Below are 55912 nucleotides of genomic sequence, written 5' to 3'. Positions count from 1 at the left end.
GATGAACGGCACCAGCGCATAAGTCGCGCCGCAAGCCATGTGGGTGAACAAGCCGAACGTCAGCATCGCCACCACCGCCAGCGCAACGCTGCCGGCATGGGCAAACCATAGCAAACCCAATCCTTCGCCCAGCATCAGCACGAACAGCAGGGCTGCGCGGCTATCCAGGTTGCCGCGCAATGCCGCCTTGTCTGACAGCCAGCCGCCCAATGCACGCGCAAACAGGGCCAGCAAGCCGAAACTGGCGGCGGCCATGCCCGCGCCTTTCAGCGACAAGCCGAAATGGTCGACGTAATAAATGGCAGCGATGTTGTGAATAAAAATCTCGACGCCGAAACAGGCGCCGTAAGTTACGAACAGCAGCCACACCCGGTAGTTGGCGCTGGCGGCGCGAAAACTGGCCCAGCCGCCTTTTTTTCCGCCCTCTATCGCCACGCCGCGGGCGCGCAAATCTGCGTAATTGCCTTGCGGGCAATCTTGCGTATAGCGCCAGTACAGCGCCGCCATGATCAGCATGAGCACGCCCGGCACCAGCAACGCCAGGCGCCAGCCCATGGTCTCGCTGACACCCAGCATCAGCAACGCTGCCACCAGCAACGGCATCAAGGCTTGCGCCGCGCCGCCGCCGGCATTGCCCCAGCCGGCCGAGGCGGCATTGGCGGTGCCGACCACGTTGGAGGCGAACATGACCGAGGTGTGATATTGCGTAATGACAAAACTGGCGCCGACCGCACCGATGCACAGGCGGAAGAACAGGAAGCTCTCATAACTCTGCACCATGGCCACGCCAAACACCGGCAACGCGCCTATCAGCAACAACCCGGTATAGGTCTTGCGCGGGCCGTAGCGGTCGCACAGCGGACCGACCAGCAGGCGCACCAATATCGTCACCGCCACCGCGGCGATATTGATATTGGCGATTTGCGCCATGCTCAATCCGAGCTGCCCCTTGATCAGCGGCATCAGCGGCGCGCAGGCGAACCACGCGAAGAAACAGACGAAGAACGCCATCCAGGTCAGATGAAAGGCGCGCATCTGCGGCGTACGCAGGCTGAAGAGTTGGATACTGGTCGCTTTGTTTGCCATTTTTTGTCTCTTTAAAAACAAAAAGGCGTCCTCTCGACCCAACCAGAGAGTGGTCGAGCCAAGAGGACGCCGTTGTCCAACAGATCCATCGTTGGACCTGCGTTAGAAAAGGTAGGATCTTCGTTGATCCTGTGACCTGATCTAATGCAAACGCCGTGCCATGATTCTAAGTACTTGATTTAGAACGATTTATCTATTTTATTAACAAAGAGAAACGGTACCCGCCGCGCCTTTGCAGCGCGCTGCATGGGATTCTTGCGTGAAAATGGTGCGCTGCAATCTATTTCGGTGCAGGCATCGACTGCGTCTAGATCAGATTGCCTGCCAACCCTCGATTCCGGTGAATATCCCGGCAGCAATCAGTAGCCCGCCGACCACCCGGGCGGCGATGAGACTGCCGCGCGGGTTGGTATCGAACCAGCTGCGGGTGCGGCTGGACAGGATGGCAATGATTCCGTACACGCCAACCTGGGTCAGCGCGGTGATGATCCACAGCACCAGTGCCTGGCTCCAGATCGGGCCGGCATCGATTTTCAGGAATTGCGGGAAGATCGCCAGCATGAAGACGTAGGCTTTCGGATTGAGCAAACTGGTCAGCATGCCTTGGTAAAAGGTGGTTGCAGGCGCCTTGGCTAGCGCCTGCTCCGAGGTCGGCGCAAAGTGAAAGCCGCTCTCGCTGCGCAACAGCGAGCAGCCGATCCAGGCGATGTAAGCAGCGCCAGCCAGCAGCACCAGATTGAACAAGCTTGGCCAAAGCTTAAGCACCACCGCCAGGCCCAGCGCGCCCATGGTCATGTGACAGACGCCGCCGGCGACGATCCCGGCCACCGCCGCCAGGCCTGAGCGCCGCCCGCCGACCAAGGCGCTCGCCAGGACGAAGGCCATATCCAGCCCTGGCAACACGATGACGCCGAAGACAATCATGAAGTAAAGCCAGAGATTGACGGATTGATGCATTTTAATTTCTCCTGATATGGAATTGGTAAGAGGTTTGAACAAAAATTTGAAGCACCGCCTTGGAGCGGCCTCGGCTATTCCGCCAGCCAGCGCAGGCGCGAGCGCTTGGCTGGATCGAGGATCACCAATTCCGGCGCCGATCTGAGCAAGCCGTCGGCTGCCAGTTCCCTGGCAGCGCGATCGGCCAGCGGATAAAATTTGCTTTCCAGCTGCTGGTCGTCCTTGGCAATCCCCAGCCACACCAGGTAAAGACCGTCGGTCCTGACCGGCAGCTGCGGGAAATTATTTTTCGCATCGAGCGTCACCAACAACCCCGCTTGGCGTACGCCGGCAGCCTGGTAGGCGGCGAAGATCGATGCTGCCTGGCGCGCAAACAACTTGACGTCGTCGGCCTTGAGCGCAAAAATTTGCGCCACCACCACGCCCTGCGCACCCTGTGTTTCGCACACCGGATCCACTGCCGGTAACGTGCTGACGCCACTGTTCTGGTGCAACGGCCGCAGCAGCATCACGTTATCGCTGTCGACGATCAGGTCGTTCAATGTGGTCCGATGCTCTTTCCACACCGGTCCGTAGTAGAAAGCGCTGTTGACGATGGCGCGGGCGTCCATGTCCTTGAAGCCGCGCAGCCAGGTAAAGGCATTGGGATTCTTGCGTTCAAAGAACTGGCCAAGGGCCAGCGCGCCGAGCTGCTGGAAGGCTTCCGGGAAAAAGCTTTCGAAATAGGCGGCGAAGTTAGCCCGGGCGCCGTCCTTGATCTGATATCGGCGCAATTCGATCACCTGGAAATCGTTGAGATGACTGATGTTTTGCATGGCGTGTCGCCCATTGGCTAGAGAAGCAGGGGGAGTTGCGGGACATTGTGCAAATGTCGCCGCGTACATTGCAAAAAGCAGGAAAATCCCGGCGATGAAACGGTGCATGGTCGTCCTCCTGCTCACGGTTGGCTTACATTTTTTTGTTGCTGGAACCGAAGATAAAGTCTATTTAGGACATAATCAGTCCTATATATAAAATATCCTGCGAAGCATGTACCACCCAACTACACGCGTGCTGGCAGTGCTGGAGCTGCTGCAAACCCATGGCCGGATGAGCGGGGCCGAGATGGCGTCGCGCCTGGAGATCGACGGCCGCACGCTGCGCCGCTATATCGTGACCCTGGAGGAAATGGGGATTCCGATCACCACCGAGCGCGGACGCCATGGCGGTTACGCATTGATCGCCGGCTTCAAGCTGCCGCCGATGATGTTTACCGATGACGAGGCGCTGGCTTTATCGATCGGCTTGCTGGCGGCACGCAGCCTGGGCCTGGCTGAAGCAGCGCCGGCGGTGGCCAGCGCCCAGGCCAAGCTGGAGCGGATCATGCCGGCCAATCTGAAACGTCGTGTCAGCGCCGTCGACGAGACGATCAAGCTCGATCTGTCGCAAGCAGTCTCGCCGGCAGACAACGCTGCTTTGGTGGCGCTCAGCGCGGCCGCGCAAAACAGGCGGCGGGCGCATCTTCACTACCGCAGCGCCAGCGGCGACGACAGCGAGCGCGATTTCGACGCCTACGGCCTGGCCTATCGCGGCGGCCGCTGGTATGTGGTCGGCATGTGCCATTTGCGCAAGGATCTGCGTTCATTCCGGCTGGACCGTATCGGCCAGGTGCAATTGCTGGAAACAAGCTTCACGCGCCCCGCCGAGTTCGACGCCCTGGCCCACCTGGCGTTTTCGGTAGCCACCATACCGCGTGCGTTTGCAATCGAAGTGCTGTTGAAAACCGATCTCAAATCGGCGCGTGAACAGTTGTTCGACGCTATCGGTATCTTCGAGCAAACGGAGGACGGCGTGCTGGTCCACAGTCAAGCCGATGAGCTCGACTGGTTTGCCCGAGAGTTGGCGCGTATGCCTTTCGCATTTGAGATACGCCATCCGCCCGAGCTGCGCGATGCGCTCAGGATCTGCGCGCAAAGATTGTTGGCGCAAATAGAAAAATAGCGCCTGTCAACAATGACAGTATATTGGCCAGCTGCTGCGATGTAGAGTGCATGCGATGGCTGTTGGCGGCACCAAGCTTCTCCGCAGAACAACAACCTGAAGTGAAAACATCGCTGCATGCCGGAAAACATGGCTGATAGCAAGGGCTTGGGGGCATTCGCGTGATATCCTAGGCGTTCTAAAACACACCGCTTTTGTTGTCAATGAATACACCTGTTGTTGCATCCACTCCCAACCCTGTTCAAACTGCACGCGTCCTGCTCAAGGAACTCCAGGAAAAATACACGGTATTTCGCGACTATCTGCCGCTTGCCATCGGCATCGACAAGCAACTTATCGCGCTGTCTCCCGAAGTCAACCGCAAGACCTTGCGCATAGCATTGGGCATGCATACCAACTCGCTGCGCTACCTCAAAGGGATGGAAAAGGCGACCCACAGGTTCGACCTTGAAGGCAACAGCACGGACGAAGTTACGGCAGTCCACCGTACCCATGCTACCGAAACGCTGCGCGAACGTTTCAAGAAAAACGCCGAACAGCGCAAGGCCCAGCGTGCCGCCGAGGCAGCGCAGGAAGCAGCCGAAAAAGCCGCGCGCCAGCATACCGAAAAACTCAACCAGCTTACGGCAAAGTTCTCGCGCAATCGCGGTTGACGCGCTTAAGTCAGCCCGCTCGGCTGAATCAGCCAGGGCCTGTTAGCAATCAGAACCGGCGTTCGCTATCGTACTTTCCTCTTCTTAGAAGATGCGTTGGGCTGCGCCTTGCCGCCCAGCTTCGCATGGTAGGCAATCCTGTTGTTTTTGTTTGCCAGCCGTCGCTTCGCGCGCCGGGTGTGTTCGTCGCCAAACGCGACAATCGGGTTCAGTATTTTTTGCAATTCGCTGTCGTCGCTCAGCTGATTCGCCAGCTGCCGCCAGATGTCGGCCTGGTTCCAGCGCATGAAACGTACATAGGAATTCTGCCATCGGCCGAATTCCGGCGGCAAGGCCGACCACTTGGAGCGGGTGGTCACAATCCAGAGTATCGCTTGCAGGAACAGGCGATTGTCGCGGCCGGTAGCGCCAGGATCGGCTTCACTCCCCAACAACAACGGTTTCAGTTTTTGCCACTGCTCTTCTCGAAGGTCCATATCGTGCTTTGATGACGGTTATCAAACTGCTCACGCTATTTTTGATCATTTCGAGTAAAAAATACATAAGGGATGACTGAATCCTGCTGGTGCGGACAACACCGGACTATTTGATCAGCTTCAGTATTTCGCGAAATTTGGGATGGTTGCTGTTGCCCATCCATTCGAACATCAGCATTTCGCTGCTGACGATTTCAGCGCCGGTGCCACGGGCACGGTCCATCGCGGCGATCTTGTCGCTGCTCCGGCGCGAACCGATTGCATCGCTCACCAGCTTTACCCGCCGTTGCCGATGCAGCAAACCCAGCGCCGTTTGCAACACGCAGACATGGGCTTCACAGCCAAGCACGATCAAATCGTCCCTGCCGCCTTCATCACTGCATATCAAGGCTTCCATGAATTCGGCCTGGGCGCATGCATCGAAACTGGATTTTTCTATGGTTCGATCCAGCAGCGCATGAATCGGGGCAACGGTGGGTCCCAGCCGCAACGGTTGCTGCGCAGTGCCGATCACGGGAATGCCTAACAATCTCGCTGCCTGCGCCAATATCACCGCGCGCTGCATGACTTGTGCGCCGTCGAGAATCGCCGGCATCAGTTTTTCCTGCAGATCGACGATGATCAGCGTTGCGCGCGAGGCGTCACTTAGATAGGTCATAGCTTAGTTGCTTATATTGGCTGCTGAATGGTTTGAGCATATCTGGTTTTATACCATGCCCGACATACGCTATGATCACCTGAATAACCGTTTTATCCGGCCACAGGAAGATGACTAAACCGAACAGACGCACTGTCATGAAATACGCTGCCTTTTTCCGCAATCTCAATCTGGGGCGGCCAAATTGTCCGAACAGGGCGCAACTGGAAGCGGCGTTCATCAGCGCCGGCGCAGATACCGCTACTTCATTCCTGACCAACGGCACCGTGGTCTTTGTCGCCGGGAGCAACGCTCGAGCAGCGAAAATCCTCTCCCTGGCGCGCCAAACTTTGCAAGCGGAATGCGGGCTCACGGAACCGGCCTATATTCGCAGCGTCGACTATCTCGCCGAGCTGGTAGCGCTTGATCCGTTTGCCGTCGTCGACCGTGAGCAGGTCTACGAATGCTGCGTTTCTTTCCTGCATGCCGACAGCAGCATCACGCCGGCTTCGCTCCCTTTGGAGTCGAAGCGGCGCGACCTGGAAATATTCCGCTGCACCAGCTCGGAAGCACTGAGCGTCAGCAAAAAGATCGGCAATAGTCCGGGTAGTCCGAATGCTTTTCTGGAAAAACTGCTGGGTTTGCCGGCTACCACCAGAAGCTGGAACACCGTGCTGCGCCTGGTTCGGAAACACGGCTGATGCCGAGGGCTGACACCGAGGGCTGACGCCGGGTCAATAAGCCACGGTGAAACGCTGGCGCAGATGCTTAGGCTGTTCGATTTCGTCCAGTAAAGCAATCGCATAATCTTCCATAGAAATCTGGCTTTGTCCTTTCTCATCCGCCAGCAACTGATCCCGGCCAATCCGGAATTTGCCGCTGCGCTCACCGGGAGCGAACATGGCCGGCGGCGACAGGAACGTCCAATCCACTGCGGTTTCCGCCCGCAGGTCATCCAGAAATTGTTTGCCCGGCACGGCTTCCACCTTGTACTCGGCCGGGAAATCCGGGCTATCCAGCAAAATGACGCCGGGCGCCACTTCCAGGCTGGCGGCGCCGCCGACCACCAGCAAACGCTGGACCCCGGCGCTCTTGACCGCTTGCAGCAGAGGCGCCGCTTTCAACACCCGGAATTGCGCCGCACTGACCACTGCATCGTGACCGCGAATCAGGGCTGCCAGTTGCTCAGGCTGGGTGGCGTCGCCCTGATGCAGGTCGACGCCGGCTGGCGCCGCCTGAGACGTCGAGCGGGCGATACCTGTCACGCTGTGGCCGCGCCGCAGCGCTTCGGCGGCAATCCGGGAACCGGCACGGCCGGTAACGCCGATGATGGCAATCTTCATGATGCAATCCTTTCAGTGATGGCTGGAACGCAACAACCTTGGTAGTTATTTAAAGTAACCAGTATAATTATTTCGAACTTATGCGCAAGAAGGCACTTTGATGAACGATAGGAACATGCAAGTAACCCCCATCCGGCCGATCTCCGGGGTAAACCGCGGCAAGGGGCGTCCCAGCGCCCGCGAAGACCTGCCCTGCCCGATCCGGGATGTGCTGGACCGTATCGGCGACGCCTGGAGCGTGCTGGTCATCACCACGCTGGAACCCGGTCCGGCCCGCTTCAACCAGTTGCGACGCCAGGTTGAAGGTATTTCGCAACGCATGCTGACGGTGACTCTGCGCCATCTGGAACGCGACGGGCTGGTGTCGCGCACCGTGATTCCGAGCACGCCGCCGCAGGTTGAGTATGCCCTGACCGCAACCGGGCGCTCGCTGTGTTTGCCGCTCAAGGTGCTGGCCGAATGGGCCGGCAGCCATCAAGCGCTGATCCGCGGTGCGCGCCGGCAATACGATATTGGTGCCAACTGAAACTTTCCCGAAGACGGCAGACCTCCGGGAAAGACCGGCAACGCGGCGCTTGTCCTCCAAAATCCCAGCCCCAATAAAACCGCCAAAATCAAGCGATCACAGCAGCCCTGCGGCGGCTGGACGACCAGTCGGCCAGACCCACTTTGTCACGGATGGCGGCGCATCCCCGCAAGATCTGCTGGATTTCTACCTCGGTCAGGCCGGAGTTGAGCGTCAGCCTGACCACTGAACGGTTTTTGGGAGTCGCCGGAGCGCAAAAAACCGCACCGAAAATACCCTCCTCCTCCAACGCTTTGCGCAAGATCTGCGTCTTCGGCTCCGTTCCGGCTTCCAGTGCAATGATTTGCTCCGTACCGTCGCTGACGTTGTAGCCCAATGCGCCCAAGCCATCGCGAATGCGCCGCGCGTTGCGCTGCAGGGCAAGGCGTCGGCCATCTGCATTCCGGATGAATTCCAGCGCAGCATCGAACCAGGCAAGTTCGTGCCGCAGCATGCAGGAACTGAAAATGGCGGGGCGAGAGGTGGCCAAGAAATAACCTTTGAATTTACTCGAACAGGTAATGAATCCGGCGCGCCCGCCAAACGCCTTGGCCAGCGATGCGGTACGAAAATGGACGCGGTCGGACAAGCCCATCTGCATTACCAGGCCGGCCCCTTGCGGTCCATGCGTGCCGAGCGAATGCGATTCGTCCACCACCAGGATGCTGCCGCTGTCCTCGGCGACCGCCACTACCTCGGACAGCGGACATACGCTGCCGTTGACGCTGTAGACCGAGTCGACCACGATGATGCCGGCTCCGTGCTTGCGTACTTGCCGCCGCAGATGCTCAACCTCATTGTGCAAGAATGGCACCGGACGCGCCTGCGCCGCATGCACGCCCTCCCACAAGGAAGCATGGGCCTGCATGTCCAGGTAGACCGGCACACCTGGACCGGCAATGGTTTGCAACAGGCCGACGTTGGCGCTCCAGCCGGATTGCGTGATCAATCCGTCTTCCGCCCCCATGAAACCTGCCAGCTTTTTTTCCAGGCGGGGCTGCGCGCTGCCTTCCCGTATGAATACCGTCGACATCAGCAGGTCTGCCTCGCCGCTCATGAGGCACGCTGCCTGCGCCGTGATCAACTGCGGTTCGGCAGCGATGCACAGATAATCGTTGCTGGATAAATAGATCGCATTCGGCCCGGGTAAGCCCCACTGAAGCAAATGTTCGCCGCCCCACAGTTTTTCCATGCGCTCTATGTAATACTCATCCAGCCGGGAAGATACAAAGGCTGGTAAACGCTGTTCTGCAGCCAGGATCAAAGGTTCGTGGTAGCTTGCTGTTAATGGCATGGTTTTCTCCCTATACTTTCGGATGAAATACCAAACAGAGCCGCCATGTCCCTGTCTGGAACGTGGAATCAGTTTTTGCATCAGGCGTAGAGGATCAGCCGCTGGTCTTCACCTCATAATATGGTTATATGAAAATCCGTCAGGCCAAATGTTTGATTCCCATGACTGAAAACAACAGCAGTTGGAAAAACCCGCCTTGGCGCGCTTGGGAGCGCGCTGCTAACCGCTGGTGGCAGAGTATCAATACCCAATTCAACGACATGACCAATCGCGTGGCTTACCTTGCGTGGGTTGCTGTCGTCGGCATGCCTTTGTTTTACGTGGTCTGGGCGTACTGGTTTCCGCAGCCGTATGAAAACCTTAGTCTGCGCCTTTTTTGCGCCGTCCTCTGCGCGCCAATTATTTTTACTCGCCAGCTGCCCCACAGAAAGTGGCTGGCGGCTTATTTTTTTGTTTGCCTGACTTTCGGGCTGCCGTTTTTTTTCACTTTCATGTTCCTCATGAACGATGGCTCATCGGTCTGGGCACAGTCATTGCTGATCGCTCTGATCCTTCTGTTTCACTTCGACACGACCCTGGCTATCCTGGCCTATATCATGGGAACGACCCTGGCTTATCTGGCTTATGTTGCGGTCCACGGCAGGATCATGCCGTTAAGCTATCAGGTAGTGGAGCAATTGCCGATCCAGCTGTTTGCCGTCTTTACCGTATCGCTGGCCAAGGTCGGCAGAAAAGTCCTGGCGCAAGAGAAATTGGCAGGCATGGCGACCGCATTGTCGACGGTTTCGCACGAGCTGCGCACCCCCTTACGCAGCATCAACGCCAATGCGCGCGGCTTGAACCGCCTGCTGCAAGAAAATGCGGACCGGACCTCGCCCAACCAGATCCCGATGGAAAAAGCGCTGGCGCGTATCGAGCTTGAAGTCCGGCACATGAACAACGTGATCGACCTGTTCCTGTTGAGCGCCTCGACCGGCAGGGAGAACCTGATACCGAAAGACATCGTCTCGATGGCGTCGGTAGTGGAACTGATGATGCAACGCTATCCGTTCGCCAATCAGGAGCAGCGCGATCTTGTCGCCGTCACGGTCCGCTCCGATTTTCGTTTGCTGGGGCAAAGCGAGTTGTGCTCGATGGTCCTGATTAATTTGCTGCGCAATGCGCTGACCTCGATCCAGCGCGTCGGCAAGGGCCGTGTGCGGATCGTGCTGGACGGCGCCCGGACCCGGCCCAGGTTGTTGTTTATAGATACCGGCTGCGGCATCGAGGCAGGCCGCGCGTCACAGATTTTCGAGCGCTTTTACGCCTACCCGGAATCCAGCGGCACCGGCATCGGACTCGCGTTTTGCAAAGACGTACTGGAGGCCTGGGGGGCACATATCCGCGTGATTTCGCGGCCGCTCGGCTATACCATTTTTGTGCTGGATTTTCCGCCTATAGTGCAACAAAAAGCAGCAGACATGCGCACTCTGTTAAATTAACTGTCTTTCCATATCAAGCGCATCCAGGTGCATTACATCGCTCCTTGCGCCTGCAACGTCTCAATATGAATATTTCATTACCTGTTTATCAACATCCAACACTGACCGTCCTGATCGACGATAGCCAGAGTTTCCTCGACAGCCTGGCTTTCCAGCTGCCGCCGCATATGGCGCGCAAAGTGTTTCACGATACACAGGCCGCCCTGGAGTGGCTGCGCGACGCCTATCGGCATTCGCCCAGCAAGAGCCAGTCGATCCGGGTCAATTATGACGAACAGTCATTTTCGTTCGACCGGCGCACCGTGGCGGTCGATATCGATCAGATTTACCGGCAATCCATGAACCGCCAACGGTTCATGTTGCCTTCAGTGCTGGTAATCGACTACGCGATGCCGCAAATGAACGGGCTGGCATTTTGCGAGGCGGTGCGCGACCTGCCCTGCAAAAAAATCCTGTTCACCGGCCAGGCCGACGAAAAGATCGCCATCGACGCTTTCAATCGCGGCCTGATAGACCGCTTCATCAAGAAAAGCGACCACGACGCGCTCGATCATCTGGAGCTGGAAATTCGCAGCCTGCAGAAGGAATTCTTCCACGCCCAGTCACTGACCCTGAAAGACCTGCTGTCGCGCCATTCGTATACCTTCCTGTCGGATCCGGCAATGGCGGCGCTGGTTGAGCAGTTCTGCAAACGGCATGGCTTTGTCGAATATTATCTGTTTCCCAATCCGACCGGCATCCTGTTCTTTGATATGCAGGGCAAGGCGACGCTGATGGTGGTGGAAACCGAAGCCAGCCTGATGTCGCAGCTGGAAGTAGCACAGGATTACGGGGCGCCGCTGGAATTGCTGACGGGTTTGCGCGAAATGCGTCTGGTGCCGTTCTTTTCCGACAGCGACGGCATGTATACGGACGCCATACGCCACGATTGGCTATCATACTGTCTGCCGGCCCAGATTTGTTTCGGCACGCAAGAGTACTACTGGGCGCTGTTCGATTTTCCCAAGCATTATTTACGTGAATCTTTTTACTCATTGGCGGATTTTTTGCGCGATCAATCCGCCGACATATAAAATCCTAGAGCACAAAAAAAATCCATGCTGCGAAATCAAACCGCTCCTCGAATATCCGCTCCGGATCTGCTGCAAATAGTGCAGGCACCCGATTGGGAGCAATTGCGCTCATGCATGCAGCGTCTGCTGGCGCCGCTCGGCATTTGCGATTTCATGCTGCAGACGGAGATCGCCAATGTCAACGGCGCTTCGCAGATGGAGTTGTTCGGCAGTTTGCCGAATGCCGTGTTGCAGCAATTCAGCCTGCCTGCAGAAGACCAGACGGATCCGGTCCGCCAGCATCTTGCGCGCTCCCGCCTGCCGCTGAGCTGGCAGGTCGAACAGTTGTGCTTGCTGCATAGCGGTCATGTCTACCCCTTGTTGAAAACCATGGGCGTGACACAGGGCATGAGTCTGGCAATTCACAGCAAACACGCGGCAAGTCGCCTCGACTTCTATAGCAATGCGGTGCGCCAGGAAGCGCTGCCGACGAGCGCCCAGGCTGATGCCCTGCTGCTCGGCGTCCATTTGCAGGAAGCTGCCGAATTATTGTGGCGCAAGGCGGCGCCAGACCAGGGGCCGATGCTTTCAGCGCGCGAGCTCGAATGCCTGCGCTGGAGCGCTGACGGCAAGACCAGTTCCGAAATCGGGCTGATCCTGGGCATATCTCAACGTACGGTATATTTCCACATGAAGAACGTGGCGATGAAACTGGGCGTCTACAGCACCCGCCATGCCATTAGCAAGGCGGTCATGATGGGTATCATCAAACCCGATACCTGATGTGCTGCGGGTCGCATTCTGCCGCGATTGAATGGATAGAAGCTAAGACAAGGCAGACATTCCGTTCCATGCCCGTCTTGCCGGCCGATTGCATCGCAGCTGGCCGATGCTTTCTCTGATCCCGCGCAGAGCGTGCCCCCGATTTAGCTATGTGGTCGCCGCCGATCTGCTCGCGCAGGCGCTGGGCCAATGCGGCGCTGACGGCGCTGGAGCGGCCCATCCAGCTCCAGCGCCGCCGCGGTCGAGGAAATATTCCGTTCACTGCCGTCTGCCGCAGAAGGCCGGCGCTCGTTGCATACGCGCCGGCAGCGAGACATGAACCGGTGAATTTGCGCATGGGGTCCTTGCTGTTTTGCTTTTTCACCACTACATTGATAACAACGAACATTCGGTACAACCATCCGGTACAAAATCATGCCTGTAGCCACCCTTACCCGCGACGAAGTCGTCGAACGCATCCTGGCCGCCTTTCGCCGCTACGGCTATGAGGGCAGCAGCTTGTCGCGCCTGTCGGCAGCCACCGGCCTGGGCCGCTCCAGCCTCTATCATTACTTCCCAAACGGCAAGGAAGACATGGCGAGCGCCGCGATGGGCGCGGTCGGGACCTGGTTTACCCAGCATGTGCTGTCGACGCTGAACAGCCATGAGGCATCTGCCATCCGCTTGCAGCGTTTCGCCGGCAAGTTGACGGAATATTACGCCAACGGCATGGCGCCTTGCCTGATGGATGTGTTCACTATCGGCGAAGCCGGTTCGCTGTTCCAGCAACACCTGGGCGGCCGCATGCGGGCGCTGATGGCCTTGCTGGCGGCGGTGGCGGAAGAGGCCGGCGTCGATAAGGTCGAGGCGGCGGTGAGGGCGGAGAATGCCGTGGTGGCGATCCAGGGATCGCTGATCGTCTCGCGCGCTTTGGATAGCAACGGCCCGTTCTTGCGGATGATAGAAAACTTCCCTGCCATCTTGCTTGGTCCCCAGGCGGCCGAGTAATTTTTCTGGATTTCCTGTTTTTACTTGACAGGCTGGTTTTGCCTTTGTATTGTACCGATTGTTCGGTACAGAAACATGCAATTCCCTCATGCATCGTTTGCGGTGCATCTCATTCAAGCCGTATATTCAAGCCAATCAGGAGTCCACCATGCCAGTCGCCCGCCCAGCCCAGCCGATCCGTCTTTATCGTGCCGCATTGTCCGGCCATGCCCACAGGGTGCAGCTGTTTCTGTCCTTACTGGATTTGCCGTTTGAAATGATCGATATCGACCTGCGCGCAGGCGAACACAAAAAACCTGAATTTCTGGCCAAAAACCCGTTCGGCCAGGTCCCGGTGATTGAAGATGGCGAGGTCAAGCTCGCCGATTCGACTGCCATCCTGGTCTATTTGGCAAGCAAGTACGGCGAGGCCAGCTGGCTGCCGCGCGATCCCCTGGGAGCGGCAACCGTGCAACGCTTTCTCTCGCTTGCCGCCGGCGAAATCTACCGGGGTCCGGCCAGCGCTCGCCTGATAGCCCTGTTCGGAGTGCCGCTCGACCATGATGCGGCCTGTGCCACCGCCAGGCAGCTGTTTGCGATTCTGGAACAACATCTAGCCAGCCATGTGTTCCTGGCCGGCACACAGGCGACTATCGCCGATATCGCGGCTTACAGCTATATAGCGCATGCTCCGGAAGGCGGCGTGGCGCTGGATGGCTATCCCAATATCCGCGCATGGCTGGCCCGGATTGAAGCGCTGCCGGGCTTTGTCGCCATGCAGGCTAGCCGGCCGCCGCTGGCAGCCTGAGACCATGTGCCCTAATCGCACGTGGATCAGGGCTCGCTACCGCGCAAAGATATGCACTAGGAGGTGAACCATGTCCCGCCCTGAAATGATGGCAGCCGAAGATAGCGCTTTCCACAGCGGCGAACGCGCAGTGCAGCAGCGCGTCGGCGTACTGGAAAAGATGGCGTCTCGCAGCCATGTAATCCGCAGCTTCATGCCAGACCAGCATCGCGAGTTCTTTCAGCAGTTGCCGTTCCTGATCGTCGGCAGTATCGATGGACAGCAGCAGCCGTGGGCGTCGATAGTGATAGGCGCACCCGGTTTCGTGACGTCGCCGGACCCGGAGCATCTGGAGATAGATGCGCAGGTTTTGCCGGCCGATCCGCTGCAGCTGAACCTGGCCGACAATGCGACCATCGGCTTGCTGGGAATCGAACCGCATACGCGCCGCCGCAATCGCATGAACGGCAAGGTCGAGAAACTGAACCCGGCAGGATGGACGGTGAAGGTAGATCAAAGCTTCGGCAACTGTCCGAAATATATCCAGGCGCGCCGGCCCGGCTTTATCGAGAACGCCAACGCAACGGCGCCGGCGGTTCATCGCACGCAGCAACTCGACGCTGCGATGCAAGCACTGATCGCTGCAGCAGATACTTTCTTCATTGCTACGGCGTATTCGGGTAACTCTGTGGACGAACCTGCGACTGCCCCCGGGTCCGCGGATCGTCAACACGGCGTTGACGTTTCGCACCGTGGCGGCAAACCCGGCTTTGTCCGCATCGATGACGCCATGACGCTGACGGTGCCTGATTTCGTCGGCAATTTTTTCTTCAACACCATCGGCAACCTGGTCAAGCATCCGCGGGCGGGCCTGCTGTTCATCGATTTCATCCGCGGCGATCTGTTATATCTGGCGGTCACTGCCGAGCTGATCTGGGATGGCCCTGAAGTCGCGGCCTTCAAAGGCGCCGAGCGTTTGCTGCGTTTCCATGTGGAGCAGGCGATACGGGTTGAAGCCTCCTTGCCGCTGCGCTGGAGCGAAGCGGAGCCGTCGCCGGCGCTGGCGCCGATGGGCTCCTGGTAGTCATGTAAAAAGCCGGCTGCTTTTTCCAAAGCAGCCGGCTTTCCTGATTTCCCGGCAAAGCACTGATTCCTCGCGCAAGCAGCGATCTGCCGCAAACTACTCGGATTACTCTTGCGGTACCGGCGTCAATGCCCCCGTCAAATCACCCATAGGCTTGCCGCCGTTCGCCACCAGCGCCTTGTCGCGCGCGGTGATGCCATCCAATACCGGCAACGAATAACGATGCGTGATGAAACGCAGGATGGATGCGGTATCGTACTGGGTGTGATCGACGAACCCTTTCTTCGCGTATGGCGACACCAGGAGGGTCGGCAAGCGTGTGCCCGGGCCCCAGCGATCGCCTTTCGGCGGCGCCACATGATCCCAGAAGCCGCCGTTTTCATCGTAAGTCACCACGATCAGCATATGCTTCCATTGCGGGCTGGCTTGCAGCTTGGCGATCACATCGGCGATATGGGCATCGCCGTCGGCCACGCTGGCGTAACCGGGATGCTGGTTCAAATTACCCTGCGGTTTGTAGAACGCCACCGGCGGCAACTTGCCGGCTGCAGCATCCTGCAGGAACGAGGCGTCGAAATCCTTCAGATGGCTGGCACGTTCGGCAGCGCCAGTCGCAGTTGCCGGGTCGAAGCGGCTATAGTAGTTGAACGGCTGGTGATGCGGCTGGAACTGAATCTTGCCACTATAGATGACGCTGCGGCTGGCATTCGGCGCATCAGCCAGCGCGGCATTCCAGGCGCCGGCATACCAGGCCCAGTCGATACCCTTGATTGTCAGCTGATCGCCGATGGTGGTCTGGCTCTGGGTCGGCAGGGTAGTGGCCTTGCTTGGATCGGCATACGCGGCCACGGCGCCAGCGCTATTGCCGCTAGGCTGATACGGCGGCTGCATGGTGTTGACCGCATAGAACATGCCGGCGGCATCTTTCGGCGTGATGGTACTGTCCTTTTGATAAACCGGCGCACCGTTCAATACCGAAGTCGGCATGCCGGTGCCTGGAGTCAGGCCGACCAGGTTGCCGCTGGCGTCCAGAGTGACGGCCGAGATACTGTTCTTGGCTGGCGAGGTAGCGGCATCGGCGTTCGGATATGTCGGGGCGCAGGCGCAGATCAGGTATTGATGGGTGAGGAACGAGCCGCCGAAGGTGCCCATGAAAAAATTGTCCGCCAGCGTGTATTGCTTGGCGATGTTCCACAGCTTCATCTTGCTGCCGTCGTAATAGCCCATGCTCAGGCCGCCGGCATCGGAGTAAGCGGTGAATTTATCGTTCTTGCCGCCATTGATCTGCATCTGGTTATTGTAGAAACGGTGCACCAGATCGCGGGTAATCACTGCCGACGACATGGTGATCGGGCTGTTGGCATCATCGATCTGGAACGGCTTGTTCGGCAGATTGGCAGATTGCGCCTGGGTGATGACCGTGCTCTGGCCGGCCACGGTCATGCCGCCCCAGGTCGGCGGCAAGACGGGCAGGGTGCTGCCATCGAAGTCTTTTTGCGGAATGTAGCTGGAAGCAGAAGTCGGATTGACGCCGGGAATGCCGTTGGCGCCAGGGAACAGGCCGTACAGATTGTCGAAGCCGCGGTTTTCCGCGAAGATCACCACCACGTTCTGGATTTTTTTCCTCGCCAGCGCGCCGTTCAAGGCCCGACCGAAATCATCGCTGTCGCCCTGGGCCACAGCATCTGCAATGGCGTCATTGATTTCCGCCGCTTCAGCCTTCAGCTTGGCCAGGTCATCGGCGCCGAGCTTGTTGATATCTGCCAGCAGGTTGGCTTCAGCGGTACCGATTTTGGCGGCCAGCTTCTTGCTGGCATCGGCGAAATCGCCGCCGTTGGCGTCCATCGCCGCGGCCAGCTCGGTCGAGATCGCACTGACGTATGCGCTGCGTCCGGCAGGTGCGCGGAACACCAGTTTCTGCGTCACAGGGCTGCCTTTGTCGCCCAGCGCCTCATGACGCGTAACGCTGGTGTCGATAGTGGCCACCACTGCGCCTTGGCCTTTGAGCGAATATGAACCGTCGGCCGCAGTCTTGACCACCGGGGAGGCGACATCGCATGTCGCTTTCTTGATCTTGTCTTCGAAACACACTTGGGCGTTTTCATAATAGCTGCCGGTCACCTGGCCGTTGGTCACCGTGCCCGAATCACCAACCGAGCCGCCGCCACCGCCGCCGCATGCGCTCAAGCCTGCCGACAACGTTACCGTCGCTACCGTTACCGGCAGCCATTTCATGGTCCGCTTCATAAACCCTCCTGGGCGATAAAAAGCGCAATCCTATGCTTCGAATATTTCAGCGGTATGAAATGTGCCGTCCATCATCATTTATTTTTTCGCAAGAGAATGTGTCATCGTTCTGTCACAGAACGCTGCTAGTCTTGCCTCCCATTCGACGCAGCGCCTCGCGCGTCACCCGGGACCTGGCCATTTCTATGAAACCTGCTGTCATTGCACTCCTCAGCGGCATAGCCGCGCTACTCCTGAACGGCTGCGGCCAGCGGCAGGCAGAAGCCGGGGTGGCGGCGACCGCAAAATCGGCAAGCCCGGCCTACCTCGGTGCGACCTATGCGCCGACGCTGAAAAAACAGCCGTCAGTAGCCGCCATGACTGCGCTGGGCCGCACCATGTTTTCCGATCCTTCACTTTCAGCCTCGGGCAAGATGTCTTGCGCTACCTGCCACAGCCCCGAGCATGCGTTCGGGCCGCCGAATAAGCTGGCGGTACAACTGGGCGGCAAGGAAATGAAAGCACTGGGCACGCGCGCTGTGCCTTCATTGCGTTACATACAGAATGTGCCGGCCTTCACCGAACATTTCTTCGATGACGACGGCAACGACAGCATCGACGCCGGCCCTACCGGTGGCCACAACTGGGACGGCCGCGCGCCTTCCACCCACGATCAGGCGCGGATTCCGCTGTTGTCGATGCACGAGATGGGTAATGCGAACGCGGCCGAGGTGGTGGCGAAGCTGAAAAAAGCCAGTTATGCAGCGCAGTTCCGGGCAAATTTCGGCGAGGACATTTTCGACAATCAGGAGCAAGCCTTCAAATGGGCGCTGATGGCGCTCGAAGTATTCCAGGAAAGCCCGGCCGAGTTTTATCCGTACAACAGCAAGTACGACGCCTTTTTGCGCCGCCAAACCCAGCTCAGCAAACAGGAGTTGAATGGCTTGCGCCTGTTCAACGATACCGCCAAAGGCAATTGCGCTTCATGCCATATCAGCGAAATCACGGCTAGCGGAGCGTTTCCGCAATTTACCGATTACGGCCTGATCGCCATCGGCGTGCCGCGCAACCCGCATATCCCCGCCAACGCCGACCCGACATATTTCGATATGGGCTTATGCGGCCCGGATCGCACCGACCTCAAGGACAAGACCGAGTATTGCGGCAGGTTCAAGACACCGTCCTTGCGCAACGTCGCCACGCGCCAGGTGTTTTTCCATAACGGCGCGTTCACCAGCCTGGAACAGGTGTTGAAATTCTATGTGCAGCGCGATACCCAGCCGCAGAAATGGTATCCGCGCGACAGGGATGGAACGGTGCGCAAATATGACGACCTGCCCAAGGAATATCATGGCAACGTCAATGTCGAAGCGCCGTTCGATCGCAAACCAGGCGACCGGCCGGCACTGACGGATAGCGAAATCAGGGATGTCATCGCCTTCCTGAAAACGTTGAACGACGGATTTCATCCTTAAAATCGCCCTTAAATGTGATCACGCCATCGCAAGCTCTTCCTCAAGCGCAGTCTGGCGCCACGCATCAAGCTCCTGCACGCGACTGAACCAGGCCAGCAAGTTGCGGTACTGCGCCAGCGGCACGCGGCCCGGCGCGGCCGCCATCAGCGGTGCCGCAAGCGCCAGGTCGGCCAGGGTCAGGCCGGTTCCGGATACCCATTGCCGCTGCGCCAAATGCCCATCCAGTACGCCGGCAAAGGTTTCCAGCTCGATCAGTCCGCGCTGTAACTCGATCGTATCAGGCCGGCCGGCGCCGATCAGCCCCTTGATGAAATTTTCCCAGTAAAAAATCGCTATCGCCGGCGCGAAATGCTGGGCCGACCAGAACATCCAGCGGTTGACATCGGCCCTGGCCCGCAACTCGGTCGGATAGACCGTCTGTCCCGGCGTCTTGTCGGCCAGGTATTGCATGATCGCGCAAGATTCCCACAAGATGAAATCGCCATCCACCAGCACCGGGATTTTCTCGTTCGGATTAAGCGCCAGCAAATGCTTGCGCTGGTCGGCGCTGGACAGGTCGATCTGCACCAGCTCGAGCGGCAGCCCGAGATGATGGGCGGTCATGACGGCACGGCGTGCATTGCTTGAAATCGGATGATGATAGAGGCGCATGATGATGAACTCCCGAGGTGGTTGATGCGATGCCTGCATCTTAGTCCCGGGTCACTGACAGTCTGTGTCAGTAGTATTTCGACAAGTAAATGTTACTGGTCTTGCGCGAAGGAATTCTCGCGGCGCCAGGCCTGCAACAACATGCTGCGCTGCTGCGGATAGCGTATCTTGGTCACCGTCAATACGCTGATCCTGTCGTTACGAAAATGGCGGAATCCGCTGCGCAGCTCACACCAGCCGATGACCAGGCGTTTGCCTTCGAAGAACGCGATCGCAATCGGCCAGATCAATCTTTCGGTGGCGCTGCCGTGTTCGTCGCGATAACTGATGCTGATTTTGTGCTGGCGCCGGATCGCTTCGCGAATCGGGCCGAGCGTGCGGTTCGGGCTTGGCGACTGGCCGGCCGGCTCCGGTTGATAGCTGGCCGGCCACAAACCCATGTTCGCCATACTGTCGCGCAGGTCGGCGGGCGAGGCGGTGGCGATCTTGCTCAGCGCGTTGGCAGCGGCTTGCGTCAAGCCATCGTCGCCTTGCCGCTGCACCCAGCGCGCGCCCAGCACCAGCGCTTCCAGCTCGTCTTCACTGAACATCAGCGGCGGCAGGAAGAATCCGGAGCGCAGCAAATAGCCGAGACCGGCCTCACCCTCGATCGGCGCGCCCAACTCGATCAAGGTTTGCATGTCGCGGTAGATGGTGCGCACCGAGACTGACATATCCTCTGCCAGCCGGGCAGCCGTCACCGGCCGGCGATGGCTGCGCAAGGCGTCCATCAGCAGGAACAATCGCCCGGTACGGCTTGCTGCTTGTGCCAACGCCCCTCCTCAGGAGTGGATCTGCAAATCCTGCTTACTTCGTCAGCGTCAGCAAGGTCTGCTGGCCTTTCCTGAAGGTATAGATCGACAGCGTGCCGTTCTTGATATCGCCTTTCTCGTCAAAGGCGATCTTGCCTGTCACGCCGGTGTACTGGATCTTGCTGAGCGCCGGCAGATATTTTTTAGGATCGACCGAATTGGCCTGTTGCATGGCTTTGGCAATGATCATCACGGCGTCGTAGGTGTACGGCGCGTACTGGACGATGTCGGCATCGTATTTCTTCTTGTAAGCCGCCTTGAACGCGTCAAGCGGCGCAGGATTTTCGACCCCGCCTGCGATCGCGCAGTACACCTTGTCGTCGATCAAACCTTCGCCGGCCAGGCGCGGCAGGGCGCCGGTGCAGATAGCATCGCCGCCCATGAAATTGGCGCTGATGCCAAGTTGCCGCATCTGGCGCAACATGGTGCCGGCGCTGGCATCGATGCCGCCGAAGAAAATCAGGTCTGGCTGCTTGGCCTTGACGGCAGTGAGGATGGCGCTGAAATCGGTGGCTCTATCGTTCGTGTACTGCGTGGACACAATCTCGACGCCGTTGGCTTTGGCGTCTTTGAGGAACTCGTTGGCCAGTCCCTGGCCGTAGGCGGTACGGTCGTCGATCACCGCGATGCGTTTCGCATGCAAGGTTCTTGCTGCATAACGGCCCATCGCAGCGCCGAGCTGGGAGTCGTTGGCCACCACGCGGAAAGTCGTGTTGAAACCTTGTTCGGTATATTTGGCGCTGGTCGCGGAAGGTGAAATTTGCGGGATGCCGGCGTCGAAATAGATTTTCGAAGCAGGGATCGAAGTGCCGGATTGCAGATGCCCGACAACCGCCGCCACTTTGGCGTCAACCAGCTTCTGGGCGATGCTGGTAGCTTGCTTCGGATCGCTGCCGTCGTCTTCAGCCTGCAAAACGAACTGGATCTGCTTGCCGCCGATGACCAGATGTTTGGCGTTCAGGTCGTCGATCGCCATGCGCGCACCGTTTTCATTGTCCTTGCCGACATGCGCGACCGGGCCGGTGATCGGGCCGACGTGGGCGATTTTGACCACTTGTTCCTGCGCCTGCACGGTAGCGGTCAGCGCTAAGGCAACGGCCATGGTCAGCAACTGGGTCTTGGAATTAATCTGCATCTGCTCTCTCCGGGATTCAAATTGATCACATCTACCAAAGGTGTCGGGATTGCCACTTTTCTAAAACACAGCAATTATCCCAGCCGGTTCCAAACGGATCCATGCTTTTGTACATTTTTCATGTCGTTGCTCATAGATAACAGATTTTATAAATAATCACAATCTGGCGCGCTGCTATCGATATGACTGCTGGTGCGACAAGTTGTGAGAAACTGGCATTCGACTATCGGTTTTTTTTCCCGAATCTCATTCACAGCTATATCCGGAGCGCTGAATTGCCGGCAGCAATCCATCCTAAAGGATTTTGAATAATGTCATTTCCACGCCGCCCCATCGCTTTCGTGCTAGCAGCCTCCAATCACGGCAGCATGATTGTCAATCGCAATGATTACCATATGGTCAACGGCAATGAGGGTTACGGTGTCGGCTACCAGATACTGAGCAATTCAAGTTTCGACGAAAGCGAGATTGGTTTCGCCTTGGCATTGCTCAACTGTCGCCGCAGCCATTTCGGCGACGGTATCGTTGCAATCGACGGCGGCGCAAATATTGGCGTACACACGATCGAGTGGGCTCGGCACATGTATGGTTGGGGGCGGGTATTGAGCTTTGAAGCGCAAGAAGCCGTGTATTACGCTTTAGCCGGCAATGTAGCTTTGAATAATTGCTTGAATGCCCGTGTGAGGCTTGCCGCTCTTGGCGAACAGTGCGGCGAGTTAGCCGTGCCGGCGCCGGACTATTTCACACCCGCGAGTTTCGGTAGTTTAGAGATGCGCCAGAACGATAACAACGAATTCATCGGACAGCGGATTTCCTATGATGCCTCGGCTTGCAACACGGTTCCCCTGGTCAGCTTGGATTCGCTCGATCTCGAACGTCTGGACTTGGTAAAGCTAGATGTCGAAGGGATGGAAATGGATGTATTGCGCGGTGCTCAGTCAGCGCTATCGAGGCATCGCCCGATCATGATCATCGAAGTCCTCAAGTCCGATCGTGCCGCCATTGAGAATTTCGTCACCGGCCTCGGCTATCGCGTCTTTCCCGCAGGGCTGAACATCATTGCTGTCCATATGAGCGACCCAACGGTCCATCAGATCACGTTGAAGGACAATGTAGTGTTCTTAAATGCAGTTTGAGAGCAGCACTCAAGAAATCTGAAAAAACCATCTGCGACGTTGGCATGCACCGTACTCATTTCCCGACTGGCGGACTCTAGCCGCGCAATGCCTCAGCCATGTCGGCGATCACCGGCTGCCAGTCGCCCAACCTGGCCTGGCGGTACAGCCGCATGGAAGAATACCAAGGCGTGAAACGCTGGCAGTCGTACCACCGGTAATCGCTTGCTTGCGCCAACATGAGCCACACCGGCCGGTTGCGTGCGCCGGCCAGATGCGCCGGCGCGGAATCGACGGAAATCAGCAGGTCCAGCTGCTCCATCACGTGGGCGGTATCTTCGAACGAGCGCAGGTGCGCCCCCAGATCGACTATCCGATGGCGTTCCATCAGCATTTTTTCTTGCTCGTTCAGCTCACCCACCTGCAGAGAGAAAAACTCGGCGGAGGAATTTTCAAGCAGCGGCAGCAAGGTTTGCAATTCCATCGAGCGGAACGGTTCATGACGTACCGTAGTGCCGCTGCGCCAGTTCAACCCTATCCTTTTCCGATTGCCCGCTTGCCCCCGGAGTTTTTCCTGAATCAAGTCTGGCAGTATGTAATCGGCGGCCAGCGCCAGATAAGCATCAGCCGCACTGGGAAAATAAGGACTCTGCTGATAACGGGTAAACAAGGCGAAAGGCCAGGTGATGAAATCGCATTCACGCATCAGCTCATGCGATGCTTCAACCACCTCGATAGCCAGACCGCCATTTTTCAGTAAGCCGTGCAGAGACGGCGGCGCGCTGCAATAGATAGTCGCAGCTCCTTCTTGCCGCAGTCTCTCCATGTAACGACACAGTTGCAGCAGATCGCCGGCCCCGCCCTCACCGGATACCAGAATGCACTTGCCGGCGACCGGCTGATTGTGAAGAACCTTGTCATTGAACGGTAAAAACCAGCTGTTGTCCCGATTGGCCGAGGCCAGACGTGTCCACACCTCGCACCACTGTGGCTGGTGCAGCGATTTCTGCAGCGCATGAGCTTCATGAAAATTACCCTGACAGTATTTCACTACCGACAGTTCGGTCTGTACCTGGTAGTAGGCTTCGGCATCGGACGCGAGTTGCGGCAACACCTCTTGCAACAATATTTCCGCTGCTGCGAACATGCCGAGATAACTCATATCGATGCCAAGCTGCGCCCGACCCATCAACGTTTCAGCTTTGGACGACCATTGATGGGCGAGGGCAATCGCGTCTTCAACTTTTCCGGCGCTGCGCAATAGACGAATGAATCTCAGCGCGGCGTCTAAATTCGCCTCAGTTTGATAGGCGGCATAGGCCGCCGCCAGATTATTGGAATTAGTCATGTTGCTTGAAAAGACCTTATCGGAGAAATATTGTTTGTTTGCGCCAGCGCCATATCCGAGACCAGCAAGGCGCCAGGCAGCAGGAGTATCGGCGACATTTTCATAAGCTGCCTTTTTTCTGAACGCAACACACTAATTCATCCAAGGCAATGGACGGCATACTCTAAACGATTTGTTGTTTTTAGAGAACTGGAAAATTCTGACATCAGGAAGTCATATTTCCAGATGACAATAGAATACTATTTGAATGCATGCTGTCCGCACCTGGCGCCCATGCACATCTAGCCGACTATAACCATCATTCCGATAACAGGATAATTTCATGAAACCTCGTTCCCTTGCGCTGGCATGCGCAACGCTAGTCTATCTGAGCGGCTGCAGCGGCGGTAGTTCGTCCGGCGCCGGCGGCGCCACGGTCAGCGGCGTTGCGGCGAGCGGTAAAGCACTGGCTGGCGTCACCGTCACCATCACCGACAGCAGCGGCCAGAACGTCCAGACGGCGCTCACCGATGCCAATGGCAAGTTCACGCTGGCGCTCAAAGGTACTGCGCCCTTCATTTTGACAGCGCCATTCAACGATGCCGACGGCAGTGCCGCTACCCTGTCCGCCGTCATCAATCCGGCTTCGACACAAGCAAGTCTAGGCAGTACCGTGCGCGCCAATCTGAATCCGCTGACCTCGCTGATCACCCAGCGCGTGCTCGGCCAGATCCCGAACGGCAGCCCGACTGCGGCGCAAATCAGTGCCGCCAAAATCAGCGCCATCAGCATAGCGCAGGCGGTCAGCGACGTTTCCTTCCCGCTGCAGCCTTTGTTCACTGCGCTCAACGTTCCCGCCAGCGAAACCAGCGACCCGATAGGCAGCACCGTATACCAAGCCTCCGCCGCCGATCCACTCGACAATTTGTTCGACCTGACGCACTTCACTGTGCATACCGGCCAGATCGCAGTCGGCGCCGACGCCAATCGGGCGGTCCTGACGATTCCGGCCACCGGCAACGTCAGCGGCGCATTGCCAGCCGCCGCGATCCAGTCCGTGGTGGCGCTGAACAACGGGCCGACTACCACGCCGATCCAGAACGTCATCGTGATCGTCGGCGAAAACCAAACCTTCGATGCGGTATTCGGGGCGTATCAGCCGCCTCAGGGTCAAACCGTGAATAATCTGTTATCGCAAGGCATCATCAACGCCGACGGCACGCCCGGCCCGAATTTCAGCCTGGCGCTGCAAAACCAGGGCACGACCCAGACCGCCTATGCGCTTAACCCGGCTCGCGGCAGCGCTTACCCCACCTTGCCGCAGCCGACAGCGATAGGCGAACTCGCGCCGCCGACCTTCCAGGATCCGGGCGGCGTGCCGGATACCCGCTTCCCGGGGAATCTGCCGAGCGGGCCGTTCCAGCTCACCAAATATGTGCCTTACGGTACCGCGACCAGCGCCCAGACCGGCGATCCGGTGCATCGTTTCTTCCAGATGTGGCAGCAAACCGGCGGCGACAACGCCAAGCACGACCTGTTTACCTGGGTCGCGGACAGCGTCGGCCAAGGCGGCGACACCAAAGGCATCACGCCAAGCAACCCGGGGCAAGGCGGCGAGCTGATGGGCTTCCTCAACATGGCCAGCGGCGATGCGCCTTTCTTCAAATCGCTGGCGCAGCAATATGCCTTGAGCGATAACTATCATCAGGGCATCATGGGCGGCACCGGCGCCAACTTCTTCACCATCGCCACCGGCGACCTGCCGTACTTCAATACTGGCGGCGCGGTTGGCGCACCGCCGGCGAACCAGATCGAGAATCCGAATCCGCTGGCGCAAACCGCGAATTTCTATACGCAAGACGGCTACCAGGGCGGTTCCTACGTCAACTGTTCCGACGCGGGCCAGCCTGGCGTCGGCGCCATCCTGAATTTCCTGAGCGGCAAGAAGGTCAAGAGCAATTGCGACGCCGGCAAATACTACCTGGTCAACAATTACAATCCCGGCTACGACATGAACGGCAACGTGCAGCCGATCGGCCCCAACAATTACAACTACCCGCCGCAAACCGTACCGACCATCGCCGAAGGACTGGCGAAGAAAAACGTTGGCTGGAAGTGGTACACCGGCGGCCGCGACATAGCGGATGTGAGCGCCGATGCCGCCGCCTTGGGGTTTCCAGTAGCGATTGCGCAAATAGTTCAATACAACGCTATCGGCGACCCGCTGGTGGCGTCCAGCAACGTCATGAACAGCAACCTGAAATCCAACCTGGCCGGCCTGACGACGTTCTATAACGACGTCGCCCAAGGCACATTGCCATCGGTATCGTTTGTGGTGCCGAAGAACCTTGACAGCGGTCATCCCGGCTATTCCGCGCCGGCCCGCTATGAAGCGTTTCTGCAGGACCTGATCGCCAAGGTCAAAGCCAATCCGGCCTTGTGGGCCCATACCGCGATCCTGGTCACCACCGATGAAGGCGGCGGCCATTTCGATACCGGCTACATCCAGAACGTCGACTTCTTCGGCGACGGCCCGCGCATCCCGTTCCTGGTGGTATCGCCTTACGCCCGCACCGGCTTCATCGATCACACCTATTACGATCACTCCTCGGTGTTGAAATTCATCGAACGCAACTGGCGCCTGACACCGCTCTCGCCGCGTAGCCGCGACAACCTGCCCAACCCGGTCAGCCTCGCCGCCGATCAGTACCGCCCGGTGAACACCACCGCCATCGGCGACCTGATGGCCATGTTCAGTTTCTAAGCCGCATAAATTAGGGTCAGAGTCGAATATATGTCCAAATAAATTTGACTCTGACCCCAATTAAATTATTGAAATGGATTGAAAGTTTTGAGTAGCAATCATTATTGGCTTGTTTGTAAGCACTGGCATATCGGTGTGGCGCTGTTGGCCGTTGCGCTGCTGGGCGGCTGTCACGACGCAGAAACGCCGGCCCGGGTTACACGCGCAGCTGCGCTGGCGCCGTCGGCTGGTGCAACCCCGGCCGCGCCGAAGCCGTCCTTGAAGATGTGGGTGCGCTACCCCGAGCCGCCGGCTGCGCTGAGTGCGGCGGCGAGTCTGGGCAAGCAAATATTCTTCGACCCGTCGCTGTCGGCTTCGGGCAAAATGTCTTGCGCCACCTGCCATAGTCCCGATCATGCTTACGGACCGCCCAACGGCCTGGCGGTGCAACCGGGCGGCGCCGACATGCAGCGGCAGGGCACGCGGGCCGTGCCGTCGTTGCGCTATCTGGGTTTCACCCCCAAGTTCACGCGCCACTACTATGTGCCGGGCCCGGATGAGACCGAGGACGAGGGCCCTACCGGCGGCTTCACGCGCGACGGCGCGGTCGATTCGCTGCATGAACAAGCGTTGATTCCGCTGCTTAACGTCAACGAAATGGCCAATCCGAATCCGGCCGCGGTGGTCGCCAAACTGCAAAACGCCGGCTATGCCGAGCATTTCCGGCGCGTCTATGGCGCCGACATTTTCGATCATCCGGCAGCAGCGCTGGAACAGGCGACGCTGGCGCTGGAAGCATTCCAGACTGAAGACCCGAACTTTCATCCCTACACCAGCAAATTCGATGCAGCCATGGCTGGCAACGCCGATTTTGCACCGGCCGAATTGCGCGGTTACGGTTTATTCAATAATCCCGCCAAGGGCAATTGCGCCAAATGCCACATCGATACCCCCGGGCCGGGAGGGCGGCCGGCGCAGTTCACCGATTTTGGCTTCCAGGCGCTGGGCGTGCCGCGCAATCCGGAGATCGCAGCGAATCGCGATCCGAAGTATGCCGATCTCGGTATTTGCGGCCCCGGCCGCAAGGATATGGCGCAGGAAGCGGAATTCTGCGGCATGTTCAAATCACCCACCTTGCGCAACGTGGCGACGCGCCAAGTGTTTTTTCATAACGGCCGCTTCCACACGCTTGACGACATGATGCATTTTTATGTCACGCGCGATACGAATCCCGCCAGCTGGTACCCGAAGGTGAAAGGCAAGCTTGCCAAATTCGACGATCTGCCGGCACGTTACCGCGCCAACATCGATAGCCTGGATGCTCCCTTGAACCGCAAGGCAGGCGCTGCGCCCGCCCTGAATGACGAGGAAATCGGAGACCTGATCGCTTTCCTGAAAACCCTGGATGACGGCTACTCGGCCAAATCCGGCGCCGCACGCAGCAATTAAGAAATTCATGGAGCTGGCGCCAGCGGATAGGGTGACTTGCTATCGCGCGCCGTGCGCAGGTTAACGATCACCCGTTCGACGTCCGGCTCGACACGGACAAAGGCCTCCAGCGCCGCCGCATCGACAGACTGATCCGCGCTGCAGCCCTCAACCCAGACGAAGCGGCGTTGAAACGTCAGCCACAGGCTGCTGTTGCGGGCGAAACCCGGTTCGGCAGCGAAATGCGCCTGTACCGACCGGGCAATGGGTGCATCGTAAAGATAAGAGTTAGGCTTGCCGCACTGGCCGGCCAGCCAGCAGCTGGCGCCGCGTTCGGTGCGCCAATGCGATTCCTTGCGCGCTTCTTCTTCGCTCACCAGCGGCCCCAGCGGCACCGGACAGTCCCGCACAGCGCTGCGCACCTGGATGAAAGGATCGCTGAACCAGTTTTGCAAGCTTGCACCGCCAGCCGGCGTTAGCACTCCAGATGCAGCCAGAGCAATGAATGCAGACAGCAAGCAAAGCGGTCGTGACATACCGAGCCTCCGGTCAGGTCATGGTTTGCCGTCAGCCGGCGAACTTGTCCGTGGCGCGTATCAGTTGATGCAAGATCCCCGGCTCGCTATACGCGTGCCCGGCATCGGCAACCATATGCAGTTCCGCTTCAGGCCAGGCCTTATGCAATGCCCATGCGGTTTTCGGCGTACAGCAGACATCGTAGCGACCTTGCACGATGACGCCAGGGATGTTCCGCAGCCGGCTTACATCGCGCAGCAACTGGCCGTCTTCAAAAAAACAGCCGTGGGTGAAATAATGATTTTCGATGCGGGCAAAGGCGATCGCAAATTCCGGCTCGTCGTGCGCTTCCGCCAGGGCCGGATCCGGTATCAGCTTGACGGTGCTGCCTTCCCACACGCTCCATGCCTTTGCCGCCGCCAGCTTGGCGACATCGTCGGCGCCGGTCAGGCGACGGCTATATGCTGCGACCATATCGTGCCGCTCCACCGGCGGAATCGGCGCCAGGAAGTCTTCCCATTTGTCCGGAAACTGGCGCGAGGCGCCGTCCTGGTAATACCATTGCACCTCTTCATGGGTCCCGGTGAATATACCGCGCAGCACCAGTTCGCTGACATGCTGCGGATGTTTTTCGGCATAAGCCAGAGCCAGGGTGCTGCCCCAGGAACCGCCGAACACCAGCCATTTGTCAACGCCGGCCATTACGCGCAGCCGCTCGATATCGGCCACCAGGTGCCAGGTGGTGTTGGCGTCCAGATTGGCGTGCGGCGTCGAACGCCCGCAACCGCGCTGATCGAACAGCATGATGCAATATTTTTCCGGATTGAACAGACGCCGATGATCGGCATTGCAACCGCCGCCCGGGCCGCCATGCAGGAACACCGCGGGCTTGCCGTCCGGATTGCCGCACAATTCCCAATACACCTGGTGGCCGTCGCCCACGTCCAGCAAGCCGGATTTATAGGGCTCCAGCGGCGGGTACAGGCCCAGCAATTGCGGGATGTCGGTTTGCTGCACAGCGGGTTGGCTGGTTGTCATGGAAGCGTTTCCTTGTGGGAGTCGGAGAACAAAGATCATAAGCAAGTATCGCGATGGCGTCCAGCGGGTAGCACGGCGCCATTGCGCACGCGCCCAATGTTCACTAGAATCGTTGCTGGAACATGCCACGCAAATGGCAAAACCGTTCCAACGTCGCTCGGACGGTTCCGGGCGCTAACGTGAAAGAAAAACATGTCTGAATCCCCAGCTCCGCGCAGATTTTCGCGCATCGATCGCCTTCCACCCTACGTTTTCAATATCACCGCCGAACTGAAGATGGCGGCGCGCCGCCGTGGCGAAGATATCATCGACATGTCGATGGGCAATCCCGACGGCGCCACGCCGCCGCACATTGTCGACAAGCTGATCGAAGTATCCCGGCGTCCCGACACCCATGGCTATTCGGCCTCCAAAGGCATTCCCCGGCTGCGGCGGGCGATTACGAATTGGTACAAGAAGCGCTACGACGTTGAATTCAATCCGGATACCGAAGCGATCGTCACCATCGGCTCCAAGGAAGGCCTGGCGCATCTGATGCTGGCGACGCTGGATCGCGGCGATACGGTGCTGGTGCCGAATCCCAGTTATCCGATCCACATCTATGGCGCAGTGATTGCCGGCGCCGATATCCGTTCGGTGCGCATGAGCCCGGGGGTGGATTTCTTTGCCGAGCTGGAACGGGCGATACGGGAAAGTTATCCGAAACCGAAAATGATGGTGCTGGGCTTTCCGTCCAACCCGACTGCGCAATGCGTCGAACTGGAATTTTTCGAGCGGGTAGTCAAGCTGGCGAAGGAACACAACATTCTGGTGGTGCACGACCTGGCCTATGCCGATATCGTATTCGACGGCTGGCAGGCGCCATCGATCATGCAAGTGCCGGGCGCGCGCGATGTGGCGGTGGAATTCTTTACCCTGTCGAAAAGCTATAACATGGCCGGCTGGCGCATCGGCTTCATGGTCGGCAACCAGGAACTGGTGGCGGCGCTGGCGCGTATCAAGAGTTACCACGACTATGGCAGTTACACGCCGGTGCAAGTGGCGGCGATTGCGGCGCTGGAGGGCGACCAGCAATGCGTCGAGGATATCCGCAAGAAATACCAGAGCCGGCGCGATGTGTTGGTGAAAGGCTTGCACGAGGCCGGCTGGATGGTGGATATTCCGAAGGCGTCGATGTATATCTGGGCTCATATCCCGGAACCGTACCGCCATCTGGGATCGCTGGAATTTTCCAAGCAGCTGCTGGAAAAGGCCAAGGTGTGCGTCTCGCCGGGCATCGGTTTCGGTGAATACGGCGATGAGTACGTGCGGTTCGCATTGATCGAAAACGAAGCCCGGATCCGCCAGGCGATTCGCGGCATCAAGACCATGCTGCGACTATCCTGAGCGGCAGCCGTCTGGCCTGAGTGACAACAGAGCGACGCCCCTCGCACGGGGCGTCGCTCTGTTTTGTAGCTGACAGAAAATGTCACTACGAATGACAAGAGAGGGCAGTTCTGCAGCTTGTACCTCGCAAAATTACCAGGTTTTTCGCGCTTCTCCGACCGATTTTCAGCTGCAGTTTCTTGGGCATGGAACTTGCTGCCAAGCATACAATGATTCCCTCAGGAAATTTGCGCAAGCTTTTGCGTAGCTGGAAACCCATCCGATGATAAAAATTAGTGTTGTTTCATACAATAATGTAGCGCCCGAAGCGCCTTTGTCAGCCGTATTCGGCCGTGAGCCAAAAACTCTCGGTCGCAGCGAAGAGAATTATTTCGTCCTGGCCGATCCCAGGAATTTTGTGTCGCGGACCCAGGCAGCGATCAAAAGCGACGGCGTCCGCCAAACCATCACCAATCTCAGCCGCGCCAATCCGATCTTGTTGAATGGACATGAGATCGATGCCGAGCGTGAATACGATTTGCAGATTGGCGATGAAATCCAGATCGGCCTGTATTTATTGCGCGCCGAAACGCAGCTCAACTTAATGAAAGATAACCCTGACATGAACAATCAGCCAGGCCAGCCGTCGACCAATCCTGTGCAGCGGGTAAACAGCAGTAAGCCCGGCGGCAAACCTTTGCTGAGCGTATCCGAGACCCGCCTGGCGGCGCTGGCGCAGTTGAACCTGGAATTGGCGGCCACCGCCAATGCCTCCCTGTCGACATCGTCGCAATCACCGGCTGCGCCACTGCGCCCCGTGCATACGGTGCAGCGCCCAGCCGTAAGTTCCGCTGCTGCGCCTGCGCCCGCTCCGGCTGCGGTGAGTACCAGCGACGCCGACAGTCCGGCCGCCGAGCCGTCCGCATCCGGCGAAGCGCTGGTTCAGGCCTTCATGAAAGGCGCAGGTTTGCCGGCCGAGACGTTGACGCACGAATTGACGCCAGAGTTGATGGAAACCGTCGGCAAATTATTGGCCACTGCCGTGCAGGGCACGATAGCCCTGAACGCCACGCGCGCGCTGGTGAAACGCGAAGCGCACGCGGATGTGACCAAGGTGGTGGTGCGCAACAATAATCCCTTGAAATTCTTTGCCGACAGCCAGACGGTGCTGAGCCAGATGCTGCGCAAGAAAATGCCCGGCTTCATGGGCGCCGCTGAAGCGATGCAGGACGCTTACCAGGATTTGCAAGCGCACCAGGTGGGCGTGGTTTCCGGCATGCGCGCGACCATGAACGAAATGCTGCAGCGTTTCAATCCTGAAGTGATGGAAAAACGCTTGAAAAAGGGCGGCGTGCTGGAGGCATTGCTGCCGGCGACCCGTAAAGCAAAGTTATGGGATGCCTATAACGAGCGCTTTCAACGAATTATTGCGGAAGCCACGCAGGACGATTTCCAGACTTTGTTTGGCAAAGCGTTTTTGCAGGCTTACGAAAGAAAAGTCGAGAAGCTGAAGAAAGAGATGCCGCAAAAAGAGACGCAGCATGCCTGAACCATCCTTACTCAGCGACACGGCGGTTCCGGTTGTCCTGGGTTTGGCGCAACTAAGTCATGCGGGCGGAAGGCAGGTCAATCAGGATTCCTGGGGCAGCGTGCTGCAGGACGAGCTGGCCTGCGTGATTGTCGCCGACGGCGTCGGCGGCGAGTATGGCGGCGAGATCGCCTCGAATGTCGTCGTGCATTCGATCATGGAAATGTTCGTGGAAGAAGCTTCTTTCGGTCCGCGCGCGCTGCAGTCGTATATTGAGCACGCGGTGGAGCAACTGAAGCGGCGTCAAACTCAGATTCCGCGTTTGAAAGACATGAGCTCGACGGTGGCAGTGTTGCTGATCGATCAAAAAAACCGTTGCGCACTGTGGGCCCATATGGGCGATACTCGCCTCTATCTGTTCCGCCAGGGCAAGCTGCTGAGCGCAACCAGGGATCACAGCCTGATCCAGCAATTCGTCGATGCCGGCCATTGTTCAGCCGAACAATTGCGCCGGCATCCACGGCGCAGTATTTTGTCGGCCGCAGTCGGCGTCGAGGGTAGCGCGCCCGCCACGGTGACCCAAAGCGTGACCGAATTGCAGGGCGATGACGCGTTCCTGATCTGCACCGACGGTTTCTGGGAATGGATCAACGAAGCAGAAATGGAGCAGGCGGCATCCCAGGCCGATTCTGCACAAGACTGGCTCGACAACATGCACGCGCTGGTAGAAAAGAACGGCAGCGCGTCCAACGTTCCACTTGATAACTGTACTGCGTTTACAATCCGTATAGCCGATCCTCGACCAGCAGCGCCGTCAACGACCTTCGAGTGTTGACCGCTGTCCAGAACAATATTACTAAAGTCGACCCAACTGCCTATGCCAAACGCCAAGCCGATTGATCAGCAAGAAATATCAGCAACAGCTGTCGAGAACTGCTTGCCCAAGGGCACCCGCCTGGCCGATTTTGAAATCATCGGCGTCATTGGCGAAGGCGGTTTCGGCATCGTCTACTTCGCCTTCGACAGATCGCTGCGCCGCATGGTGGCCATCAAGGAATACATGCCGGGCGCCCTTGCCGGGCGCGGACCGGACAAGAAGGTCGTGGTGCGCTCGCAGCGGCACCGCGAGACTTTCACCATCGGCCTCAAGAGTTTCATCAAGGAAGCGCGCCTGCTGGCGCAATTCGATCACCCGGCGCTGACCAAGGTTTACCGGTTCTGGGAGCAGAATAATACCGCCTATATGGCGATGCGTTATTACGAAGGCCGGACCCTCAAAAGCGTGGTCCAGAACTCGCCGGCGCAGGTGACCGAAGCCTGGCTGAAAAGCATGCTGAAGCCGATGCTGGAAGCGCTCGACGCCATGTACCGGGTACAGATACTGCATCGCGATATCTCGCCTGACAACATCATGATCCAGAAGAACGGCGAAGCGGTCTTGCTCGATTTCGGTGCGGCGCGCCAGATTATCGGCGACATGACCCATTCGCTGACGGTCATCCTGAAGCCGGGTTACGCACCCATCGAGCAGTATGCCGACGACGCCATGATGAAGCAGGGGCCGTGGACCGATATCTATTCGCTGTCGGCGGTCATCTATTTTGCGATCGTCAAGACTGCGCCGCCGACTTCGGTCGCGCGTATGATCAAGGACCCGATCGAACCCTTGCAGGATGGCCAGGAAGGTAAGTACGGCGGCGGATTCAGCAAAGAATTCCTGGCCGCCATCGACAAGGGGCTGGCCGTGAAGCCGGACGAACGGCCGCAATCGATAGAAGAATTTCGCAAATTGCTGGATCTGGAACTGTCGGTGCCGATGCCTATGCCCGACAACGACACCGACAGCCCGATCGCCTTCCGCGCGCCTGGCCGCAAACCGGGCGAAGCGCCGGTAGTTGCCAGCGGCAAGCGCAGGCGCAACAGGTCTGCGGCCCCGCAGGCCAGGCTGTTGGATAAACCGCTGCGGGCGCCGGGCTGGTCGCTGGTCGCCGCGGTAACTGTGCTTGGGCTGGGCGCCTTTCTGTGGCTCAAGCCGGCGCGCTTGCCGCCGCAGTTGCCGACCAGCGCCGCGGCTGTCGCTGCGGCACGCGTGCCTGCGACGCCGGCTAAAGTCGCGCCAGCCGTGTTGACGGCAGCGCCGAAGCCGGCCAACGCCTCGGACGAGAAAATCCCTGATGAAGAAGCCGTCGGCTGGGAAACCTTGAAACGGCTGAAGAATCCGGCGCCGCAACAGATCAACGCTTTCCTGCAGAAATACCCGAACAGTCCGCATGCCGAACTGGCGCGCGCCAGATTGGCGGAGCTGCAAGGCGCGGGCAAGGGCGCGGAGGTAAAAGCGGTCGAGCCGACCGGTGTCGTCATGCTGACCATCAAGCCTTGGGGCAAGGTGCTGGTCGACGGCAGCATGAAGGGTGTCAGTCCGCCACTGAAAAGACTGCTTCTGCCGGAAGGCAAACATCAGATCAAAGTGATCAATCCGAATTTTCCGGACCGCGTTTTCGACATCGATGTCACGCCGAAAAAGTCACGCAATATCGATTACGATTTTTCGTCCAAATAAATGCAGTTTAGCCAAGAATCCGTCATGACTCACTCTTTCTACCGTATCAGTAGCGCCGCCATGCTGGCTGCGGCCTTTATGCTCGGCGGCTGCGACATTCTCAATGCTGCACAAACGCCGAAAACAAGCAAGCCGAAAGCAAGCAGCCCGGCACCCAGCGCTTCGGCGCCGGCGGCGGCTACGGTTGCTCCTGAACCGGCGGCGCCGGCGGCCGCGTTGTCCGATGGCATTGCCTTGTACAACAAGGGCAGTTACAGCGCCGCCATCAAGCGCCTCGCCAACGCCCCGGAAATCTGGTCGGCAGACATTTCGTTCCAGACTGAAGCCCTGAAAACCATGGCTTTCAGTTATTGCGTGACGTCCAGGAAGAAGCTGTGCAAGCAGCAATTTGAAAAGGCGCTGAAGCTCGATCCCAACTTCGACCTGGCGCCCGGCGAACAAGGCCATCCGTTGTGGGGTCCGGTATTCAAGCAAGCCCAGCGCGCGGTTGCAAGCAGCGCCAACAAGTAAGATCCCGGATCCGATTTCCAGTTAGCGGCCGAATATCGGCGCCGAAAACCCCGGCAATTTTGGAATCCGCTCCGCCATGAATTGCATGAAAACCGTGGCGCGCAAGGATTGATAGCGACGCGACGGGTACAGCAACGAAGCTTCCTGCCCCGATGCACTCCATTCCGGAAGAATGCGCTGCAACTGGCCCGATTCGAGCAGGTCGTGGACCAGCCAGGATGGACATATGCCAAGACCGGCGCCCATCAGGAAACTCTCGCGTATCGCTAGCGAACTGTTGACTTGGTAGCGGCAGCGGGTGACGATCTCGATCGTGCCGGCCGGGCCGCTTATTTGACTCACCTCGCCATTGGCCGGCCGCGCGAAACCAATATAGCGATGATTTGCCAGATCCTCGGGACGCCGGATCTCCGGGTAGCGCGCCAGATAAGCCGGCGCCGCCACCAGATAGCGCTGGGCGCTGGCGATCTTGCGCGCGATCATATTGGGCGGCAGCTCGCCCGCCAGCCGTAACGCCACGTCGACGCCGTCTTCCACCAGATCGACAAAGCGATCATTCAATATCAGCTCTACCTCGATCTCCGGATACAACGCCAGGAATTCCAGCACCAGCCCGTTGAGCCGCAATTGGCCGAGGCCGAGCGGCGCGTTGACGCGCAACAGACCGGCGGGTTTCTCGGTTAAGCCGCGCGCGTCGCTCACCGCTTCGTTGAATTCTTCCAGCACCCGTTTGGCGCGCTCATAAAACCGCTTGCCCTGTTCGGTGGCGGTCAGGCTGGTGGTGCTGCGCTCCAGCAAACGCACTCCCATGTCCTTCTCCAATGCAGCGATGGTTTTGCTGACGGTCGGTTGCGTGCTGTGCTGCTCGCGCGCTACCGCCGACAAACTGCCTAGCTCCACTGCCCGCACAAAGCTGCGGATTGCTTTGATCTGATCCATATCATTCCATTTTGGAATAAGCCATAGTCAATTTTGACTACTACCATTCGTGTTGGGAAGAATATACCTTGTTTGTATCGCTACCTCGCTTGTACTTGCTTGTATTTGCCTGTATCGCATACTTAATCAATCAAAGGAGTCACTTCATGCGCTTTCCTGCCAGTTATCCGAAAATCGCCGCGACGCTAACCTTGCTGTCGCTGTTGACGCTCTTCAATATACCGGCCACAACGGCGCAAGCAGCCGACCGTGCTACGCAGCACGCGATCGCCAGCTGGACGGCCAGCCCGCAACCGGCCTGGGAGAACGGTTTTCCCTTGTCGACCAATATCCCGGCCACCTTGTCTAACCAGACCGTGCGCCAGATCGCCCGGCTCAGCATCGGCGGCAAGCGTGCCCGGGTGGTGCTATCCAACGAATATGGCACAACGCCGTTGACGATAGGGGCGGCGCACATTGCGCTAGCCGCAATGTCAGGCGATGGCTCGGAAATCGTCGGCGGCTCGGATCGTACTCTTACCTTTGACGGCCGCAGCGAGGTGACGATAGCCCCGGGTGCGCCGCTCGTCAGCGATCCGATCGATTTGGCGCTGCCGCCGCTGGCGCAGGTCGCGGTCAGTATATTCTTGCCGCAGACGACGCCTCTCGCCACGTTCCACTGGGACGGCAAGCAAACCGCTTACATCGCACCTGGCAATCTGACAGCGGCTCCTTTGATCAAGACCGACCAGACCGTGGAAGCGCGCGTGTTCCTCAGCGCGATCCTGGTCGAAGCGCCGCCCGCAGCGCGCGTGGTGGCCGCATTTGGCGATTCGATCACCGACGGCGCCGGCTCCACTTCGAATAGCAATCAGCGCTGGCCCGATCTGCTGGCGCAACGGCTGGTCAAACAACAGATCGCCGTGATCAACGCCGGCATTTCCGGCGCCAGGGTGCTGAGCGACAAGATGGGCGTCAATGCCATGGCCCGCTTCGATCGAGATGTGCTGAATCAACCCAATGTCGACACGGTAATCCTGCTGATGGGCATTAATGACATCGGCTGGCCCAGCAGCAGCTTCACGCCCCATGATCCGGCTTTGCCCGCGGATAGCTTGATCGCCGCCTATCGGCAATTGATAGCGCGTGCGCACTTGCGTCATGTGCGCATCGTCGGCGCTACTTTGAGCCCATTCGAGGGCGCATTGCAGGACACCGCCCTGAAAGGCTATTATTCCGAGACCAAGGAGCAGACTCGGCAAGCGGTAAATCAATGGATACGCGGCAGCGGTGAATTCGATGCAGTCATCGATTTCGACGCCGCGCTGAGGGATCCCCGGCATCCGCTACGCTTCCTGCCGGCCTACGATTCCGGCGATCATCTGCATCCCGGCGACCGCGGCTACCAAGCCATGGCCGACGCGATCGACCTGGCCACATTACTCGGCTCGCGCCGACCGGCAAGGACCGGGGTGAAATAGGTTAGTGGCTCTAATCGCCGCCAAAACCAGGCCATTTCAGCGATCTGTAGGTGCTTTTCAGGTAGATTCCGGCCTGTAACCGATTTTTCAGCACTACGGCCTCTTGGAAAAAACCATGTCCCATCCCGTCTACCCACATCTGCTCGCACCACTCGACCTCGGTTTCACCACCTTGAAAAATCGCGTGGTGATGGGTTCCATGCACACCGGCCTGGAAGATCGCTTCTTTCACTACGCCAAGCTGGCTGAATATTTCCGGGCGCGCGCCAAGGGCGGCGTCGGGCTGATCGTGACGGGCGGCATTTCGCCCAGCAGGCAAGGTTGGCTGCTGCCGTTCGGCGGCACCATGAACAGCGTCGGCGATATTCACAACCACAAGCGTTTGACCAGCGCCGTGCACGAGGAAGACGGCAAGATCGTGATGCAGATCCTGCATGCCGGACGCTACGGCTACCAGCCGTTCGTGGTGTCCGCCTCGGCCATCAAGTCGCCGATTTCCCCGTTCAAGCCGCGCGCATTGAGCGAGCGCGGCATCCAGTCCACCATCGCGGCTTATGTACGCAGCGCCACGCTGGCGCAGCGCGCCAACTACGACGGCGTCGAAATCATGGGCAGCGAAGGCTATCTGCTCAACCAGTTCCTGTCGCCGCGCACCAATCGTCGGCAGGACCGCTGGGGCGGCAGCATTGAAAACCGGATGCGGCTGGCGCTGGAAATCGTGCAGCGCATGCGCGCCGCGGTGGGCGAGCGTTTTATCATCATGTACCGCCTGTCATTGCTGGACCTGGTAGAAGGCGGCAATACCGGCGCCGAGACAGTCGCCGTGGCCCAGGCGCTGGAACAGGCGGGCGTGACCTTGATCAATACCGGCGTCGGCTGGCATGAAGCGCGCATACCGACCATCGTTACCTCGGTGCCGCGCGGCGCGTTTCGTGAAGCGACGGCCAGGCTCAAGCGCGCCGTCAAGATCCCGGTGATTGCTTCCAATCGCATCAATACGCCGGAGGTGGCGGAACAGATCCTGGCCGAGGGCGATGCCGACATGGTGTCGATGGCGCGGCCGTTCCTGGCCGATCCCGATTTCGTGCTGAAGGCGCAGCAGGATCGCGCCGCTGAAATCAATACCTGCATCGCCTGCAATCAGGCTTGTCTCGACCATACCTTCAAGAACCAGCGCGCCAGCTGCCTGGTCAATCCGCAAGCCTGCCATGAAACCGAACTGGTCTATCGCCGCACCGTGAAGGCGCGGCGGGTAGCGGTGATCGGCGCCGGTCCCGCCGGCTTGTCGGCGGCGACCGTGGCTGCCGAACGCGGCCATCAGGTGACGCTGTTCGAGGCTGCCGCGCAGATCGGCGGCCAGTTCAATATCGCCATGCAGATTCCCGGCAAGGAAGAGTTCAGCGAAACCATCCGCTACTTCCAGCACCGGCTCAAGCGCACCGGCGTCGCGCTGCAGCTGAATCAGCGCGTCGACCGGGCGCAGCTGGAAGCGCTGGGTTTCGACGACGTGATCGTGGCGACCGGCGTGACGCCGCGCAATTTGCGCATTCCCGGCATCGAACATCCCATGGTGCTGTCTTATCTCGACGTGTTGCAACGCAAGGCGCCGGTCGGCAAGCGGGTGGCGGTGGTCGGCGCCGGCGGCATCGGCTTCGACCTGTGCGAATTCCTGCTGCACGATGCGCATGTGCCTTTGCCGGTGCCGATAGCGCACTGGATGGATGAATGGGGTGTCGATCCGCTGGCCGCGCAGGCTGGCGGTTTGAAGTCAGCGGTGACGACGGCGCCAGTGCGGGAAATCCACCTGCTGCAGCGTAAGCCGAGCAAGGTGGGCGCGGGGCTTGGCAAAACTTCGGGCTGGGTCCATCGAAGCGTGATGCAGCGTAGCGGCGTGCAGATGTTGGCAGGTGTCGACTATCAAAGAATCGATGACCGCGGTTTGCATATCAGCGTGGGTGGCGCCAGCCGCGTGCTGGCGGTGGATAACGTGGTGATCTGTGCCGGACAAGAGTCCTTGCACGAATTGATCCCGGCCGCCGCCATTGCGCCGGGTAAGCCGGGCCAGCCGCTCAGAACCAAAACGCAGCAAGCCGGTTTGCGTTATCACCTGATCGGCGGGGCTGCGTTTGCCAGTGAACTGGATGCCAAGCGGGCGATACGCGAAGGTGCGGAACTGGCTGCGAGCTTGTGAGACTGCAGCGGTGAAGCAAGCGGCCGCTAGTCGGCTGGCAGTCGGCTAGCCTTGCGCCTTGCCGGCTGCTTTTACTTTGATATTGCAATTCTCTTTCAAGAACTTCAGGGCGCGCGTGTATTTGGGATCGTCATCGTCGATCAGATATTCCTGCGCTTCCGGCAAGAATTCGTCTTCCCACAACGACAGCAGATTGTCCTTGATCTCGAACGGCGCCGAGCTCCTGATGAAAGTCGACACTGCTTCGCTGTCGAAACCATGCTGGCGGACTTGCCGGATCATGGCCCGCGCCTCGGTTTCCGACACGGTCGTCTTGGGTTTCGCAGCGGCCGCGATGCACATGAAAATCGTCAGGCGCGAGTAGGGATCTTCCTTGCCCTTGGTAACCTTGTGCCACTCCTGCGACACCAGGGCATCAAACCCGTCCACGTCTTCCAGGCTGCCTTCCTGCACGAAGTAACGCAGCTCGACCAGGTTGAGCAAGCTGTCGAGCGTCACCGCAGGATCTGTCAGCGCGTCATGCTTCTCGATCTCGCGCCGGATTTTTTCTGCAACGTCGCGATATTCCGGCGGCACGTCGTCCAGCAATTTTTTGGGAATCTTCAGTTTCCCGGCAGCGCTACTGTTAGCCGCATTGCTGCGTATCGCCGCCAGCAATTTGGCAAAACCAAGGCGGTTGGGAAATTCTCCGCCGCCGCCGAGGCGCACCAGCAGCGCGCTACGGATGACCGTTTCAGCCCCTGTGAAATCGAGCGCCGAGTGTTCCAAACCCAGGTCGTCGGCAAACCAGAGCGCCGCCGCAAGCACGGCCGCGCACTCCGCGCGCACCTTGCACTCTTTCCGGTAGGCGTTCAGGGAAAACGGCTTGTTCAGCGTACGCTCGTCCTGGAACTCCTTCAGCGCCTGGCCTTTGGCATCGCCGAAAACGGTAGAGTCGGGCAGTGCATGCAGCGCCTTGAGCAAGTCGTTGCCGCCGCGCGAATGCGACAGAAAAGTATTGTCGCGCAGCGATTCCGCCGATTTTTGCAAATCGCCGTCGTACGTCTGTTCCAGATACAGGCTGATCAGGTTGACGATGCGTTGCCGCGCGTTTTCAAGATCGGTGTGCAGATGGCTGGTGCCGAAGAACGCCGCGACCTGCACCGTGCCCTTGGCGGCGTCCTCTATCATCGCGCGGCATTTTTCCTGATCCAGGATATGGCTCTTGAGGCCGAAACCAAGCGCCTTTTCAAAGAAAGGGCGCTTGTCGACCAGTTCGATATTCCGGTGTTTGTCGGACATGGGATGCGTGGATTTCGGGGACGGTTAAAGCGCGGATTCTTCGCCGGGATCGACGGCGATTGCCGGTTGCACAGCAGCGGCAGGGCGAGTTGCCGGACGGTCCAGTTGTTCGAGGTTTTTCTGCTCCTGCAATTCCAGCTCCGCTTCGCGCCGCAAGCGTTCCTTCAGCCGTTTTTTCAGTACCGGCCAGATCTGTTCGAACATATCGGCGTGCTCGTGCTTGAGCAGCCAGGTCAGTTCTTTCCAGTCGCGATCGCTGACTTCCGATTTGTCGACGGCGTCGCCCTCTTCGGTGCGGTTGACGTTGAAGGTATCGTAGGTGACGAAATGCACCACCTCTTCGTCGCGGTCCGCCAGGTAGTCGATCAGCGCTTCGCAGCCGCCGTCGACATCGCCGATCGCTTCGAGGAATTCGCCGGTGTGGCTGTCGTCGCGGAACAGCACCGCATTCACCATGCCGCGCAGGCGCACATGGCTATGGTCGCCATACAGCCGTTCCATGACCACCGCGCGCGCGAATTGCTCCGGCGTCACCAGCAAGTTGACCACCGACTCTTTCGATGTGTCGTATTCGCGGATGACGGCCAGCAGGTCTTTCGGCGGCAAGGTGTCAAGCGCGGCCACCAGGGCGTAATCGCCCTCGGTCTCCGCCAGGCTGACCAAAGCGAATTCGGCGCCGGCGATATCGCCGTTGCGGATCAGGTTTGCTGCTTTTACTACTAGCGCGTTTGTCATGGAATCACTAAATCAAAAATGTCTAAATCTAAAATCAGCCCAGGCGTTCGAAGCCTTGCTCGGAGAGCCAGTCGGCGCCTTCCACCTCGAGATCGCGGCCGTCGTCATCGTCGTCGTTTTCGACCCCGTCCACCGCATCGTCCGACTCGCCATGGGCCGACTGGTTATAGACGCCCTGATAACTGCCGTTACTCTTCTCATGCAGGTATTCGAGGCACACCGTGGTGATCAGGAAACGCTCGCCGCCCGGCTCCTGCAACGCAATGTCCGCCAGCTTTTGCGCCCATGACTCGAACTGCACTGCATCGGCGACGTCGGTCCACGATGGGAAATCATCGGGTTCATCGGATAACAACATGGTCAGCGTCTGCGGATTGGTGAAGTCGATACCGCCGTGAAAAGCCACCGCCACCATTTCCGGGTCGGTTTCGATCATCGGCATCATCAATGCAAACTGCGAGCGCTTGCTTTTCAGGCGCGAGGTCAGGATGTCGTTGCCTTCGGAATCGCTTTGCAAGTCTTCCAGTTCAGCCTGGTAAGCCTTGGTCATGTCTTCGAAAAAAGCGGAAAGCATCATTGCAAAACCTTGTTCATATAAGTGGTCCAGATTTGTCGGGCAGTTTCAAGCGGGTTTTCCAGCAAGCTGCGGCGCCGGTTTTCATCGTATTCCTGGCGTTTCACCACATCCGACAAAAGATCGTAGGCTTCCTGGATGTCCCGGAATCGCGCGGGCGCATCGGGTGCGGTATTTCTGTCTGGGTGAAACTCTGAGGCTTTCTTGCGATAGGCGTTTTTCAGCGCGCCAGCCGTTGCATCACTGTCTATGCCGAGAACGGCGTAATAATCCTTCATGCGTCCTCACACGTTGGCGTCGGCGATTGCCGTCTGGTTACAGATGGAATGAATGCTTGCAGGGTAAGCGCTTATTGCTGAGCATTGCTGAGTATTGCTCAGCGGATACAAACGCTTAAGAAGGGTCCGAGGAGGATACACGAGTGGCGGCAAGAAGTCGATGGCGGGAGTCGCCGGAAAACCACGGTTTTTAGCGCTTTTCATAGACAAGCTGCTGCCCCACAAAGCCGCTAAACGCTGTCAGCAGAGGCTGATATTTCTCCTCGTTTTGCTCCAGCTGCATCAAAGCATAACAAGTTGCTTCCAGCGTGGATAGCTGTCCGGGGCTGTGGGCTTTGCGAATCAGGTAGCGCGATGCCGGCGTATCGCGCAGCGACAAGCGCGGTAATTGCTGCAGCAATGGATTGAGGTACAGCATTTTCCGGCTCTTGCGCCAAGTGCCGTCCAGCACGATCAAACGCACTTGCGACGGATCGAGCAAACGCGCCTGCTCCAGCTGCTGCGGCGGCGCCAGGTTCAGGCCTTGGTCTTCAGGGCTGTCCGGGTAGAGCAGGATGGTGTACCTGGCTCCCGGCGTCTGCAGCAGCGCCTGCATGGCCTGCTGCGCAAAGACCTCGCCGACAAGCACTTCACTACGCGCCAAACTCAGCTGCAGCAAACGAACGCTGCCTTTCGCATTGCCGACTTCCAAAGGGTGCTGCAAGATCAACAGGTCGGCCGCATGTTCTATCGGCGTAATCCAGCCGCAGATACAGCTGCGCTGCGGGCGCAGGCACCTGAGGCAAGTAGGACGTTTGACAGGGGTTGGCTGCATTACGAGGTTTTCTTGCGCGTCGATACCTTCTTCGGCGCCACGCCATCCACCGTAGCGCCGATTGCGACGATTGGCGTAACCGGACTCTGCAATGCGCGCACTTCGTCATGCAGCCAGCTGCGCAAAGCTTGCAGCGGCGCCCAGTCGCGCAAAGCAGGCGGATAAACCAGGAAGTAGGAAGCGAAATCGGCGTCCGGCGCCAGCCGCTGTTCCGAGAGTTGCACCAGCAAGCCGTCGCGCAAGGCATCGGCCACCTGGAACTCGCGCCCCATCGCTACCCCCAGGCCTTGCTCGGCGGCTTGCAGCATCAGGCCGGCGTCATTGAAGCTGGCCACCGGATTGGTCCTTACCTTCAGGCCGGCTTCACTGAACCAGCGATCCCATAAATCGGCGTCGCCCAGCAGCGCTTCGTGCACCAGGGCGGCGGCACCGCCGCCCTGCAAGCGGCGCGCGGTGGCCGGCGAAGCGACCACCACCAACGGGCTATCGAACAGACGTTCGTCGCTCAAGCCGGGCCAGCCGCCGCGCCCTTGCCGCAGCGCCGCGTGAAAACCGTCGCGCTGCAAATCGATCAATTGCTGCGACGAGTGCAGCTCTATTGCAATGTCGGGATGACGTTCGCGCCAGCGCTGCATGCGCGGCAGCAGCCAGCGCTGCAAAAAGGACGGCATCACCGTCAACCGCAGCCGTTGCGCAGTACCGATGGACGTCGCGGCGGCGGCCAGCACGCCGACGTCCAGCTGCGCCAGCGCCGACTCGACGCTGCAGAGCAGCGCCTGGCCCGCTTCATTGAGCACAATACGGCGGCCGCGCCGCTCAAACAGGGCGAAACCAAGCTGCTGCTCCAACACGCCTATCTGCTGGCTGACGGCGCTATGGGTCAAATGCATTTCTACCGCCGTGGCGCGCAAATTCTGCAGGCGCGCGGCGCTGCGAAAGACGGGAAGGGTATGAAGTGGGAGTCGGCTCATGCTGGTAAGCATAACTGACCAACATGGTTAGAACAAGTCGTTTCCCTAAGTGCGTTTGGTTGGATATTCTGACCAGTATTGAAAGCGCTTTAAAGAAAGCACTTCAAATACTCCCGATAACCAACTTGAGAGCTTGCCATGAACTGCGTATCGACACTGGACCAAATCGTTACAACATTGCCACGTCCGCAAGGCTTGCTGGGCGGCGTTTTACAGGTAGCCAGGAACGCCGCCGGCTGGTGGCAGCAACGCCTGGCCGTGACCCAGGCAGCAGAGGTGCAGCCAAGATATGTGCCGAATGTGCGTGAAATGAACGACCATCTGTTGCGCGACATCGGCTATCTCGATGCCATGCCGCCGCGCGAAGCTGCTCGCCACGATGCGATTTATTGAATGCCGATGAAATTGGCGAAGGTGGCATGCCGGTTTTCAATCGACAAATCCGCGTGCCCCTTGCATGCCTCCGGTATGCACGGCGAGCACCCGCTCATCCGCGCGGAAAGCACGTGCCTGCTGCAGATTTCTGAGGGCATGGAATAGCTTGCCGGTGTAGACCGGTTCTATCGGAACCCCGAATTCCCGTGAAAACCCGCGGCAGAACTGGCGCAACTCCGGCGGGGCTTTGCCGTAACCGCCATGATGCGCATCGGTGATCAGTTCGTAATTTCGGTAGGCTGGATAACCCGCCTCTTGCAGCAAGCGCGCAATCTCCTGGTGCAAATAGCCGGCGTTCTTGAGAACGGCGATGCCGATCACGCGGCCCTGTCCTTGCAAACCCGCCAGGATGCCGGCCAGGGTGGCGCCGGTGCCGCATGCAGCCATGATCACTTCCGGAATGAAGGGCAGCTCGCCGACCAGTTCGGCGACGCCGCGCAAGGCTGCCGGCGCGCTGCCGCCTTCGGGCAGCCAGACATGGCTGTCGTCGGCAGCGGCTATATGCCGGCGCCAGGCTTGCGGGTCGTCGCGCAACTGGCGATAGCCGTCGCGCGACACGAACCGGATTTGCATGCCCAGACGGCGGCAATCGTCCAGCGTGACGCTGGCTTGCTCCGCTGCGCCGCGCACCAATCCTATGGTCGGCCAGCCGCCCAAAGCCCCGGCATGAGCCAACGCATGCAAATGATTGGACCACGGGCCGCCCATGGTGACCAAGGTCGGCCTCAGCTCTTGCAACGCAAGCAAGGGATATTTGAGCTTGCGGAATTTATTCCCCGATACCTCGGCATGCAGCAGGTCGTCGCGCTTCACCCAGACGGCGCGCCCCAGGAAAGACGTGCTTTCCAAGAGCTGGCAGGGTGAAGGAAAATCGGAAAACAGCACGTTAAATCGACATCGGCAGCGGTTCGACGCTGCGCGCAACGTCGGCGATGATTTCATAGGAGTGCAGCCGCGCCTTGTGCTCGAACACATCCGAGACAATCATCAATTCATCGGCGCCGGTGCGCAGCAGGAATCTTTCCAGCCCTTCGCGCACGGTTTCCGGCGAGCCGACGATCGAACACGCCAGCATGTGCGAAGCCTGCGCCTTTTCCAGCGGCGACCAATAGGTCTCGATATCGTCGATAGGCGGCTTGCTCAGGCCGCGTACTCCACGGTGCATGTCGGTAAACGACATTTGCTGGGTGGTCGCCAGGCGGCGCGCCTCGGCGTCGGTATCGGCGGCGACGATGTTGATGCCCACCATCGCGTGCGGCCTGGCCTGCTGTGCGGATGGTTTGAATTGGGCGCGATACAGCTGCAGCGCCATTTCCAGCGAATCCGGCGCGAAATGCGAGGCGAAGGCATACGGCAAGCCAAGCTCGGCGGCCAGGCGCGAGCCGAAAGTACTCGATCCCAGTATCCACAGCGGCACCTTGGTGCCGTGGCCCGGCACGGCGACGATGCGCTGGTCCGGCGCGGCCGGCGCCAGGAAGGCTTGCAGTTCCAGCACATCCTGCGGAAACGACTCGGCGCTGGCCGGATCGCGCCGCAACGCCCTTGTCGTGATCTGGTCGGTGCCGGGCGCGCGCCCCAGGCCGAGATCGATACGGCCGGGAAACAGCGAGGCCAGCGTACCGAACTGCTCGGCAATCACCAGCGGCGCATGGTTCGGCAACATGACGCCGCCGGCTCCCACCCGTATGGTGCGGGTACCGGCCGCCACATGGCCTATCGCTACCGCTGTGGCCGCGCTGGCGATGCCGCGCATGTTGTGATGTTCTGCCATCCAGAAACGGCGATAGTTCCAGCCCTCGGCGTGCAAGGCCAGATCGCGCGCATGGTCGAGCGCGCTGCGCGCATCGCCGCCTTGGCGGATACGGACCAGGTCCAGAATTGAAATTGGGATCACAGCGGCTTCCTTGTTCAGCTTGCGGTTTTCGAGTATATCTGCAGTGGTTTAAGCCTGCTGGACGGCTGCCGTTTTGCCGATCGGCCGGCCGTGGCGATTCCCTTGGAGTAAACTTGGTGGTCTAATAGCGCCACTCCCGCACTTGCCTGATTTGCATGCTTTTGCCCCCATTCGAGAGCGATTTCTCGATTCAACCTTGATAACCGCCCCTTAATTCAACACTTTATTCGACGCTTTATGAAAATTCTCTATCTGGACTACAACGGCGTCTTGCACGACGACAAGGTCATCCGCAACCGCAAGCGCGGCCTTTACATTGCCACGCCCGACCGCGCATTCTTTGAATGGATGCCGATCCTGGAAGAATTGCTGGCCCCCTATCCGGACGTCAAAATAGTCCTTTCCACCAGCTGGATCAGGGCGCTGGGTTTCGACGCCACCAGGCAGGAGCTCACCGAAAGCTTGCGCGAGCGCGTGATCGGCTCCACCTTCCATCACCCCAAACTGACGCCGGCGGAATTCGACACCATGCCGCGCGGCATGCAGATCTGGCGCGATGTCGAACGCCGCAAGCCGACCAGCTGGCTGGCGCTTGACGACGACGCCTTCGGCTGGCCGGCAGCCTGCCGCAACCATTTGCTGGAAACCAAGGGCAATCTGGGTTTGAGCGATCCGGCAACGCAAGATGCACTGAAAACCATGCTGGCGGCGCTTTAGGCAAAAAACCGACAGCGGGCAGACCGCATGGAAAAACAAAGGGGAACCGGATGCGCCGCAATCTGCACCTGTTGATCATCGATCCGCAAAACGATTTTTGCGATCTGCCGGCCGACTATCTTGCGGCCGATCCGGCCAACGGCGGCAAACCAGCACCCGCGCTACCGGTGCCAGGCGCCCACGGCGACATGCTGCGCGTGGCGGACCTGATCAATCGCGGCGGCGCCGGTATCAGCGAGATCAGCATCACGCTCGATTCGCACCACCGGCTCGATATAGCCCATCCCGGGTTCTGGATGAGCGCGGCGGGTAGCGCGGTCACGCCGTTTACCCAGATTTCGGCAGCCGATGTGCGCGCCGGCAGTTATCTGCCACGCATGCCCACAGCACTGCCGCGGGTGCTGCGCTACCTGGATCAACTGGAAGCAGCGGGGCGTTATCAGCTGATGGTGTGGCCGGTCCATTGCGAGATCGGCGCATGGGGCCACAACGTCCACGCCGATGTACGGCGCGCCTACAACCGCTGGGAAGAAGACACCCTGCGCAGCGTCAACAAGATCAGCAAAGGCAGCAATCCGTGGACCGAGCACTATTCCGCGGTACAGGCCGAAGTGCCTGACCCCGACGATGTGCTGACACAATCGAACCAGGCCTTGCTAGACAGCCTGGCAACGGCCGACCGCATCTACATCACCGGCGAAGCCGGCAGCCATTGCGTGAAAGCCACCACGGAACATATCGCCGATCATTTCGGTCCGCAGCATATGGCGAAGCTGGTGCTGGTGACGGATTGCATGAGTCCGGTGAGCGGATTCGAGCGGCAGTATCGGGAATTTTTGGTGGATATGGTGGCGCGCGGGGCGCAGATTGCAAATGCGGCGGATGTGTTGACAGATCTGTCAGCTAACGCGGATCGCTGAAATACCTCAAAACGCCGAAAAATGCCGAGCCAGTTCCTGCGCCCGGAAATGCTCCACCACATAGTCGACAAATACCCGGGTCTTGGCCGACAACAGTTTTTGGGCGGCGAAGTATAGCGATAAGGTGCCGCCATCGACATACCAATCCGGCAAGACGCGTATCAAGGTTTTGTTTTGCAGGAACGGCAGAGCATTCGGCAAGCTGACCAAGGCAATCCCGAGACCCATTTGTGCGCTTTCGCAAGCGGCTTCGGGATCGCTCATGGTCATCCGCATGCGCAGCGTCACCGGCGCCTGCTGATTAGCCCGGTTGCGCAAAGGCCAGGGGCGTACCCGTCCGGTTTGCGGCGAGCGGATGAAAATGCCGTCGAACGCCCCTAGATCTGCTGGCGATGCCGGCGCCGGACGGTCGTTGAAGTAACCTGGCGCAGCTACCAATACACGATGCGCCGGCGCAAGTTCGCGCGCCACGACGCCGGGCGGCAGTTCGAAGCCGCCACCGAGGGCGGCATCGAAACCTTGCGCGATCAGGTCGACCTGGCGATTATCGAAATGCCAGTCCGGCGAGATTGCCGGGTACCTTGCCAGGAACGGCGCCAGCAACGGCACCATGTAGGTACGGCCGAAACCGGTACCCATGCTGACCTTGAGCACGCCAGTCGGTTGTCCTCCGGCGCTGGCCAGGTTGTCGACGGCAGACTGGATCGACATTAATCCATCCCTGACTTCATGCAAAAAACTTTCACCGGCCTCGGTCAAAGTCAGGCTGCGCGTGCTGCGATGGAACAGGCGCACCCCCAATCCGGTCTCCAGCCGCGCCACGTTCTTGCCGACCGCAGCCGAAGTCATGCCAAGCCGCCGGGCCGCCTCGGAAAAGCTGCCCGCCTCGGCGCTGCGCACGAAACACTGCATGCCAATCATTGTTTCCATGGCTTCATCCTAAACCTTATTTTAAACCTTTGGTATCAAGTGAATATCAAGATTCATGGCTAGTAACGACATAATGATCGGCCGATACTTCACTTGTCAATCCGGCGCCAGTCACTGCGACAAGCGCCTTAACCAAATGGAGAAATATCATGACTATCAATCAAAAAGCAGTACTCGACAATAAAGTCGCCTTCATCCAAGGCGGTTCACGCGGTATCGGTGCAGCGATCGCCAAACGGCTGGCCAAAAACGGCGCCGCTGTCGCTCTCACCTACATCAGCTCAACAGAACGCGCCGCGCAAGTCGTCAAGGAAATAGAAACAGCCGGTGGACGCGCCATCGCAATCAAGGCCGACAGCGCCGACGCCAACGCAATCAAAGCGGCGATCGAGCAAACCGTAACCGCTTTCGGACGACTCGATATCCTGGTCAATAACGCCGGCGTGCTGGCGATTGCGCCGCTAGCCGAATTCAGCCTGGAAGACTTCGACCGCACGCTGGCAATTAACGTACGCAGCGTGTTCGTGGCGACGCAAGCAGCGGCGCGGCACATGACAGAGGGCGGGCGTATCATCAATATCGGCAGCACCAACGCCGACCGCATGCCGTTTGCCGGCGGCGGACCCTACGCGATGAGCAAGTCGGCGATCGTCGGCCTGACGCGCGGCTTGGCACGTGACCTGGGTCCGCGCGGCATCACCATCAATAATGTGCAGCCGGGTCCGGTCGATACAGATATGAATCCAGCCGGCAGCGATTTTGCGGCCACGTTAAAGGCGATGATGCCGGTCGGCCGCTATGGCACGGATGAGGAAATCGCAAGCTTTGTCGCTTACCTGGCCGGCCCCGAGGCGGCTTACATCACTGGCGCCAGCCTGACTATCGATGGCGGATTTGCTGCCTGATGATATTGCGATGAGGCCGTTACCCATCAACGCGAGACGCTTTATGGAATGTATCGTGCGCTACGGCGTGATCCAGCTCGCCAACGAAGTAAGCCAGGCGTCCGCCATGTTTTGCGATGCCGAAGTAAGCGGTACGGTTGGTTCCGGGCCGCTGAGCTCGATGTCGGTATTGACGATCCAGCCGCCATAAAAACACGCGCATGCAGCGATGTCGAATTGCGTCGCGCCAGGTAGGCAATGTGCCCGCCCATGCTGAACCCGGGAAAGCCGGTGCGCTCGGAAACATCCTGGCGCGCATGGAGAAAATTGATGACTGCGCGCACGTCTGCAATGACCGTCGGGCGGCTTAGGTGATGCAAATTTTCAAAGTGTCTATCCCCGCCCTCCGCACCGAATGGCAACGATTAAAGACTTACTGTGAAATAGCTGACTCCGAGCTCGGATTTCTTCAGGAAATCGAAAACCGAATCAGCGGTAACGGTCTCAATCCTGTCGCTGAAGCGTTTCTCGTTGGGATGATCGTCAAATGCAATGTTCGCCTTGAACATGCGGGCGCCAAGCCGCGTCATCGGGCCGATATTGAGCGCAGCCGGTTCATATCCCTTGAATTTTAGCCATGCCTGCGCCTGCTCGCGATTCTTTATTTGTGGCTCCATCGCCAGCGCCAGCGTTTCCAGTACCCATTGATTCGATTGCTGATACTTGTTTCCCCACGCGTAGGCCAGCATACTGTATTGCGGAATGTACTCGGTTAACACTTTGTCCCGATTCGTGAGCACCGCTAATATCCGCTTTTGCACTTCTGGCGCAGGCACCGCGATGGCATCCTCGAATTTGAACGGATCATCGAGGAAGAATTGTCCCATTCCCTGTTCAAAAATATTACTGACCGCTGTCCCGCACTCATTCAATTTATGCACGATATTCCAGGTCGCTCCGTCTTTGTACGCGAAAGCGATATGAGAATAGCGCTGCCCATATTTACTGAGATCCTGGCCGACACGACCAATGATCACCACCTCCGCGCCGCTGGCATTGAGTTGCTCGACGGTTTTGACAGCCAGCGCCAGCCCCTGCGTCACCATGGCCGCCGATGGCGGCTTTTGTTCACAAGCCTGGCCGGCATAGCCCAGACCAGGCATTAATAAACACAGGCTGGCCGCAGCGGCAAGCAGATATCGCTTATACATGGTGCGCTTTCATGAAAATGTGATGAGAATGTCCGCAGCTAACGCAAAGAGTTACGATATCTTCTTGCTTTTCATCAGTGACTTGCCAAGTTCGGTAGGGATAATCGCCAATACTCGCCCAGCACTGACCAGCAGCATGCCGGCTGAGGTCGCAGTTGCGCTGAGGACATCACCTACGCCGATCGATACTGCGCCGCTGGCGTTGGCCGTGACAGTGACCGAACCGCGCACACCGGTGCCGACTTTCTCCAGTACGTAGAGCGTACCGTTGCCCGAGGCCTCCACACCCTTGATCAGATATTCGCCTCCTTCTGAAATGAAATATGCCGGAGCCACAACTGAAGCAACGACGGAGATAGCTGACATATCACTGGCGGTGGATTGAGCAAATGTCTGGTTGGCGACCAGCGCCCCGCACAAAGAAAGCGCAGCAGCGATACGACGTAGCGACAAGTTTTTCATACTATTTTTCCTTAAGAGATGTTGATTGAAATGCGGTCGTGTCCGGTCGATCTTGGATTGAATTGCTGCGTTAAACGACAGCCAGACTTTAACAAAAGTATCGATTATTCCAAATAAGTAATAAATAGAATCGTATATTGCTTTACAAAGTATTGAAATACAATACTATTTTACACAGCAAAATCAGCGAGGGAAAAATGGCGCAGGCAGAAGCCTTGATCGGGGCGCTGAAAAATGTTCTGAAAGCACGTGGCATCACCTATGCGCAGCTGGCAAAAAGCCTGGGATTGAGCGAGGCAAGCGTCAAGCGCGTATTTGCTACGAAAAGCTTCACGCTCGAACGTTTCGATCAGATATGCACGCTGTTGGACATACAAATCAGCGACCTGGCACGCATGATTTCGCATGAAGCGGCAACGCCGTCGCAATTGTCGCTGGAGCAGGAAAACAAGCTGGTATCTGACCCGAAATTATTGCTGATCGCGGTGCATGCGCTCAATCACTGGTCGCTGGAAGAAATCCTGGAGGTTTTTGATTTTTCCAAGGCCGAATGCGTACTGATACTCGCGCGCCTGGACAAGCTTGGCATCATCGATTTGATGCCCAACAATAGGATACGCGTACGCGTTGCGCCAGACTTTACCTGGCTCCCTGGGGGGCCGATACAGCAGTATTTTCGAGCGCAACTAAGGAATGATTTTTTCAACTCGCGTTTCGACCGGGACGGCGAAAAAATGACGATGGTCAGCGGCATGCTCTCGCGGGCCAGCAACGCAATCGTCCAACACCACATGCGCCGTTTGAGCGCGGAATTTTCAGCGCTGCATCATCAGGATTTGAGTCTGCCTTTTTCTGAACGATTTGGCACCAGCCTGATTCTGGCAGTTCGGCCTTGGTCTCCTGAGTCGTTTATGAATTTCCAGAAAAAGCCGCACACCTAGCCGCTATTGAAGCTTAGGCCGGTTCAAAAATTATCTGAGAAATTTCGGCGACACAGCTAGCCTATCCCGAGACAGGCAGAGCACCTATCTGCTGAAGTAATCCCAGGCGGTCAACCTGCACCCAGGCCCGGGCAATCTTGCCATCCCGGATTTGGAAAATCACATTTGCAGTCTGCGTCACCCGGGCATGGCTTGCCACCCTCCCTGCAAACGGCCCGCCATGGGTTGCCTGAAACCTCCACCTGACGGCGACCCGGTCGCCTTCGGCGATCAAATCCTCAAGCTCGAATTGCACATCGGGAAAGCCGGTGCGCACCGCAGCGATACCTCTTGCAAATTCAGCAGCGCCCTGTTCACCGGGGCTGCCAACAAAATCGTCAGCGACCAGCTCCGTCAATAACCCCAGCTTGCCCTGGTTGATGCAATCTTCATACAGCCTGCGGATGAGAAGTTTGTTGTTTTCAATGACATGCGTAGTCGACATCGGTTCGCTCCAGTTTTGTTGTGGAATAGGTATAGATGACCGGACACCAGTGTAAAACTTCAACTTAACTTGAAGTCAAGAGGGAAGAATAAATTCATCGCCGGCGATAAGTTGTCCAAATTTTGAATCGGTATACACTGAACCGGGTGAATACCATCATTCTTTCGCAAAGCACGTCGATCAGCGTGATCGATTATCGCTGCAACGCCAGCCCGGCCGAGAGGCCAGTCGCCGAGTTGCACCGCAGTCATTCGGTTTCCTATGTGCGACGCGGCAGCTTTGGCTTGCGCTATCGCGGCAAGCAGTATGAGCTGGTGCCTGGATCGGTAATGATCGGATACGCCGGCGATGAATTCTGCTGCACGCATGAGCACCATGTTTGCGGTGACGAATGCTTGTCTTTTCAATTTACGCCGCAATGTGTCGAATCGTTCGGCGCCCGGGAATCGACATGGCGCACCGGCGCCTTGCCGCCGCTGGCGGGTCTCGGCATGCTGGGCGAACTGGGGCAAGCCGCCGCGGAAGGACGCAGCGATGTCGGACTGGACGAAATCGGACTGCTGCTGGCAGCGCGTTTCATAGCACTTGCCTCCGGCAAGCAAGCGGCGTCGACGCGGGTGCCGACGACGACCCAAGACCGCCGCCGCGCAGTCAATGCCGCAATGTGGATCACTGCGCATGCGCATGAGGATATCGACCTCGAACGGATTGCCATCGAAGCCGGCATGAGCCCTTTTCATTTCCTGCGGCTGTTCAGCCGCGCACTCAGCGTCACGCCACACCAGTACCTGTTGCGTTCGCGCTTACGCCATGCCGCCCGCTTGCTGGCTGACGGCCGCTCCGTCACGGACACTGCGTACGACGTCGGTTTCAATGATTTGTCCAACTTTGTGCGCACCTTCCACCGTGCCGCAGGTGTTTCACCAAAATATTTCCAGCGCGTCGCCCGCGGCCAGCGCAAGATTTTCCAAGAAAAACTGGATTCGATCTGAAATGATGGCTGCCTGATGCATCCACATCCGGGTGGATGCAATGACAAGGAGATCATCATGTTCGACCATATCGGATTGAAAGTGAAGAACCTGGACGCCAGCGTGCGTTTCTACCAGGCCGTGCTGAAAGACCTGGGGCAGGTTCTGGTGTCGCAGGGTGACGGCTACGCCGGTTTCGGGCCGCCGGACCAGCCGGCGCTTTGGCTATATTCCTCTACCGATGCGCCGGCCGGTACCACGCACATTGCCTTTAGCGCCGCCGGTCACAAGCAGGTCGACGGTTTTCATGCGGCCGGCTTGAAAGCCGGGGGGCGCGACAACGGCAAGCCGGGCCTGCGTACCGACTACAGTCCGACCTACTATGGCGCATTCCTGATCGATCCGGACGGTAATAATGTCGAAGCCGTCTGTCTCGGCTAGCGGCAACGCCTTACTGCGGAATTCGAGTCAAGAGCAGCGTCAAAAACAACGTCACGTAGTTAAATAGGCTATGGGGCGCGTACGATGGCATTCGATGGGCAGGCGCTGGTGCAAATTGAGCGCTACGCCGGTTTTGGCTGACCTGCTGTGCTGGCCCGCGCCGATCTATCCTGATGGCGCTGGCCTTACGGTCCGAGAATAACCGACTGATGCGTGTTGCGACAGGCAGTAAACGGCCCATTCCGGCCGGTCAATTCTCTCCAAAGCAGACGCTCAAATATAAGCTAGCGATAGGGGCGACTTCACTCTCTGTCGCTACTATTCAACCGGTGCAAGCGTTAATACAAGCCGAATAGGTACTGCCCGCCCTTCGTGTTTCAATTCGAGCATCAAGTCAGCATCGGGCAGAGTCCAGAGAGTGAGCCGGATAGGACCTGTCAGAAATTCTGTGTGCGGGGCCAGAATTTCGTAGTTAGTTAATCGCGTTCGTGAAACGTTCGCCGAACATGATGGCGAACTGGTTGGCTGCTTGCTTCCATGTCCGCTGCGGCATCTTCCAATCTTTTTCAATATTGCGCAAGGCGAGGAACAGCAATTTTGTTGCGGCGTCATCGCTGGGGAAGTGGCCGCGATTCTTGACGATCTTTCGAAGGCGCATATGCAGGCTCTCTATGGCATTGGTCGTATAGATAATCGTGCGCACCTCGGGTGGATAGGCAAAGAACGGAATGACCTGCTGCCACTGCCGCCGCCACATGGTTGCCACG

Annotated in this window: 58 protein-coding genes (1 of these 58 cut by a window edge); 29 read left to right on the top strand and 29 right to left on the bottom strand. The window is 58.6% G+C overall.

All coding sequences use genetic code 11. The features are described 5' to 3' along the window. The 3 genes from BLV81_RS17130 to BLV81_RS17120 all read right to left on the bottom strand — a co-directional run. Window positions 1-1086 carry the 5' portion of an MFS transporter gene (locus tag BLV81_RS17130; RefSeq protein WP_092358465.1) on the bottom strand. The gene continues 240 nt to the left of window position 1, outside the view, so only the first 1086 of its 1326 coding nucleotides appear in the window; the start codon lies at window positions 1084-1086; the stop codon falls past the left edge of the window. Window positions 1087-1398: 312 nt separating this feature from the next. After that, entirely contained in the window at window positions 1399-2043 is a 645-nt protein-coding gene (locus BLV81_RS17125) for a LysE family translocator (protein ID WP_092358463.1), read from the bottom strand. 74 nt (window positions 2044-2117) lie between these two features. Next, complete coding sequence (locus tag BLV81_RS17120; RefSeq protein ID WP_176992875.1) at window positions 2118-2858, bottom strand: NIPSNAP family protein; 741 nt, start codon at window positions 2856-2858, stop codon at window positions 2118-2120. 214 nt (window positions 2859-3072) lie between these two features. Between BLV81_RS17120 and BLV81_RS17115 the strand changes: the two genes are divergently transcribed. Both BLV81_RS17115 and BLV81_RS17110 read left to right on the top strand, forming a co-directional pair. After that, the gene (locus tag BLV81_RS17115) at window positions 3073-4023 is read left to right on the top strand and encodes a helix-turn-helix transcriptional regulator (RefSeq protein WP_092358459.1); all 951 of its coding nucleotides are present in this window, start codon (window positions 3073-3075) and stop codon (window positions 4021-4023) included. A gap of 203 nt (window positions 4024-4226) precedes the next feature. Beyond that, window positions 4227-4676, top strand: coding sequence for a ProQ/FINO family protein (locus BLV81_RS17110; RefSeq protein ID WP_176992874.1), 450 nt, complete (start codon window positions 4227-4229; stop codon window positions 4674-4676). Window positions 4677-4741: 65 nt separating this feature from the next. Here the strand turns inward: BLV81_RS17110 and BLV81_RS17105 are convergent, their stop codons facing one another. Further along, complete coding sequence (locus BLV81_RS17105; protein ID WP_092358455.1) at window positions 4742-5152, bottom strand: transposase; 411 nt, start codon at window positions 5150-5152, stop codon at window positions 4742-4744. 106 nt (window positions 5153-5258) lie between these two features. Beyond that, window positions 5259-5810, bottom strand: coding sequence for an isochorismatase family protein (locus BLV81_RS17100; RefSeq protein ID WP_092358453.1), 552 nt, complete (start codon window positions 5808-5810; stop codon window positions 5259-5261). Window positions 5811-5947: 137 nt separating this feature from the next. Between BLV81_RS17100 and BLV81_RS17095 the strand changes: the two genes are divergently transcribed. Continuing rightward, window positions 5948-6490, top strand: a complete 543-nt coding sequence (locus BLV81_RS17095) for a DUF1697 domain-containing protein (protein WP_092358451.1) — start codon at window positions 5948-5950, stop codon at window positions 6488-6490. A 33-nt stretch (window positions 6491-6523) separates the two neighbouring features. On the opposite strand, the gene BLV81_RS17090 is transcribed toward BLV81_RS17095, so the two are convergent. Next, entirely contained in the window at window positions 6524-7132 is a 609-nt protein-coding gene (locus BLV81_RS17090; RefSeq protein WP_092358449.1) for an NAD(P)-dependent oxidoreductase, read from the bottom strand. 115 nt (window positions 7133-7247) lie between these two features. On the opposite strand from BLV81_RS17090, the gene BLV81_RS17085 reads away from it, so the two are divergent. Continuing rightward, window positions 7248-7658 carry a winged helix-turn-helix transcriptional regulator gene (locus tag BLV81_RS17085; protein WP_218134287.1) on the top strand — a complete coding sequence of 137 codons (411 nt, stop codon included), beginning with the start codon at window positions 7248-7250 and terminating at the stop codon, window positions 7656-7658. Window positions 7659-7746: 88 nt separating this feature from the next. Here the strand turns inward: BLV81_RS17085 and cqsA are convergent, their stop codons facing one another. Beyond that, a complete protein-coding gene (cqsA, locus tag BLV81_RS17080; protein ID WP_092358445.1) occupies window positions 7747-8991 on the bottom strand; it encodes an alpha-hydroxyketone-type quorum-sensing autoinducer synthase in 1245 nt (414 codons plus the stop codon). A 161-nt stretch (window positions 8992-9152) separates the two neighbouring features. On the opposite strand from cqsA, the gene BLV81_RS17075 reads away from it, so the two are divergent. The 3 genes from BLV81_RS17075 (at window position 9153) to BLV81_RS17065 (ending at window position 12307) form a co-directional block, all read left to right on the top strand. Then, the gene (locus tag BLV81_RS17075; protein ID WP_092358582.1) at window positions 9153-10472 is read left to right on the top strand and encodes a sensor histidine kinase; all 1320 of its coding nucleotides are present in this window, start codon (window positions 9153-9155) and stop codon (window positions 10470-10472) included. Between the two features lie 65 nt (window positions 10473-10537). Further along, entirely contained in the window at window positions 10538-11545 is a 1008-nt protein-coding gene (locus tag BLV81_RS17070) for a response regulator (RefSeq protein ID WP_092358443.1), read from the top strand. A 24-nt stretch (window positions 11546-11569) separates the two neighbouring features. After that, window positions 11570-12307, top strand: coding sequence for a helix-turn-helix transcriptional regulator (locus BLV81_RS17065; RefSeq protein WP_092358441.1), 738 nt, complete (start codon window positions 11570-11572; stop codon window positions 12305-12307). Here BLV81_RS17065 and BLV81_RS17060 read toward each other — a convergent pair. After that, on the bottom strand, window positions 12291-12695 hold the full coding sequence (locus BLV81_RS17060) for a hypothetical protein (RefSeq protein WP_092358439.1): 405 nt from the start codon (window positions 12693-12695) through the stop codon (window positions 12291-12293). The two genes, BLV81_RS17065 and BLV81_RS17060, sit on opposite strands and share 17 nt — an antisense overlap. A 26-nt stretch (window positions 12696-12721) precedes the next feature. Here BLV81_RS17060 and BLV81_RS17055 point away from each other — a divergent pair, with 26 nt between their 5' ends. From BLV81_RS17055 to BLV81_RS17045, 3 genes are all read left to right on the top strand, one after another. Continuing rightward, window positions 12722-13294: a TetR/AcrR family transcriptional regulator gene (locus tag BLV81_RS17055; RefSeq protein WP_092358437.1), complete on the top strand. Its 573-nt coding sequence runs from the start codon at window positions 12722-12724 to the stop codon at window positions 13292-13294. 148 nt (window positions 13295-13442) lie between these two features. Next, window positions 13443-14081, top strand: coding sequence for a glutathione S-transferase family protein (locus tag BLV81_RS17050; RefSeq protein ID WP_092358580.1), 639 nt, complete (start codon window positions 13443-13445; stop codon window positions 14079-14081). Between the two features lie 70 nt (window positions 14082-14151). Continuing rightward, complete coding sequence (locus BLV81_RS17045; RefSeq protein ID WP_255365302.1) at window positions 14152-15144, top strand: pyridoxamine 5'-phosphate oxidase family protein; 993 nt, start codon at window positions 14152-14154, stop codon at window positions 15142-15144. 105 nt (window positions 15145-15249) lie between these two features. Here the strand turns inward: BLV81_RS17045 and acpA are convergent, their stop codons facing one another. Beyond that, the gene (gene acpA, locus BLV81_RS17040; RefSeq protein ID WP_092358435.1) at window positions 15250-17391 is read right to left on the bottom strand and encodes an acid phosphatase; all 2142 of its coding nucleotides are present in this window, start codon (window positions 17389-17391) and stop codon (window positions 15250-15252) included. Between the two features lie 185 nt (window positions 17392-17576). Between acpA and BLV81_RS17035 the strand changes: the two genes are divergently transcribed. Then, window positions 17577-18845 carry a cytochrome-c peroxidase gene (locus tag BLV81_RS17035; RefSeq protein ID WP_176992873.1) on the top strand — a complete coding sequence of 423 codons (1269 nt, stop codon included), beginning with the start codon at window positions 17577-17579 and terminating at the stop codon, window positions 18843-18845. 18 nt (window positions 18846-18863) lie between these two features. Here BLV81_RS17035 and BLV81_RS17030 read toward each other — a convergent pair whose 3' ends face one another. The 3 genes from BLV81_RS17030 to BLV81_RS17020 form a co-directional block, all read right to left on the bottom strand. Then, a complete protein-coding gene (locus BLV81_RS17030; protein WP_092358431.1) occupies window positions 18864-19496 on the bottom strand; it encodes a glutathione S-transferase family protein in 633 nt (210 codons plus the stop codon). Window positions 19497-19588: 92 nt separating this feature from the next. Next, entirely contained in the window at window positions 19589-20308 is a 720-nt protein-coding gene (locus BLV81_RS17025; protein WP_092358429.1) for a helix-turn-helix transcriptional regulator, read from the bottom strand. Between the two features lie 34 nt (window positions 20309-20342). After that, window positions 20343-21482 (bottom strand): branched-chain amino acid ABC transporter substrate-binding protein, encoded by a 1140-nt coding sequence (locus BLV81_RS17020; protein ID WP_092358427.1) that lies wholly within the window; start codon window positions 21480-21482, stop codon window positions 20343-20345. A 311-nt stretch (window positions 21483-21793) separates the two neighbouring features. On the opposite strand from BLV81_RS17020, the gene BLV81_RS17015 reads away from it, so the two are divergent. Further along, the gene (locus BLV81_RS17015; RefSeq protein WP_092358425.1) at window positions 21794-22618 is read left to right on the top strand and encodes an FkbM family methyltransferase; all 825 of its coding nucleotides are present in this window, start codon (window positions 21794-21796) and stop codon (window positions 22616-22618) included. Between the two features lie 76 nt (window positions 22619-22694). Here the strand turns inward: BLV81_RS17015 and BLV81_RS17010 are convergent, their stop codons facing one another. Further along, window positions 22695-23945, bottom strand: a complete 1251-nt coding sequence (locus BLV81_RS17010; RefSeq protein WP_092358423.1) for a glycosyltransferase family 9 protein — start codon at window positions 23943-23945, stop codon at window positions 22695-22697. A gap of 322 nt (window positions 23946-24267) precedes the next feature. On the opposite strand from BLV81_RS17010, the gene BLV81_RS17005 reads away from it, so the two are divergent. Together BLV81_RS17005 and BLV81_RS17000 are read left to right on the top strand one after the other, a co-directional pair. Continuing rightward, a complete protein-coding gene (locus BLV81_RS17005) occupies window positions 24268-26688 on the top strand; it encodes an alkaline phosphatase family protein (RefSeq protein ID WP_092358421.1) in 2421 nt (806 codons plus the stop codon). Between the two features lie 144 nt (window positions 26689-26832). Continuing rightward, on the top strand, window positions 26833-28116 hold the full coding sequence (locus BLV81_RS17000; RefSeq protein ID WP_369823895.1) for a cytochrome-c peroxidase: 1284 nt from the start codon (window positions 26833-26835) through the stop codon (window positions 28114-28116). A gap of 5 nt (window positions 28117-28121) precedes the next feature. Here the strand turns inward: BLV81_RS17000 and BLV81_RS16995 are convergent, their stop codons facing one another. Then, window positions 28122-28631, bottom strand: a complete 510-nt coding sequence (locus BLV81_RS16995; protein ID WP_092358419.1) for a hypothetical protein — start codon at window positions 28629-28631, stop codon at window positions 28122-28124. 31 nt (window positions 28632-28662) lie between these two features. Beyond that, window positions 28663-29649 carry a prolyl aminopeptidase gene (gene pip / locus BLV81_RS16990; protein ID WP_092358417.1) on the bottom strand — a complete coding sequence of 329 codons (987 nt, stop codon included), beginning with the start codon at window positions 29647-29649 and terminating at the stop codon, window positions 28663-28665. A 192-nt stretch (window positions 29650-29841) separates the two neighbouring features. Between pip and alaC the strand changes: the two genes are divergently transcribed. From alaC to BLV81_RS16965, 5 genes are all read left to right on the top strand, one after another. Next, window positions 29842-31035: an alanine transaminase gene (gene alaC, locus BLV81_RS16985; protein ID WP_092358415.1), complete on the top strand. Its 1194-nt coding sequence runs from the start codon at window positions 29842-29844 to the stop codon at window positions 31033-31035. 262 nt (window positions 31036-31297) lie between these two features. Then, window positions 31298-32563 (top strand): type VI secretion system-associated FHA domain protein TagH, encoded by a 1266-nt coding sequence (gene tagH, locus BLV81_RS16980; protein WP_092358413.1) that lies wholly within the window; start codon window positions 31298-31300, stop codon window positions 32561-32563. After that, entirely contained in the window at window positions 32556-33377 is an 822-nt protein-coding gene (locus BLV81_RS16975; RefSeq protein ID WP_092358411.1) for a PP2C family protein-serine/threonine phosphatase, read from the top strand. The genes tagH and BLV81_RS16975 overlap by 8 nt, the downstream gene beginning before the upstream one ends. A 102-nt stretch (window positions 33378-33479) precedes the next feature. Next, window positions 33480-35102 (top strand): serine/threonine protein kinase, encoded by a 1623-nt coding sequence (locus BLV81_RS16970; RefSeq protein WP_255365299.1) that lies wholly within the window; start codon window positions 33480-33482, stop codon window positions 35100-35102. Between the two features lie 24 nt (window positions 35103-35126). Continuing rightward, window positions 35127-35612 carry a TssQ family T6SS-associated lipoprotein gene (locus BLV81_RS16965; protein WP_255365298.1) on the top strand — a complete coding sequence of 162 codons (486 nt, stop codon included), beginning with the start codon at window positions 35127-35129 and terminating at the stop codon, window positions 35610-35612. Between the two features lie 21 nt (window positions 35613-35633). Here BLV81_RS16965 and BLV81_RS16960 read toward each other — a convergent pair whose 3' ends face one another. Then, on the bottom strand, window positions 35634-36551 hold the full coding sequence (locus BLV81_RS16960; protein ID WP_092358405.1) for a LysR family transcriptional regulator: 918 nt from the start codon (window positions 36549-36551) through the stop codon (window positions 35634-35636). A gap of 146 nt (window positions 36552-36697) precedes the next feature. Between BLV81_RS16960 and BLV81_RS16955 the strand changes: the two genes are divergently transcribed. Together BLV81_RS16955 and BLV81_RS16950 are read left to right on the top strand one after the other, a co-directional pair. Then, entirely contained in the window at window positions 36698-38011 is a 1314-nt protein-coding gene (locus tag BLV81_RS16955; protein WP_092358403.1) for an SGNH/GDSL hydrolase family protein, read from the top strand. Between the two features lie 115 nt (window positions 38012-38126). Continuing rightward, a complete protein-coding gene (locus BLV81_RS16950; RefSeq protein WP_092358401.1) occupies window positions 38127-40202 on the top strand; it encodes an NADPH-dependent 2,4-dienoyl-CoA reductase in 2076 nt (691 codons plus the stop codon). Between the two features lie 45 nt (window positions 40203-40247). Here BLV81_RS16950 and BLV81_RS16945 read toward each other — a convergent pair whose 3' ends face one another. The 6 genes from BLV81_RS16945 to BLV81_RS16920 all read right to left on the bottom strand — a co-directional run bounded on the left by BLV81_RS16945 (window position 40248) and on the right by BLV81_RS16920 (window position 44867). Continuing rightward, a complete protein-coding gene (locus BLV81_RS16945) occupies window positions 40248-41483 on the bottom strand; it encodes a hypothetical protein (protein WP_092358399.1) in 1236 nt (411 codons plus the stop codon). 24 nt (window positions 41484-41507) lie between these two features. Then, window positions 41508-42218 carry a hypothetical protein gene (locus tag BLV81_RS16940; protein ID WP_092358397.1) on the bottom strand — a complete coding sequence of 237 codons (711 nt, stop codon included), beginning with the start codon at window positions 42216-42218 and terminating at the stop codon, window positions 41508-41510. A 34-nt stretch (window positions 42219-42252) separates the two neighbouring features. Further along, complete coding sequence (locus BLV81_RS16935; RefSeq protein ID WP_092358395.1) at window positions 42253-42795, bottom strand: hypothetical protein; 543 nt, start codon at window positions 42793-42795, stop codon at window positions 42253-42255. Next, a complete protein-coding gene (locus tag BLV81_RS16930) occupies window positions 42792-43070 on the bottom strand; it encodes a DnaJ domain-containing protein (protein ID WP_092358393.1) in 279 nt (92 codons plus the stop codon). The genes BLV81_RS16935 and BLV81_RS16930 overlap by 4 nt, the downstream gene beginning before the upstream one ends. Before the next feature lie 190 nt (window positions 43071-43260). Then, entirely contained in the window at window positions 43261-43884 is a 624-nt protein-coding gene (locus BLV81_RS16925; protein ID WP_092358391.1) for a tRNA-uridine aminocarboxypropyltransferase, read from the bottom strand. After that, on the bottom strand, window positions 43884-44867 hold the full coding sequence (locus tag BLV81_RS16920; RefSeq protein ID WP_255365297.1) for a LysR substrate-binding domain-containing protein: 984 nt from the start codon (window positions 44865-44867) through the stop codon (window positions 43884-43886). Before BLV81_RS16920 ends, BLV81_RS16925 begins: the two co-directional genes overlap by 1 nt. 126 nt (window positions 44868-44993) lie before the next feature. Between BLV81_RS16920 and BLV81_RS16915 the strand changes: the two genes are divergently transcribed. Next, complete coding sequence (locus BLV81_RS16915) at window positions 44994-45248, top strand: hypothetical protein (protein ID WP_092358389.1); 255 nt, start codon at window positions 44994-44996, stop codon at window positions 45246-45248. 36 nt (window positions 45249-45284) lie between these two features. Here BLV81_RS16915 and BLV81_RS16910 read toward each other — a convergent pair whose 3' ends face one another. Next, a complete protein-coding gene (locus BLV81_RS16910) occupies window positions 45285-46232 on the bottom strand; it encodes a 1-aminocyclopropane-1-carboxylate deaminase/D-cysteine desulfhydrase (RefSeq protein WP_255365296.1) in 948 nt (315 codons plus the stop codon). Then, window positions 46177-47184 carry an LLM class flavin-dependent oxidoreductase gene (locus tag BLV81_RS16905; protein WP_092358385.1) on the bottom strand — a complete coding sequence of 336 codons (1008 nt, stop codon included), beginning with the start codon at window positions 47182-47184 and terminating at the stop codon, window positions 46177-46179. Before BLV81_RS16905 ends, BLV81_RS16910 begins: the two co-directional genes overlap by 56 nt. Before the next feature lie 237 nt (window positions 47185-47421). Here BLV81_RS16905 and BLV81_RS16900 point away from each other — a divergent pair, with 237 nt between their 5' ends. Beyond that, window positions 47422-47901, top strand: a complete 480-nt coding sequence (locus BLV81_RS16900) for an HAD domain-containing protein (protein WP_092358383.1) — start codon at window positions 47422-47424, stop codon at window positions 47899-47901. A 50-nt stretch (window positions 47902-47951) separates the two neighbouring features. Then, a complete protein-coding gene (locus BLV81_RS16895; RefSeq protein ID WP_092358381.1) occupies window positions 47952-48821 on the top strand; it encodes a cysteine hydrolase family protein in 870 nt (289 codons plus the stop codon). A 6-nt stretch (window positions 48822-48827) separates the two neighbouring features. Here BLV81_RS16895 and BLV81_RS16890 read toward each other — a convergent pair whose 3' ends face one another. Beyond that, window positions 48828-49751 (bottom strand): LysR family transcriptional regulator, encoded by a 924-nt coding sequence (locus tag BLV81_RS16890; RefSeq protein ID WP_092358379.1) that lies wholly within the window; start codon window positions 49749-49751, stop codon window positions 48828-48830. Window positions 49752-49900: 149 nt separating this feature from the next. Between BLV81_RS16890 and BLV81_RS16885 the strand changes: the two genes are divergently transcribed. Continuing rightward, the gene (locus BLV81_RS16885; RefSeq protein WP_092358377.1) at window positions 49901-50656 is read left to right on the top strand and encodes a 3-oxoacyl-ACP reductase family protein; all 756 of its coding nucleotides are present in this window, start codon (window positions 49901-49903) and stop codon (window positions 50654-50656) included. Between the two features lie 43 nt (window positions 50657-50699). Next, a complete protein-coding gene (locus BLV81_RS23945; RefSeq protein WP_176992871.1) occupies window positions 50700-50846 on the top strand; it encodes a hypothetical protein in 147 nt (48 codons plus the stop codon). Between the two features lie 214 nt (window positions 50847-51060). On the opposite strand, the gene BLV81_RS16875 is transcribed toward BLV81_RS23945, so the two are convergent. Together BLV81_RS16875 and BLV81_RS16870 are read right to left on the bottom strand one after the other, a co-directional pair. Then, window positions 51061-51846 carry a DUF2145 domain-containing protein gene (locus BLV81_RS16875; RefSeq protein WP_092358373.1) on the bottom strand — a complete coding sequence of 262 codons (786 nt, stop codon included), beginning with the start codon at window positions 51844-51846 and terminating at the stop codon, window positions 51061-51063. A 51-nt stretch (window positions 51847-51897) separates the two neighbouring features. Beyond that, a complete protein-coding gene (locus BLV81_RS16870; protein ID WP_255365294.1) occupies window positions 51898-52308 on the bottom strand; it encodes a hypothetical protein in 411 nt (136 codons plus the stop codon). A 197-nt stretch (window positions 52309-52505) separates the two neighbouring features. Between BLV81_RS16870 and BLV81_RS16865 the strand changes: the two genes are divergently transcribed. Next, window positions 52506-53249, top strand: a complete 744-nt coding sequence (locus BLV81_RS16865; protein WP_092358369.1) for a helix-turn-helix domain-containing protein — start codon at window positions 52506-52508, stop codon at window positions 53247-53249. A 61-nt stretch (window positions 53250-53310) separates the two neighbouring features. Here BLV81_RS16865 and BLV81_RS16860 read toward each other — a convergent pair whose 3' ends face one another. After that, complete coding sequence (locus BLV81_RS16860) at window positions 53311-53733, bottom strand: ester cyclase (protein WP_092358367.1); 423 nt, start codon at window positions 53731-53733, stop codon at window positions 53311-53313. A 146-nt stretch (window positions 53734-53879) separates the two neighbouring features. Here BLV81_RS16860 and BLV81_RS16855 point away from each other — a divergent pair, with 146 nt between their 5' ends. Next, entirely contained in the window at window positions 53880-54725 is an 846-nt protein-coding gene (locus BLV81_RS16855) for an AraC family transcriptional regulator (RefSeq protein ID WP_092358365.1), read from the top strand. Window positions 54726-54782: 57 nt separating this feature from the next. Next, window positions 54783-55145: a VOC family protein gene (locus BLV81_RS16850; RefSeq protein WP_092358363.1), complete on the top strand. Its 363-nt coding sequence runs from the start codon at window positions 54783-54785 to the stop codon at window positions 55143-55145. A gap of 472 nt (window positions 55146-55617) precedes the next feature. Here BLV81_RS16850 and BLV81_RS16845 read toward each other — a convergent pair. After that, window positions 55618-55912 (bottom strand): transposase (locus BLV81_RS16845; RefSeq protein ID WP_143036366.1); only part of this gene is annotated, 295 nt, incomplete at its 5' end.

Origin of the sequence: Collimonas sp. OK242 (assembly GCF_900107095.1) — a bacterium.
Taxonomy (GTDB): Bacteria; Pseudomonadota; Gammaproteobacteria; order Burkholderiales; family Burkholderiaceae_D; genus Collimonas.
The sequence above is the reverse complement of the archived record's forward strand: the minus strand, read 5'-3'. Positions and strand labels throughout refer to the sequence as shown.

Excerpts from the sequence above, each read along its gene's own strand:
- BLV81_RS17125 (WP_092358463.1), bottom strand. The coding sequence starts at position 2,043 with ATGCATCAATCCGTCAATCTCTGGCTTTACTTCATGATTGTCTTCGGC.
- BLV81_RS17120 (WP_176992875.1), bottom strand. The coding sequence starts at position 2,858 with ATGCAAAACATCAGTCATCTCAACGATTTCCAGGTGATCGAATTGCGC.
- BLV81_RS17115 (WP_092358459.1), top strand. The coding sequence starts at position 3,073 with ATGTACCACCCAACTACACGCGTGCTGGCAGTGCTGGAGCTGCTGCAA.
- BLV81_RS17110 (WP_176992874.1), top strand. The coding sequence starts at position 4,227 with ATGAATACACCTGTTGTTGCATCCACTCCCAACCCTGTTCAAACTGCA.
- BLV81_RS17105 (WP_092358455.1), bottom strand. The coding sequence starts at position 5,152 with ATGGACCTTCGAGAAGAGCAGTGGCAAAAACTGAAACCGTTGTTGTTG.
- BLV81_RS17100 (WP_092358453.1), bottom strand. The coding sequence starts at position 5,810 with ATGACCTATCTAAGTGACGCCTCGCGCGCAACGCTGATCATCGTCGAT.
- BLV81_RS17095 (WP_092358451.1), top strand. The coding sequence starts at position 5,948 with ATGAAATACGCTGCCTTTTTCCGCAATCTCAATCTGGGGCGGCCAAAT.
- BLV81_RS17090 (WP_092358449.1), bottom strand. The coding sequence starts at position 7,132 with ATGAAGATTGCCATCATCGGCGTTACCGGCCGTGCCGGTTCCCGGATT.
- BLV81_RS17085 (WP_218134287.1), top strand. The coding sequence starts at position 7,248 with ATGCAAGTAACCCCCATCCGGCCGATCTCCGGGGTAAACCGCGGCAAG.
- cqsA (WP_092358445.1), bottom strand. The coding sequence starts at position 8,991 with ATGCCATTAACAGCAAGCTACCACGAACCTTTGATCCTGGCTGCAGAA.
- BLV81_RS17075 (WP_092358582.1), top strand. The coding sequence starts at position 9,153 with ATGACTGAAAACAACAGCAGTTGGAAAAACCCGCCTTGGCGCGCTTGG.
- BLV81_RS17070 (WP_092358443.1), top strand. The coding sequence starts at position 10,538 with ATGAATATTTCATTACCTGTTTATCAACATCCAACACTGACCGTCCTG.
- BLV81_RS17065 (WP_092358441.1), top strand. The coding sequence starts at position 11,570 with ATGCTGCGAAATCAAACCGCTCCTCGAATATCCGCTCCGGATCTGCTG.
- BLV81_RS17060 (WP_092358439.1), bottom strand. The coding sequence starts at position 12,695 with ATGTTCGTTGTTATCAATGTAGTGGTGAAAAAGCAAAACAGCAAGGAC.
- BLV81_RS17055 (WP_092358437.1), top strand. The coding sequence starts at position 12,722 with ATGCCTGTAGCCACCCTTACCCGCGACGAAGTCGTCGAACGCATCCTG.
- BLV81_RS17050 (WP_092358580.1), top strand. The coding sequence starts at position 13,443 with ATGCCAGTCGCCCGCCCAGCCCAGCCGATCCGTCTTTATCGTGCCGCA.
- BLV81_RS17045 (WP_255365302.1), top strand. The coding sequence starts at position 14,152 with ATGTCCCGCCCTGAAATGATGGCAGCCGAAGATAGCGCTTTCCACAGC.
- acpA (WP_092358435.1), bottom strand. The coding sequence starts at position 17,391 with ATGAAGCGGACCATGAAATGGCTGCCGGTAACGGTAGCGACGGTAACG.
- BLV81_RS17035 (WP_176992873.1), top strand. The coding sequence starts at position 17,577 with ATGAAACCTGCTGTCATTGCACTCCTCAGCGGCATAGCCGCGCTACTC.
- BLV81_RS17030 (WP_092358431.1), bottom strand. The coding sequence starts at position 19,496 with ATGCGCCTCTATCATCATCCGATTTCAAGCAATGCACGCCGTGCCGTC.
- BLV81_RS17020 (WP_092358427.1), bottom strand. The coding sequence starts at position 21,482 with ATGCAGATTAATTCCAAGACCCAGTTGCTGACCATGGCCGTTGCCTTA.
- BLV81_RS17015 (WP_092358425.1), top strand. The coding sequence starts at position 21,794 with ATGTCATTTCCACGCCGCCCCATCGCTTTCGTGCTAGCAGCCTCCAAT.
- BLV81_RS17010 (WP_092358423.1), bottom strand. The coding sequence starts at position 23,945 with ATGACTAATTCCAATAATCTGGCGGCGGCCTATGCCGCCTATCAAACT.
- BLV81_RS17005 (WP_092358421.1), top strand. The coding sequence starts at position 24,268 with ATGAAACCTCGTTCCCTTGCGCTGGCATGCGCAACGCTAGTCTATCTG.
- BLV81_RS16995 (WP_092358419.1), bottom strand. The coding sequence starts at position 28,631 with ATGTCACGACCGCTTTGCTTGCTGTCTGCATTCATTGCTCTGGCTGCA.
- pip (WP_092358417.1), bottom strand. The coding sequence starts at position 29,649 with ATGACAACCAGCCAACCCGCTGTGCAGCAAACCGACATCCCGCAATTG.
- alaC (WP_092358415.1), top strand. The coding sequence starts at position 29,842 with ATGTCTGAATCCCCAGCTCCGCGCAGATTTTCGCGCATCGATCGCCTT.
- tagH (WP_092358413.1), top strand. The coding sequence starts at position 31,298 with ATGATAAAAATTAGTGTTGTTTCATACAATAATGTAGCGCCCGAAGCG.
- BLV81_RS16975 (WP_092358411.1), top strand. The coding sequence starts at position 32,556 with ATGCCTGAACCATCCTTACTCAGCGACACGGCGGTTCCGGTTGTCCTG.
- BLV81_RS16965 (WP_255365298.1), top strand. The coding sequence starts at position 35,127 with ATGACTCACTCTTTCTACCGTATCAGTAGCGCCGCCATGCTGGCTGCG.
- BLV81_RS16960 (WP_092358405.1), bottom strand. The coding sequence starts at position 36,551 with ATGGATCAGATCAAAGCAATCCGCAGCTTTGTGCGGGCAGTGGAGCTA.
- BLV81_RS16955 (WP_092358403.1), top strand. The coding sequence starts at position 36,698 with ATGCGCTTTCCTGCCAGTTATCCGAAAATCGCCGCGACGCTAACCTTG.
- BLV81_RS16950 (WP_092358401.1), top strand. The coding sequence starts at position 38,127 with ATGTCCCATCCCGTCTACCCACATCTGCTCGCACCACTCGACCTCGGT.
- BLV81_RS16945 (WP_092358399.1), bottom strand. The coding sequence starts at position 41,483 with ATGTCCGACAAACACCGGAATATCGAACTGGTCGACAAGCGCCCTTTC.
- BLV81_RS16940 (WP_092358397.1), bottom strand. The coding sequence starts at position 42,218 with ATGACAAACGCGCTAGTAGTAAAAGCAGCAAACCTGATCCGCAACGGC.
- BLV81_RS16935 (WP_092358395.1), bottom strand. The coding sequence starts at position 42,795 with ATGATGCTTTCCGCTTTTTTCGAAGACATGACCAAGGCTTACCAGGCT.
- BLV81_RS16930 (WP_092358393.1), bottom strand. The coding sequence starts at position 43,070 with ATGAAGGATTATTACGCCGTTCTCGGCATAGACAGTGATGCAACGGCT.
- BLV81_RS16925 (WP_092358391.1), bottom strand. The coding sequence starts at position 43,884 with ATGCAGCCAACCCCTGTCAAACGTCCTACTTGCCTCAGGTGCCTGCGC.
- BLV81_RS16920 (WP_255365297.1), bottom strand. The coding sequence starts at position 44,867 with ATGCTTACCAGCATGAGCCGACTCCCACTTCATACCCTTCCCGTCTTT.
- BLV81_RS16915 (WP_092358389.1), top strand. The coding sequence starts at position 44,994 with ATGAACTGCGTATCGACACTGGACCAAATCGTTACAACATTGCCACGT.
- BLV81_RS16910 (WP_255365296.1), bottom strand. The coding sequence starts at position 46,232 with ATGAAATCATCGCCGACGTTGCGCGCAGCGTCGAACCGCTGCCGATGT.
- BLV81_RS16900 (WP_092358383.1), top strand. The coding sequence starts at position 47,422 with ATGAAAATTCTCTATCTGGACTACAACGGCGTCTTGCACGACGACAAG.
- BLV81_RS16895 (WP_092358381.1), top strand. The coding sequence starts at position 47,952 with ATGCGCCGCAATCTGCACCTGTTGATCATCGATCCGCAAAACGATTTT.
- BLV81_RS16890 (WP_092358379.1), bottom strand. The coding sequence starts at position 49,751 with ATGGAAACAATGATTGGCATGCAGTGTTTCGTGCGCAGCGCCGAGGCG.
- BLV81_RS16885 (WP_092358377.1), top strand. The coding sequence starts at position 49,901 with ATGACTATCAATCAAAAAGCAGTACTCGACAATAAAGTCGCCTTCATC.
- BLV81_RS23945 (WP_176992871.1), top strand. The coding sequence starts at position 50,700 with ATGGAATGTATCGTGCGCTACGGCGTGATCCAGCTCGCCAACGAAGTA.
- BLV81_RS16875 (WP_092358373.1), bottom strand. The coding sequence starts at position 51,846 with ATGTATAAGCGATATCTGCTTGCCGCTGCGGCCAGCCTGTGTTTATTA.
- BLV81_RS16870 (WP_255365294.1), bottom strand. The coding sequence starts at position 52,308 with ATGAAAAACTTGTCGCTACGTCGTATCGCTGCTGCGCTTTCTTTGTGC.
- BLV81_RS16865 (WP_092358369.1), top strand. The coding sequence starts at position 52,506 with ATGGCGCAGGCAGAAGCCTTGATCGGGGCGCTGAAAAATGTTCTGAAA.
- BLV81_RS16860 (WP_092358367.1), bottom strand. The coding sequence starts at position 53,733 with ATGTCGACTACGCATGTCATTGAAAACAACAAACTTCTCATCCGCAGG.
- BLV81_RS16850 (WP_092358363.1), top strand. The coding sequence starts at position 54,783 with ATGTTCGACCATATCGGATTGAAAGTGAAGAACCTGGACGCCAGCGTG.